The organism is uncultured Castellaniella sp., from assembly GCF_937988725.1.
Classification (GTDB): Bacteria; Pseudomonadota; Gammaproteobacteria; order Burkholderiales; family Burkholderiaceae_B; genus Castellaniella.
The window spans coordinates 340512-396060 of the sequence record NZ_CALKHS010000004.1; the positions used below are offsets into that span (position 1 = coordinate 340512).

General features: G+C 67.7%; 52 protein-coding genes (2 of these 52 only partly in view). 26 read left to right on the forward strand and 26 right to left on the reverse strand.

Annotated features, from left to right (window positions below):
* Window positions 1-144, reverse strand: partial view of a LysR family transcriptional regulator gene (locus Q0263_RS05095; protein ID WP_298013948.1) — the beginning only. 819 nt of this gene lie to the left of the window's left edge; the window shows 144 of its 963 coding nt (coding positions 1-144); the start codon lies at window positions 142-144; the stop codon falls past the left edge of the window.
* A 178-nt stretch (window positions 145-322) separates the two neighbouring features.
* On the opposite strand from Q0263_RS05095, the gene Q0263_RS05100 reads away from it, so the two are divergent.
* Window positions 323-1816, forward strand: coding sequence for a CoA-acylating methylmalonate-semialdehyde dehydrogenase (locus Q0263_RS05100; RefSeq protein WP_298013951.1), 1494 nt, complete (start codon window positions 323-325; stop codon window positions 1814-1816).
* Between the two features lie 162 nt (window positions 1817-1978).
* Entirely contained in the window at window positions 1979-2941 is a 963-nt protein-coding gene (locus Q0263_RS05105; RefSeq protein WP_298013953.1) for a CysB family HTH-type transcriptional regulator, read from the forward strand.
* A gap of 11 nt (window positions 2942-2952) precedes the next feature.
* Here the strand turns inward: Q0263_RS05105 and Q0263_RS05110 are convergent, their stop codons facing one another.
* From Q0263_RS05110 to Q0263_RS05130, 5 genes are read right to left on the reverse strand one after another with little or no spacing between them, the layout of a single operon-like run.
* Window positions 2953-3687: an ABC transporter ATP-binding protein gene (locus tag Q0263_RS05110; RefSeq protein WP_298013955.1), complete on the reverse strand. Its 735-nt coding sequence runs from the start codon at window positions 3685-3687 to the stop codon at window positions 2953-2955.
* Window positions 3684-4418 (reverse strand): ABC transporter ATP-binding protein, encoded by a 735-nt coding sequence (locus Q0263_RS05115; RefSeq protein WP_298013956.1) that lies wholly within the window; start codon window positions 4416-4418, stop codon window positions 3684-3686. The genes Q0263_RS05110 and Q0263_RS05115 overlap by 4 nt, the downstream gene beginning before the upstream one ends.
* A complete protein-coding gene (locus Q0263_RS05120) occupies window positions 4415-5362 on the reverse strand; it encodes a branched-chain amino acid ABC transporter permease (RefSeq protein WP_298013958.1) in 948 nt (315 codons plus the stop codon). The genes Q0263_RS05115 and Q0263_RS05120 overlap by 4 nt, the downstream gene beginning before the upstream one ends.
* Window positions 5359-6222: a branched-chain amino acid ABC transporter permease gene (locus tag Q0263_RS05125; protein WP_298013960.1), complete on the reverse strand. Its 864-nt coding sequence runs from the start codon at window positions 6220-6222 to the stop codon at window positions 5359-5361. The genes Q0263_RS05120 and Q0263_RS05125 overlap by 4 nt, the downstream gene beginning before the upstream one ends.
* A 28-nt stretch (window positions 6223-6250) precedes the next feature.
* Window positions 6251-7468 (reverse strand): amino acid ABC transporter substrate-binding protein, encoded by a 1218-nt coding sequence (locus Q0263_RS05130; RefSeq protein ID WP_298013962.1) that lies wholly within the window; start codon window positions 7466-7468, stop codon window positions 6251-6253.
* Between the two features lie 255 nt (window positions 7469-7723).
* On the opposite strand from Q0263_RS05130, the gene Q0263_RS05135 reads away from it, so the two are divergent.
* Window positions 7724-8089 carry a DUF2325 domain-containing protein gene (locus Q0263_RS05135; protein WP_298013964.1) on the forward strand — a complete coding sequence of 122 codons (366 nt, stop codon included), beginning with the start codon at window positions 7724-7726 and terminating at the stop codon, window positions 8087-8089.
* A gap of 44 nt (window positions 8090-8133) precedes the next feature.
* On the opposite strand, the gene Q0263_RS05140 is transcribed toward Q0263_RS05135, so the two are convergent.
* The 4 genes from Q0263_RS05140 to uvrA form a co-directional block, all read right to left on the reverse strand.
* Complete coding sequence (locus Q0263_RS05140) at window positions 8134-8730, reverse strand: C40 family peptidase (RefSeq protein WP_298013966.1); 597 nt, start codon at window positions 8728-8730, stop codon at window positions 8134-8136.
* Window positions 8731-8994: 264 nt separating this feature from the next.
* On the reverse strand, window positions 8995-9708 hold the full coding sequence (locus Q0263_RS05145) for an aminotransferase class IV (RefSeq protein WP_298013968.1): 714 nt from the start codon (window positions 9706-9708) through the stop codon (window positions 8995-8997).
* A complete protein-coding gene (gene pabB / locus Q0263_RS05150; protein ID WP_298013969.1) occupies window positions 9683-10906 on the reverse strand; it encodes an aminodeoxychorismate synthase component I in 1224 nt (407 codons plus the stop codon). Before pabB ends, Q0263_RS05145 begins: the two co-directional genes overlap by 26 nt.
* Complete coding sequence (gene uvrA / locus Q0263_RS05155) at window positions 10903-16590, reverse strand: excinuclease ABC subunit UvrA (protein ID WP_298013971.1); 5688 nt, start codon at window positions 16588-16590, stop codon at window positions 10903-10905. Before uvrA ends, pabB begins: the two co-directional genes overlap by 4 nt.
* Window positions 16591-16822: 232 nt before the next feature.
* Between uvrA and Q0263_RS05160 the strand changes: the two genes are divergently transcribed.
* Window positions 16823-16951, forward strand: coding sequence for a hypothetical protein (locus Q0263_RS05160; RefSeq protein ID WP_003803595.1), 129 nt, complete (start codon window positions 16823-16825; stop codon window positions 16949-16951).
* A gap of 125 nt (window positions 16952-17076) precedes the next feature.
* The gene (locus tag Q0263_RS05165; protein ID WP_298013978.1) at window positions 17077-18042 is read left to right on the forward strand and encodes a glycosyltransferase family 2 protein; all 966 of its coding nucleotides are present in this window, start codon (window positions 17077-17079) and stop codon (window positions 18040-18042) included.
* Between the two features lie 32 nt (window positions 18043-18074).
* Here the strand turns inward: Q0263_RS05165 and Q0263_RS05170 are convergent, their stop codons facing one another.
* Window positions 18075-18560, reverse strand: coding sequence for a hypothetical protein (locus Q0263_RS05170; protein WP_298013980.1), 486 nt, complete (start codon window positions 18558-18560; stop codon window positions 18075-18077).
* Between the two features lie 136 nt (window positions 18561-18696).
* Between Q0263_RS05170 and ettA the strand changes: the two genes are divergently transcribed.
* The 5 genes from ettA to Q0263_RS05195 all read left to right on the forward strand — a co-directional run bounded on the left by ettA (window position 18697) and on the right by Q0263_RS05195 (window position 24303).
* Window positions 18697-20370, forward strand: coding sequence for an energy-dependent translational throttle protein EttA (gene ettA / locus Q0263_RS05175; RefSeq protein ID WP_298013982.1), 1674 nt, complete (start codon window positions 18697-18699; stop codon window positions 20368-20370).
* Window positions 20371-20419: 49 nt separating this feature from the next.
* Window positions 20420-20977: an isochorismatase family protein gene (locus Q0263_RS05180; RefSeq protein ID WP_298013984.1), complete on the forward strand. Its 558-nt coding sequence runs from the start codon at window positions 20420-20422 to the stop codon at window positions 20975-20977.
* 113 nt (window positions 20978-21090) lie between these two features.
* The gene (locus Q0263_RS05185) at window positions 21091-21318 is read left to right on the forward strand and encodes a glycine zipper 2TM domain-containing protein (RefSeq protein WP_298013986.1); all 228 of its coding nucleotides are present in this window, start codon (window positions 21091-21093) and stop codon (window positions 21316-21318) included.
* A gap of 227 nt (window positions 21319-21545) precedes the next feature.
* Entirely contained in the window at window positions 21546-23351 is a 1806-nt protein-coding gene (locus tag Q0263_RS05190; RefSeq protein ID WP_298013988.1) for an acyl-CoA dehydrogenase C-terminal domain-containing protein, read from the forward strand.
* A 67-nt stretch (window positions 23352-23418) separates the two neighbouring features.
* Window positions 23419-24303, forward strand: a complete 885-nt coding sequence (locus Q0263_RS05195) for an AEC family transporter (protein WP_298013990.1) — start codon at window positions 23419-23421, stop codon at window positions 24301-24303.
* A 200-nt stretch (window positions 24304-24503) separates the two neighbouring features.
* Here the strand turns inward: Q0263_RS05195 and minE are convergent, their stop codons facing one another.
* From minE to Q0263_RS05215, 4 genes are all read right to left on the reverse strand, one after another.
* Window positions 24504-24788 (reverse strand): cell division topological specificity factor MinE, encoded by a 285-nt coding sequence (gene minE, locus Q0263_RS05200; RefSeq protein WP_298013992.1) that lies wholly within the window; start codon window positions 24786-24788, stop codon window positions 24504-24506.
* 2 nt (window positions 24789-24790) lie between these two features.
* Entirely contained in the window at window positions 24791-25606 is an 816-nt protein-coding gene (gene minD, locus Q0263_RS05205; protein WP_298013994.1) for a septum site-determining protein MinD, read from the reverse strand.
* A gap of 103 nt (window positions 25607-25709) precedes the next feature.
* Complete coding sequence (minC, locus tag Q0263_RS05210) at window positions 25710-26489, reverse strand: septum site-determining protein MinC (protein ID WP_298013996.1); 780 nt, start codon at window positions 26487-26489, stop codon at window positions 25710-25712.
* Window positions 26490-26497: 8 nt separating this feature from the next.
* Window positions 26498-28249 carry a glutamine--tRNA ligase/YqeY domain fusion protein gene (locus tag Q0263_RS05215; protein ID WP_298013998.1) on the reverse strand — a complete coding sequence of 584 codons (1752 nt, stop codon included), beginning with the start codon at window positions 28247-28249 and terminating at the stop codon, window positions 26498-26500.
* 32 nt (window positions 28250-28281) lie between these two features.
* Here Q0263_RS05215 and Q0263_RS05220 point away from each other — a divergent pair, with 32 nt between their 5' ends.
* The 8 genes from Q0263_RS05220 (at window position 28282) to Q0263_RS05255 (ending at window position 37095) form a co-directional block, all read left to right on the forward strand.
* A complete protein-coding gene (locus tag Q0263_RS05220; RefSeq protein ID WP_298013999.1) occupies window positions 28282-29631 on the forward strand; it encodes a cytochrome ubiquinol oxidase subunit I in 1350 nt (449 codons plus the stop codon).
* The gene (locus Q0263_RS05225; protein WP_298014000.1) at window positions 29628-30677 is read left to right on the forward strand and encodes a cytochrome d ubiquinol oxidase subunit II; all 1050 of its coding nucleotides are present in this window, start codon (window positions 29628-29630) and stop codon (window positions 30675-30677) included. The genes Q0263_RS05220 and Q0263_RS05225 overlap by 4 nt, the downstream gene beginning before the upstream one ends.
* 3 nt (window positions 30678-30680) lie before the next feature.
* Window positions 30681-32429 (forward strand): ClcB-like voltage-gated chloride channel protein, encoded by a 1749-nt coding sequence (locus Q0263_RS05230; RefSeq protein ID WP_298014002.1) that lies wholly within the window; start codon window positions 30681-30683, stop codon window positions 32427-32429.
* Between the two features lie 121 nt (window positions 32430-32550).
* The gene (gene ruvB / locus Q0263_RS05235) at window positions 32551-33612 is read left to right on the forward strand and encodes a Holliday junction branch migration DNA helicase RuvB (RefSeq protein WP_298014004.1); all 1062 of its coding nucleotides are present in this window, start codon (window positions 32551-32553) and stop codon (window positions 33610-33612) included.
* Between the two features lie 435 nt (window positions 33613-34047).
* Window positions 34048-35460, forward strand: a complete 1413-nt coding sequence (locus tag Q0263_RS05240; RefSeq protein WP_298014006.1) for a cbb3-type cytochrome c oxidase subunit I — start codon at window positions 34048-34050, stop codon at window positions 35458-35460.
* A gap of 3 nt (window positions 35461-35463) precedes the next feature.
* Complete coding sequence (locus tag Q0263_RS05245) at window positions 35464-36465, forward strand: cbb3-type cytochrome c oxidase subunit II (RefSeq protein ID WP_298014008.1); 1002 nt, start codon at window positions 35464-35466, stop codon at window positions 36463-36465.
* Window positions 36462-36629, forward strand: a complete 168-nt coding sequence (locus Q0263_RS05250; protein WP_298014010.1) for a hypothetical protein — start codon at window positions 36462-36464, stop codon at window positions 36627-36629. The genes Q0263_RS05245 and Q0263_RS05250 overlap by 4 nt, the downstream gene beginning before the upstream one ends.
* 13 nt (window positions 36630-36642) lie before the next feature.
* Window positions 36643-37095, forward strand: coding sequence for a hypothetical protein (locus Q0263_RS05255; protein ID WP_298014013.1), 453 nt, complete (start codon window positions 36643-36645; stop codon window positions 37093-37095).
* 56 nt (window positions 37096-37151) lie between these two features.
* On the opposite strand, the gene recQ is transcribed toward Q0263_RS05255, so the two are convergent.
* Genes recQ through Q0263_RS05290 form a run of 7 tightly spaced genes read right to left on the reverse strand, consistent with a single transcriptional unit; the run spans window position 37152 to window position 44348 of the window.
* Complete coding sequence (gene recQ / locus Q0263_RS05260; protein WP_298014016.1) at window positions 37152-39059, reverse strand: DNA helicase RecQ; 1908 nt, start codon at window positions 39057-39059, stop codon at window positions 37152-37154.
* Window positions 39060-39066: 7 nt separating this feature from the next.
* Window positions 39067-39654, reverse strand: coding sequence for a Holliday junction branch migration protein RuvA (ruvA, locus tag Q0263_RS05265; RefSeq protein ID WP_298014019.1), 588 nt, complete (start codon window positions 39652-39654; stop codon window positions 39067-39069).
* Window positions 39655-39709: 55 nt separating this feature from the next.
* Window positions 39710-40258: a crossover junction endodeoxyribonuclease RuvC gene (ruvC, locus tag Q0263_RS05270; RefSeq protein ID WP_298014021.1), complete on the reverse strand. Its 549-nt coding sequence runs from the start codon at window positions 40256-40258 to the stop codon at window positions 39710-39712.
* Entirely contained in the window at window positions 40258-41850 is a 1593-nt protein-coding gene (gene purH / locus Q0263_RS05275; protein ID WP_298014025.1) for a bifunctional phosphoribosylaminoimidazolecarboxamide formyltransferase/IMP cyclohydrolase, read from the reverse strand. The genes ruvC and purH overlap by 1 nt, the downstream gene beginning before the upstream one ends.
* Window positions 41851-41877: 27 nt before the next feature.
* Window positions 41878-42117, reverse strand: a complete 240-nt coding sequence (locus Q0263_RS05280) for a helix-turn-helix domain-containing protein (RefSeq protein WP_298014028.1) — start codon at window positions 42115-42117, stop codon at window positions 41878-41880.
* Between the two features lie 40 nt (window positions 42118-42157).
* Window positions 42158-43171, reverse strand: coding sequence for a tRNA dihydrouridine synthase DusB (gene dusB / locus Q0263_RS05285; RefSeq protein WP_298014032.1), 1014 nt, complete (start codon window positions 43169-43171; stop codon window positions 42158-42160).
* Window positions 43172-43196: 25 nt separating this feature from the next.
* Window positions 43197-44348, reverse strand: coding sequence for an FAD-dependent monooxygenase (locus tag Q0263_RS05290; protein ID WP_298014035.1), 1152 nt, complete (start codon window positions 44346-44348; stop codon window positions 43197-43199).
* 87 nt (window positions 44349-44435) lie between these two features.
* Between Q0263_RS05290 and Q0263_RS05295 the strand changes: the two genes are divergently transcribed.
* On the forward strand, window positions 44436-45293 hold the full coding sequence (locus Q0263_RS05295; protein ID WP_298014038.1) for a cytochrome c oxidase assembly protein: 858 nt from the start codon (window positions 44436-44438) through the stop codon (window positions 45291-45293).
* A 7-nt stretch (window positions 45294-45300) separates the two neighbouring features.
* Window positions 45301-46779 (forward strand): M48 family metalloprotease, encoded by a 1479-nt coding sequence (locus tag Q0263_RS05300; RefSeq protein ID WP_298014041.1) that lies wholly within the window; start codon window positions 45301-45303, stop codon window positions 46777-46779.
* Window positions 46780-46799: 20 nt separating this feature from the next.
* Here Q0263_RS05300 and Q0263_RS05305 read toward each other — a convergent pair whose 3' ends face one another.
* From Q0263_RS05305 to Q0263_RS05315, 3 genes are read right to left on the reverse strand one after another with little or no spacing between them, the layout of a single operon-like run.
* The gene (locus Q0263_RS05305) at window positions 46800-47918 is read right to left on the reverse strand and encodes an alpha/beta fold hydrolase (protein ID WP_298014043.1); all 1119 of its coding nucleotides are present in this window, start codon (window positions 47916-47918) and stop codon (window positions 46800-46802) included.
* Entirely contained in the window at window positions 47887-48117 is a 231-nt protein-coding gene (locus Q0263_RS05310; protein ID WP_298014046.1) for a zinc-finger domain-containing protein, read from the reverse strand. The genes Q0263_RS05305 and Q0263_RS05310 overlap by 32 nt, the downstream gene beginning before the upstream one ends.
* An 11-nt stretch (window positions 48118-48128) precedes the next feature.
* Entirely contained in the window at window positions 48129-49049 is a 921-nt protein-coding gene (locus Q0263_RS05315; RefSeq protein WP_298014049.1) for a branched-chain amino acid transaminase, read from the reverse strand.
* Window positions 49050-49174: 125 nt separating this feature from the next.
* Here Q0263_RS05315 and Q0263_RS05320 point away from each other — a divergent pair, with 125 nt between their 5' ends.
* The gene (locus tag Q0263_RS05320) at window positions 49175-50560 is read left to right on the forward strand and encodes a DEAD/DEAH box helicase (RefSeq protein WP_298014052.1); all 1386 of its coding nucleotides are present in this window, start codon (window positions 49175-49177) and stop codon (window positions 50558-50560) included.
* A 28-nt stretch (window positions 50561-50588) separates the two neighbouring features.
* On the opposite strand, the gene Q0263_RS05325 is transcribed toward Q0263_RS05320, so the two are convergent.
* Window positions 50589-50966, reverse strand: coding sequence for a thioredoxin family protein (locus Q0263_RS05325; RefSeq protein ID WP_298014054.1), 378 nt, complete (start codon window positions 50964-50966; stop codon window positions 50589-50591).
* Between the two features lie 52 nt (window positions 50967-51018).
* Here Q0263_RS05325 and Q0263_RS05330 point away from each other — a divergent pair, with 52 nt between their 5' ends.
* From Q0263_RS05330 to Q0263_RS05350, 5 genes are all read left to right on the forward strand, one after another.
* Window positions 51019-51819, forward strand: a complete 801-nt coding sequence (locus Q0263_RS05330; RefSeq protein WP_298014058.1) for an EI24 domain-containing protein — start codon at window positions 51019-51021, stop codon at window positions 51817-51819.
* 48 nt (window positions 51820-51867) lie between these two features.
* Window positions 51868-52713: a molybdopterin-binding protein gene (locus Q0263_RS05335; protein ID WP_298014061.1), complete on the forward strand. Its 846-nt coding sequence runs from the start codon at window positions 51868-51870 to the stop codon at window positions 52711-52713.
* A gap of 147 nt (window positions 52714-52860) precedes the next feature.
* A complete protein-coding gene (locus tag Q0263_RS05340) occupies window positions 52861-53691 on the forward strand; it encodes an IclR family transcriptional regulator (protein ID WP_298014065.1) in 831 nt (276 codons plus the stop codon).
* 189 nt (window positions 53692-53880) lie between these two features.
* Window positions 53881-54450: a phasin family protein gene (locus Q0263_RS05345; RefSeq protein WP_298014068.1), complete on the forward strand. Its 570-nt coding sequence runs from the start codon at window positions 53881-53883 to the stop codon at window positions 54448-54450.
* 191 nt (window positions 54451-54641) lie between these two features.
* Window positions 54642-55549, forward strand: partial view of an efflux RND transporter periplasmic adaptor subunit gene (locus tag Q0263_RS05350; protein WP_298014071.1) — the 5' portion only. 316 nt of this gene lie beyond the right edge of the window; only the first 908 of its 1224 coding nucleotides appear in the window; its start codon is at window positions 54642-54644; its stop codon lies beyond the right edge, outside the window.

Sequence of the window (55549 nt, forward strand, 5' to 3'; positions counted from 1 at the left end):
CAGCGTGATGCCCAGGTCCAGTTCCAGGCTCCGGATGCGCCGCGTGACGGTGCTGTGCCGCACCCCCAGCCGCTGGGCGGCGGCGCTGGCCCGCTGCGTGCGGGCGACTTCCAGAAAGTAGCGGATGGCATCCCAGTCGCTCATGGCTTGTGCAAATATCGTCAACCAATGTGCAAATATTTTCATGGTAATAAGTTTTTTACACAACTACACTGGGGCATGACATGAGGCGGCGCGCCGCGAGTGTCCTCTTCGGATCGACCGAACAGGGCGCGGGCAGCCCGTCCACAGGAATCCACCCGATTTCAACAAGGAGACTTGCATGAGCGATATTCCACGCGTCCCGTTACTGATCGACGGGAAACTGGTCCAGTCCGAAACCAAGGAATGGCGGGACATCATCAATCCGGCCACCCAGGAAGTGGTGGCGCGGGTGCCTTTCGCCACGCCGGCCGAGGTCGAACGCGCCATCGCCAATTCGAAGGAAGCGTTCAAGACCTGGCGCAACGTCAGCCAGGCCAAGCGCCGTCAGATCATGACCGACCTGGCCCGCCTGCTGCGGGAGAACACCGGCAAGATCGCGGAAGTCCTGTCCCGCGAACACGGCAAGACCATCCCCGACGCCGAGGGCGAGGTCGCCCGCGGGCTCGAAGGCGTGGAACACGCGGTCTCGGCCAATGTGCTGCAGCTGGGCGATTACGCCGAAAACGCCGCCACCGGCATCGACGTCTACAACATCCTGCAGCCGCTGGGCGTCTGCGCCGGCATCACGGCCTTCAATTTCCCGGTGATGCTGCCCTGCTGGATGTTCCCGATCGCCGTCACCATGGGCAATACCTTCGTCTACAAGCCGTCCGAACAGGACCCGACCGCCTCGCTGATGGTGGCGCAGCTGGCCCTGGAAGCCGGCCTGCCCCCGGGGGTGCTGAACGTCGTGCACGGCGGCCCGGACGTGGCCAACACCCTGTGCGACCACCCGGACATCAAGGCCGTGTCCTTCATCGGCTCCACGCGGGTGGGCACGGAAATCTACCGCCGCTCGTCCAATGCCGGCAAACGCTGCCAGGCCATGATGGGGGCCAAGAATCACAGCATCATCATGCCCGATGCCGATCGCGAGGCCGCCCTGAATTCCATGCTGGGCGCCGCCTTCGGCGCCGCCGGCGAACGCTGCATGGCGATTTCCGTGCTGGTGCTGGTCGGCGAGGCGCAGAAATGGCTGCCGGACTTCGTCGAGCGGGCCAGGAAGCTGAAGGTCAACATCGGCACCGACCGCCAGGCGGACCTGGGCCCCCTGATTTCGCCCGCCGCCAAGAAGCGGGTCGAAGGCTTCATCCAGAAGGGCGTGGACGAAGGCGCCGAACTGGTGCTCGACGGGCGCGGGATCAAGGTCCCGGGCTACGAGCAGGGCAATTTCGTCGGCCCCACCGTGTTCAGCAAGGTCAAGGCCGGCATGAGCATCTACGAAGAGGAGATCTTCGGGCCGGTGCTGTCCGTGGTCCTGGTCGACACCCTGGAAGAAGCCGTCGAGTTCGTCAACGCCAACCCCAACGGCAACGGCACGTCGATCTTCACACAGGATGGCGGGCATGCCCGGTATTTCCAGAACAACATCGACGTCGGCCAAGTGGGCATCAACATCCCCATCCCGGTGCCGGTGGCCTGGTTCAGCTTCACGGGCTCGCGCGCATCGAAGCTCGGCGACCTGGGTCCCAACGGCCGCCAGTCCATCTATTTCTGGACGCAGACCAAGACCATCACGGCCCGCTGGCAGGCGCATCCCACGGATGTGAACACCACCATCGCCATGCGGTGAGGCCGGCGGATCGCCGGATGTGAAAAGCAGGGCGCCGGCGCGGTTCCAGGACCGTCCGGCGCCCTGCGGCGTCTCTGCTCCGCAGACTAAACAAATAACAAAAAATCATATAAAAGGCGTTTCATATTCCATATAATGGCTTTTCCTATAGGGCCATGGCATATGAACCTTCAGCAATTCCGTTTTGTCCGCGAAACCATCCGCCGCAACTTCAATCTGACTGAAGCCGCCCGGGCGCTGTATACCTCGCAGCCTGGGGTGTCGAAGGCCATCATCGAATTCGAGGACGAGCTGGGCATCAAGATCTTCGAACGCCATGGAAAGCGCCTGAAGGGCCTGACCAAGCCGGGGCAGGCCGTGTCCACGGTCATCGACCGCATCATGCGCGAAGTGGACAATCTGAAGAAAGTCAGCGATGAATTCGCCCAGCGCGACGAAGGCGCCCTGGTGATCGCCTGCACGCACACACAGGCCCGCTATCTGCTGCCGCGCGTGATTCCGGCCTTCCGGGCGCAGTTCCCGAAGGTGCACGTCTCGCTGGCCGAGGGCAATCCCGAACACCTGGCCCGTCTGGTGCTGCACGAGCAGGCCGATCTGGCCATCGCCACCGAGACCCTGGCCGATACGCCGGGCCTGGTGGCCCTGCCGGTATATTCGTGGGAACACACGCTGGTGGTGCCGCCCGACCACCCCCTGACCAGCCTGACGTCCAGCGCGGCCCGCAACCTGTCGCTGGAACATCTGGCCCAGTACCCCATCGTCACCTACGACCGGGCTTTCTCGGGGCGCCGCGCCATCGACGCCGCCTTCGAGCAGGCGGGCATCACGCCCGACATCGTGCTGGAAGCCATCGACGCCGACGTGGTCAAGACATACGCGGACATCGGCCTGGGCATCGGCATCATCGCCGGCGTGGCCTTCGACCCGCGACGCGACAAAGGCCTGGTGGGGCTGCCGGCGGGCCATCTGTTCGGCAAGCACACCACCAGCGTCGCCATCAAGCGCGGCGTCTTCCTGCGCGATTACGTGTACGTGCTGATGGAGATGCTGGCCTCGGAACTGACCCGGGACCGGGTGTCCGAGGCCATCTCCCAGCCGGCTCCGGTCGTGCGCGAAGTCGCCTGAGCGGCGGGGCGCTACACGCCCAGATAGGCGCGCTTCAGTTCCGGATCCTCGATCAGCTCGCGGGCCGGGCCTTCCTGCACGATGTTGCCGGTTTCCAGCACGTAGGCGCGGTCGGCCGCCGCCAGGGCCAGGTGGATGTCCTGCTCGACCAGCAGCACCGTGACCCCCTGGTCGCGGATGGCCGACAGGCTGTCCATCAGCTGGTCGACGATGATGGGCGCCAGGCCCAGACTCATTTCATCCACCAGCAGCAGCCGCGGGCGCGCCATCAGGGCGCGGGCCATGGCGCACATCTGCTGTTCGCCGCCCGACATGCTGCCGGCCAGCTGGCGCCGCCGCTCGGCCATGCGCGGGAACTGGGCGTATACCTGTTCCAGATCGGCGCGGATGGCCGCCGTGTCCGAGCGCCGGTACGCGCCCATCAGCAGATTGTCCTGCACCGACATGCGGGGAAAGAGCTGGCGGCCTTCCGGAACCTGGACGATCCCCTGGCGGAAGATCTGATCGGGCGTGCTGCCCTGGATGTCCGAGCCGGCCCAGCTGATGCGGCCCGACTGGCTGGGCAGCAGGCCGGACAGGACCCGCAGCAGCGTGGTCTTGCCCGCGCCGTTGCTGCCGACCAGGGCCAGGAATTCGGCCTCGCGCACTTCCAGGTTGATGTCGTGCAGCACCTGCACCAGGCCGTAGCCGGCCGACAGATCGTGGATCCGCAGCAGCGGCGTGCGTGTCGAAGGGGTGGAGCTCATGTGCGTTTCTTTCCCAGGTAGGCTTCGACCACGCGCGGGTCGCTCAGGACGCTGTCGGGCGCGCCGTCGGCGATCTTTTCGCCGTGGTGCAGCACCATGATGCGGTCCGACAGATTGCGGATGGCCTTGATCACGTGCTCGATGACGATGATGCTGATGCCGGTGTCGCGCACTTTGCGGATGATGTCGATGACTTCGTCGATTTCCACCAGGTTCAGGCCGGCCATGACTTCGTCGCACAGCAGCACGCGCGGCTGCATGGCCAGGGCCTTGGCCAGTTCCAGGCGCTTGCGGTCCGGCCCGCCCAGGTCTTCGGCCCGCTGGTCCACGTGCTTGCCCAGGCCCACGAACTGCAGGCATTCGCGGGCGCTGTCGCGGGCCCTGGCCAGTTTCGCTTCGCCGCGGCCGCGCCCGAACAGGGCGCCGACGGCGACATTGTCCAGCACCGACAGACCCGGAAACGGCTGCATGATCTGGAACGTGCGCCCGATCCCCAGGCGCGCCCGCCGGAAGGCGGCCATGCGATCGATGCGCCGCCCGTCGAACCAGACTTCGCCTTCGGTGGGATTCAGCGTGCCGCTGAGCAGGCTGATGAGCGTGGTCTTGCCCGCGCCGTTGGGGCCGATGAAGCCCAGTATTTCGCCGGGCGCCAGGGAAAAGCTGACGTCATGGACCGCTACCAGCCCCGAGAAACGGCGCGTGAGCTGTCGGGCTTCCAGGATCGGGCTCATATGCGGTTCGTCCGGATGTTGTCGATGAAATAGCGCCATCCCAGGCGGTGGAAGCGCCGCACCACGTCGGCCAGCCCGCGCGGCATCAGCACGACGGCGACGACGATGACGATGCCGAAGAACAGGCCCGCGATGCTGGTGACTTCGCTGGACAGCAGCTCGGAGATGGCCGACAGGATGAAGGATCCGACGATCGGCCCCAGGATCGTGCCGGGGCCGCCGAACACCGCCATGATGATCATCTTGACGTTCAGCGTGATGTCGAACGCGCTGCCCGGATCCAGGAAGGTGATCCAGTAGGCCTGGATGCCGCCGGCCAGGGCGCTGAACACCCCGGCCAGGGCGAAGGCCAGGACCTTGTAGCGCGTGGTGTCCACGCCCATGACGACGGCGCCTTCCTCGTTCTCGCGGATGGCGATCAGGCCGAAGCCGAAACGGCTGCGCGTCAGCCACCAGACCGTCAGGGTGGCGGCCACCAGCAGGATGAGCGACAGTTCGTAGAACAGGCGGTCGTCGTTCAGCGGCGGCAGCACCAGGCCGATGTTCTGCCCGGCCAGGGGCACGTTGGAGACGATGGCGGCCATGATCTGCGCCAGGGCCAGGGTGGCGATAGCGAAATAATGGCCTTTCAGGCGCAGCACCGGGATGCCCAGCAGCAGGGCGAAGACCACGGCCAGCGCCACGCCGAAGGCCATGCCCACGGCGAAGGGCAGCTGCCACTGCACCATGGCGATGCCCACGCCGTAGGCGCCCAGGCCGTAGAACACGGAATTGCCGAAGGACGGGTAGCCGGTGTAGCCGCCGATGATGTTCCAGCCCTGCGCCAGCACGGCCAGCAGCAGGGTGCTGATGCCGAACTGGATCAGAGTGTCGGAACCATACCAGGGCAGCAGGGCCAGGGCGATCAGCGCCGCGACGATCAGGAGGGGACGCCAGGTTTTCATGCGGTTCTCCCCAGCAGGCCGGTGGGCCGCACGATCAGCACCAGGACCAGCACGCCGAAGCTGGCGACGTCCGCGTAGGTGGGGCCGATATACAGCGTGGCCAGGGACTCGATCAGGCCCAGGATCAGGCCGCCGGCGATCACGCCCAGCGGCGTGTCCAGGCCGCCGATGATGGCGATGGCGAAGGATTTGGCCGTCAGGGTGGCGCCGATGTAGGGGTTGATCTGCGAGACCGTGCCGTACAGGCCGCCGGCCGCGCCGGCCAGCGCCAGGCCCAGGCCGAAGGTGACGGCGTAAAGATGGCGCGGCTCGACGCCATACAAGCGCGCCGCGGACAGGTTCTGCGCCGTGGCCCGGATGGCCCGGCCAAGCCGGGTTCGCAGCAGGAAATACCACATGATCAGGGTCAGGGCGATGGCCATGATGCAGGCCGCCAGCCGCACCAGCGGGATGGTGAGGCCCGCCAGGGTGATGTTCTGGCCGGAATAGGAAGGATTGATGGTGCGGAAGTCAGCGGAGAACACCAGCTGGGCGAGGTAGGTCAGCACGACTTCCAGGCCGAAGGTGATCAGCAGCGTGTTGAACATGGGCGAGCGCACGATCAGGTTCAGGATGCCGCGCTGGACGGCGTAGCCCACGAAGAACATCAGGACCGCCGTCAGCGGCAGTCCCAGGAAAGGGTCCAGGTGCAGCCATTGGAAGCTGTACCAGGAAATGTAGGCGCCCAGCATGATGAAGGCGCCATGCGACAGGTTGACGATATTGAGCACCCCCCAGACCAGGGCCAGGCCGAGCGCCACGATGGCGTACAGCCCGCCCTGCAGGATGCCGTTGATGAGGACTTGCAGCAGAAGGTCCAAGGCGGGTGCTCCGGGGATTCAGGAGGGATCAGCGCTTCGACCAGTCGGGCATGGGGTATTTCGGCTGGGTCATGAACTTGTCCCCGTCGAACACCGCCACCGGCTTGCCGTTCTGCACCTGGATCACGGTCTGATCCAGGTGGATCTGGCCGTTGTCGGCGAACTTGATGTGGCCGTACAGGCTGTTGAAATCGCTGGCGGCCAGCGCGCCGCGGACGGCCTTCGGATCCAGCGAGCCCGCTTTCTCGATGGCCTTGACCAGCGCTTCGACGTCGGCGACGCCCGATGCCGCGTGATAGTCCGGCTCATAGCGGTATTGCGCGCCCCAGGATTTGGCGAACTGGGCGGCGTCGCCGAACCAGTCGTCCTTCAGGGTCTCGCTGGGCAGCCAGGCCGTCATGCCGAAGGCATATTCGGCATCCTTGCCCAGGGCCTTGCGGAAGTCCTCGCTGGGCACGCCCACGGTGAAGGAATAGAACTTCGGCGAAACGTCCAGGCTCTTGGCCTGGCGGATGAAGTTCAGGATCTCGGTTTCGTGGCCCGCGACCAGCACGGCGTCCGCCTGCTTGGATTTGATCTGCGAGAGCAGGGTGTTGAAGTCGCTGGCGTTGGAACTGTAGCGCTCGTCCAGCACGGTGTCGGCGCCCGCGTCCTTCAGCAGCGGCCGGGTGCCCTTGGCGACGGACACATCGAAGGAGTCATCCGCGTACAGCAGGGCGACCTTGGCGGGGGCGGGCTTCAGCTGCTTGAACATCTTGATCGTGCTGCCGAAATAGTCGCTGGCCGGCGCCAGGGTGCCGAAGACGTACTTGAAGCCCCGCGAGAAGATCTGGTCGGAGGCGCCGCCGCCCTGGACCATGGGGATCTGGTATTTTTCCGAGACGGCCGAGTCGGCCAGGGCGAAGTTGCTGGCGAACGGTCCCAACAGGAAGTTGACCTTGTCCTGGGACACCAGCTGCGTGTATTGGCGCACGCTCAGGTTGACGTCGGACTGGTTGTCGTAGATTTTCAGGGCCAGAGTGTATTTCTTGCCGCCGACCGTGACGCCGCCCTTGCGGTTGATCTGGTCGACGGCCAGCTTGTAGGCGTCGTTGTAGTACCGGCCGGTGTTGGCCACCGGGCCCGTCAGCTGGACGGATGCGCCCAGCAGAATCTGGTCGTCCGCCGCCTGGCTGGCGCCGCTGGCCAGACCCAGGGCCAGCGCGACGGCCGCGCAGGGCAGGGCGTGCCGAAATAGCGTATGCATGGAACAGTCTCCTAAGGGGTTGTTTTGCGTTCCATTGTGCGCTTTGTAACGTAACAATCCTCTGAACGAGCGCTGACGCCTGGCTGAAACAGACCGGAACATGTCCGCAAATAGAGGGCAAACCCTGGCGGCGGGGCCGATCGGCCGCGCGAGTTTGCGTCACATGAAAATTGCATTCATGAATAAGAATGATTATTATTTATGTTCATGGGGAGAGGCCGATTTCTTCCCGTTCCATTTCCAGGAGCCACTTTCATGGCGCAATCTCAAGTCAGTGCATTGATCGTCGGCGCGGACCGGCTGGGCAACATCCCGGATCTGCTGCGTGACCACAATATCGCCATCCGGCATCACATCAGCGGCCGGGATCCTTCTCATCAGAAAAAAGCGCCGGCCCTGCCGACGGGTACGGATCTGGTGATCCTGCTGACGGATTTCCTGGGGCATAACGTCATGAAGACGTTCCGGGCGGCGGCCCAGCGGGCCGGAGTGCGCGTGCTGACCTGCCGGCGGTCGGTCTGCAGCATGCAGCAGGCCCTGGACCAGTGCGGCTATTGCAAGGCATGTCCCTTGCGGGCGGATGCCGGAACGGCGGCATCGGTCGGGGTGCGTCTGAACTGAGTGCGCCGGCTGGCGGGCGGCCCTGCCTGCGGCAGGGGACGCCGTCAGCGCTGGGCGGTCTGGGGCTGGGGTTTCAGGCGGCGGGCGCCGTTGTAGCGCTTGCGCCAGTAGGCCATGTCCATGCTTTCGACGCGGATGGCGGCGCCGGTGCGCGGCGCGTGCACGAACTGGTGGTTGCCCAGATAGATGCCGACGTGTGAAAAGCGGCGGCCCAGGGTATTGAAAAACACCAGGTCGCCCCGGCGCAGTTCGCTGCGGTCGATCGAGATGCCTTCCTGGGCCTGGCTGCTGGCGGTGCGGGGCAGTTTCAAGCCCAGGGATTTCTCGGCCGCGTAGGCCACCAGGCCGCTGCAATCGAAACCTTCGCCCGGAGCGTCCCCGCCGTAGCGGTATTTGACACCCAGGAACTTCAGGGCCGTGGCGGCCATGGTCTTGGGGATCTGATTGGAGGGGGCGTCGGACTGCGGGTAGTCGATGGCCAGCTGGTCTTTGCTGTCCAGCCAGGCGCCGAGGGGATCGGACTGGGTGCTGAGCAGGTAGCTGTCGCGCAGCAGGTGATTGGAATTGGCATCCGCCGTCTGGCGGGGCTGGGTGGCGCATCCCGCCAGGGCCACCGCGCTGGCGCACAGAACCAGCTTCAAGAGACGCGCCACGAATGGCGTGGGCTGAAAGGAGAGTGCGCGGGCGGAATGTGGCGGTGGCATGGGTGCTTGAATTCTGTCTTCGGCGTGCGGTCCGGGAAGACCAGTGAACGCCTGGCGGTTGAAAAAAGTCGCCCACCCTGCGGGGCAACCGTCCGATTCTAAAGGATCGTGCGCGTGGGGTAAAGCTGTGCATGTAACCAGTCTGTGTTTCCGCCCAGTGCGGGGCGCCCGGCGTCTCGCGGGCGGACATCGGGCGGGCCGCTAGTCCAGGCGGGCGTCCAGCCAGCCCCGCAGGGCGTTCGAGACCCGCAGGGCGGGCGCTGCGCGCAGATCGTTCAGGCTCAGGTCCGCTTCGCGGACCAGGCCCTGGTCCAGCAGCCATTGGCGCTGCACGCCGGGCAGCAGGCCGCCGTCCGCCGGCGGCGTCAGCCAGCGGCCTTGAAGGTCGCGGACATAGAGATTGCAGCGGCTGCCTTCGCACAGGCGGCCCGATGCGTCGCCGAACACCAGGTCGAAGTGGTCGGGGCGGGCCTGCAGCCAGTCCTGCGCGGCGGCGAACCAGGGGCGGTGGGTGGTCTTGTGCCGCCGCCAGAAGGCATCCGGAAAGCGGGCGTCCGTCGGAGTCGGGACGGGGCGTCCGGCCGCGGCGTCCGTGGACGGGCCACGCAGCACGTCCGCGGCGATGGCCAGGCGGACCGGGACCGGGGTGTCCGGCAGCGGCGCCGCCGTCAGGGAGATTCCGCCGTCGGCCGCCAGCAGCAATCGTAGGCGCCAGGCGGTTCCGGGGCCGTCCGGCGGCGCATCCCGGGTGGCGGCGCGGATGCCCTCCGACACCCGGGCGTCGAGCGCGGCCGGGTCCAGGGGATAGGCCAGCGCGGCGGCCGAGGCCAGCAGCCGCGCCCGGTGGCCGGGCCACAGCGCGACCCGGCCCTGTTCCAGGCGCATGGTCTCAATCAGGGAGGGGGGCGTCGTCATGCAGGGTCCAGCGGTTCAGGATTCTGGCCTTCCACAGGCATTCCTGCCATTCTTCCTCGGCCTTGGAATCGGAGACGATACCACCGCCGACGCCGAAGCGGGCCTGGCCGTCGCGCACCTCGATGGTCCGGATGGCGACGTTCAGGGAAAAGTCGCCGCTGGGCGCCAGCCAGCCCACGCTGCCGCAGTAGATTCCCCGGCGCCGGTCTTCCAGCGCCCGGATGGCCCGCATGGCGGCGATCTTCGGGGCGCCCGTCACCGATCCGCAAGGAAACAGGGCCTGCAGCACCCGGGACAGGGGCGCGTCGGGCGCCTCGGCCTGCACCGAGGAGGTCAGGGTCCAGACGGAGGGATAGCCTTCCAGGCTGAAGAGGGCCGGCACGCGGACGGTGCCCGGCGTGGCGATGCGTCCCAGATCGTTGCGCAGCAGATCGACGATCATCAGGTTCTCGGCGCGGTTCTTTTCGCTGCGCAGCAGCGCGTCCGCCGCGTGCCGGTCCATCGCAGGATCGGGGTGGCGGGGCGCCGTGCCCTTCATCGGCCGGGTCAGCAGGCGGCTGCCCTGGCGCGCGACGAACAGCTCGGGCGAGAGCGACAGCACCCAACGGTCGCCGTCGCGCAGGCAGGCCGCCTGGGACACGGGATGGCGGGCGATCAGGTCCTGGTAGACCTGCGCGGGTTCCAGCGCGGCGGGCCAGTCCAGTTCCAGGGGGATCGTGTAGTTCACCTGGTAGAAGTCGCCGCGCGCGATGCCGTGGCGGATCGCCGCGATGGCGCGGGCATGCTCGGTCCGGGATCGGCCGCTGCGCAGGCGCGGGCCCTGTGCGGCGGGATGCGGGGATGGGGCCGGCGCCGCGCCGGGCGCCGGCAAGGACGGGCGCCCGGCCGGGTCTCCGGCGGGATCCCATGCGCCTTCTTCATGCGCCCGCGCGTACACCAGCGCGGTCAGCCGGGGCAGGGCGTCCGGGTCCCGGGCGTCCGGGCCGGACAGGCCGGGGGCGTCATCCAGCCATGCCCCCAGCTCGTAATCCAGCATCAGGGCCACCCAGCGGCCGGCCCGCCGGGCGGCTTCGATGGCGTCCCAGGCCGCGGGCAGATCGGCGCGACGGTGGACAGCGATCCGGCCGACCGGGTCGTCCAGGCGCAGCGACCAGCCGCTCAGGCGGTTCTCGAACAGGCAGCCGACGGAGGAATTCATGCCGGGGCGGGCGCCCGCTGCAGGAATTCCGCCAGGATGCGGCCCGTGTGGGTGGGCGTCGCGCACAGCTGTTCCGGACTGCCCTGGGCCACGACCCGGCCGCCCTGGTCGCCGCCTTCCGGACCCAGGTCGATGATCCAGTCGGCTTCGGCCATGACGTCCAGATTGTGTTCGATGACCACGACGGTATGGCCGGCCTCGACCAGCCGGTGCAGCACCCCGATCAGCTTTTCCACGTCGGCGGTGGACAGGCCCACCGTGGGCTCGTCCAGCACGTACAGGGTGTGGGGCGCGCGGGATGCGCGGCCGGTGCGCAGCACGCCCTCGTCCAGGTGGGCCTTGGTCAGTTCCGTGACCAGCTTGATGCGCTGGGCCTCGCCGCCCGACAGCGTGGGGGACGGCTGGCCCAGCGTGAGGTAGCCCAGGCCGACGTCCTGCATCAGCTGCAGGGCGCGGGAGATCTTGCGATGCGCGGCGAAGTGGCCGATGGCGTCGTCGACTTCCATGCGCAGCACGTCGCCGGCGCTGCGGCCGTTCCATTCCACGCCCAGGGTTTCCTGGTTGAAGCGCGCGCCGTGGCAGGCTTCGCAGGGCACTTTGACGTCCGGCAGGAAGCTCATCTCGATGGTGCGCATGCCCTGGCCCTCGCATTCCGGGCAGCGGCCGTCGCCGGTGTTGAAGGAAAAGCGCGAGCCCGTCCAGCCTCGCAGGCGCGATTCGCGCGTGCTGGCGTAGAGTTTGCGGATGTCGTCCCAGAAGCCGACGTAGGTGGCCGGGCAGGATCGGGGCGTCTTGCCGATGGGCGTCTGGTCGACTTCCAGCACCCGGTCGACGGCCTCCCAGCCGCGGATGTCGCGGCAGCCCTGCCAGGGGACGGACAGGCGGCTGTTCACCCGGCGGCTGAGATTGTCCAGCAGCACCTCGCGGGCCAGCGTGGATTTGCCCGAGCCGGATACCCCCGTCACGACCGTCAGGCGGCCCAGCGGGACGCGCGCCCGGGCCTGATGCAGGTTGTGCAGGCTGGCATCGATGATCTCGATGGCCGGCGTCCGGTCGTCCACGGTCCGCCGGCCGTTCATGGGGTGGCGCAGCGGTTCGCGCAGGTAGCGGCCGGTCAGCGACGCCGGATGGCGGGCGATGTCGGCCACCGTGCCCTGGGCGACCACCATGCCGCCGCGGGTCCCGGCGCCGGGACCGATGTCGATCACGTGCTCGGCGCGGCGGATGGTGTCCTCGTCGTGTTCGACGACGACCAGCGTGTTGCCGTTGCCTTCCAGACGGCCCAGGGCGTCCAGCAGGATGCGGTTGTCGCGCGGATGCAGGCCGATGGTGGGCTCGTCCAGCACATAGCACACGCCCTGCAGGTTCGATCCCAGCTGGGCCGCGAGGCGGATGCGCTGGGCCTCGCCGCCCGACAGCGTGGGGGCGGCCCGGTCCAGGGCCAAGTAGCCCAGCCCCACGTCCATCATGAAGTTCAGGCGGCCGCGGATTTCCGTCAGGATGTCGCGGGCGATCTCGGCCTCGCGCCCCTGCGTGCCCAGGCCCAGGAAGAAGCGCTGGGCGTCGCTGACGGGCAGGGCGGCCAGTTCGGCGATGGAACGGTCGTGCCAGCGGAAGGCCAGCGCCACGCGGTTGAGCCGCTGGCCATGGCATTGCGGGCAGACCGACAGCACGTCGTCCGGCCCGCTTTCCAGCCAGGCGGACTCCTCGCCCGTCTGTTCTTCCGTGAAACCCGCCAGGGACAGGCCGGTGCCGAAGCACCCAGGGCACCAGCCGTGGCGCGAGTTGTAGGAAAACAGGCGCGGGTCGGGTTCGGGGAAGCTGGTGCCGCAGTTCGGGCAGGCCCGCTTGATGGAGAAGGTCTGCAGCAGCGGTTGCGGGGCCAGGCCCGCCGCGCGGCGGGCCTCGATCGTGGCGGGGCCGGCGGCCGTCAGCCCGGTCAGGACGCGGAAGCTGCCGTGACCCAGCGCCAGCGCCGCGCGCACGGCATCCCGCAGCCCGGCCTCGTCGCGGACGTCCACGATCAGGTCGCGCACCGGCAGTTCGATGGTGTGTTCCTGGTAGCGGTCCAGGCGCGGCCAGGGGGCGACCGGAATGAATTCGCCGTCCACGCGCAGGTGGGTGTGCCCGTGCGAGGCCGCCCATTTCGCCAGGTCCGTGTAATAGCCTTTGCGGGCCACGACCAGCGGGGCCAGCAGCCCGATGTGCTCGCCGGCGTGGTCGCGCAGCAGCTGGGCGACGATCTGCTCGGGTGTCTGGGGCGCCACCGGCACCTGGCAGTCCGGACACATCTGCGTGCCCAGGCGCACGTACAGCAGGCGCAGGAAGTGGTGGATTTCCGTCATGGTCGCCACGGTGGACTTGCGTCCGCCCCGGCTGGTGCGCTGTTCGATGGCCACGGTCGGCGGGATGCCGTAGATGGCGTCCACGTCGGGCTTGCCGGCCGGCTGCACGATGGCGCGGGCGTAGGCGTTCAGGGATTCCAGATAGCGGCGCTGTCCCTCGTTGAACAGGATGTCGAAGGCCAGCGTGGATTTGCCCGAGCCGGACACCCCCGTGACCACGGTGAAGGCGTTGCGCGGGATGTGGACCTCGATGCCCTTCAGGTTGTGTTCGCGGGCGTTGACGATGTGGATGTCGGCGCTGGCGGACGCGGCCGGCGGCCGAGGCGCGGGTTCCTGCAGCAGCAGCGCCGGGCTGTCCAGCTGGCGGGCATAGTCGGCCAGGGCCTGGCCGGTGTGGGATTCGACCTGCCGCATCAGCTGCTCGGGCGAGCCCTGCGCCATGATGCGGCCGCCCTGGTCGCCGCCTTCCGGCCCCAGGTCGACGATCCAGTCCGCCGCGCGGATCACGTCCAGGTTGTGCTCGATGATCAGCAGCGAATGGCCGGCGGCCAGCAACTTGCGGAAGGCCCGCATCAGCCGGGCGATGTCGTCGAAGTGCAGGCCGGTGGTCGGCTCGTCGAACAGCAGCAGGCTGCCTTTGAGCATCCCCTGGGGCGCGCGGGATTTGGCGGCTTGCGCCAGATGCCCGGCCAGTTTCAGGCGCTGGGCCTCGCCCCCCGACAAGGTGGGCACGGGCTGGCCCAGGCGCACGTATTCCAGGCCCACGTCGACCAGCGGCGCCAGGCCCCATTGCACGTCGCGCAGGCCCTTGAAGAAGTCCGCGGCCTCGCTGATCGTCATGTCCAGGACTTCGTCGATGGACGCGGTGCGGCCCAGGTGTTCGATGCGCACTTCCAGGATCTGCGGGCGGAAGCGGCGGCCGTTGCAATCCGGGCAGCGCAGGTAGACGTCCGACAGGAACTGCATTTCGACGTGCTCGAAGCCGGTGCCGCCGCAGCCCGGGCAGCGCCCGTCGCCGGTGTTGAAGCTGAAGGTGCCGGCGGTGTAGCCGCGTTCCTGGGACAGCGGGGCCGCCGCGAACAGCTTGCGGATGGCGTCGAAGGCGCCGACGTAGCTGGCCGGGTTGGACCGCGCGGTCTTGCCGATGGGCGTCTGGTCCACCAGGACGACGTCGGCGATCTGCTCGGCGCCCAGCAGGGCGTCGTGTTCCCCGGGCGCCTCGGTCGGCCGGCCCATGCGCTTGAGCAGCGCCGGATACAGCACGTCCTGCACCAGCGTGGATTTGCCGGACCCGGAGACCCCGGTCAGGCAGACCAGCCGCCCCAGCGGCAGGGAAAAGTCGATGCCCTTCAGATTGTTGGCCCGCACGCCTTGCAGCAACAGGCGCGGAGTCTTGTCCGCCACGGGCATGGGGCGGGGGGCCTCGATGCGCTCCCGGCCGCCGAAATAGCGGCCCGTCAGCGTGTCGGCCGCCGCCAGTTGCGCCGGGGTGCCGTCGAAGACGATGTGTCCGCCGCGCTCGCCCGGGCCGGGGCCGATGTCCAGGATGCGGTCGGCCGCCACCATGACCTGCGGGTCGTGTTCCACCACGACCAGGGTGTTGCCGTGATCGCGCAGCCGCTGCATGACCTGCACGATGCGGTGGATGTCGCGGGGGTGCAGGCCGATGGACGGTTCGTCCAGCACGAACAGCGTGTTGACCAGGGAGGTGCCCAGGGCCGTGGTCAGGTTGATGCGCTGGACCTCGCCGCCCGACAGGGTGCGGCTCTGGCGGTCCAGCGACAGATAGCCCAGGCCGACGTCGCACAGGAAGCGCAGCCGGGTGCGGACTTCGTCCAGCAGTTCGGTCAGGGCCTCGTCCAGGGCCTGGCCCAGCTCGATGTGTTCGAACCAGTCGCGCACGCGCTCGATGGGCAGTCGCATCAGGTCGTGCAGGCCCAGGCCCGGCAGGCTGGCCAGCTGCCGGTCCGTCCAGCGGGCGTGCGCGGGCTTGAAGCGCGGGTAGCCGGGGATGGCATCCGTGTCGCGGCCCAGCCGCCACAGGGTGGCGTCGGCCTTCAGGCGGGCGCCCAGGCACACCGGGCAGGGCGTGTAGCTGCGGTATTTGGACAGCAGCACGCGCACGTGCATGCGATAGGCCTTGGTTTCCAGCCAGTCGAAGAAGCGCTGGATGCCGTACCACTGGTGCTTCCAGGCCGAAGGCCCGCCCTTCCAGTCGGGGGCGCCGTGGATCACCCAGTCTTTCTCCGCCGCCGTCAGGTCGCGCCAGGGGGCGTCCAGGCGGATGCCGATCCGGGCGGCATAGTGCTCCATTTCCTGCTGGCATTCCTTGTAGCTGGCGGTCTGCCAGGGCTTGACGGCGCCGTCGCGCAGGCTGCGCGTCTCATCCGGAATCACCAGGCCGTAATCGATGCCCATGACCCGGCCGAAGCCCTTGCAGGCCTCGCAGGCGCCCAGCGGCGAATTGAACGAGAAGGTGCTGGGCAGCGGGGTGCCGTATTCGATGTCGCACTGGGCGCAGTGCAGCCCGGAACTGAAGCGCCAGGCTTCTTCGCGGTCGTCGAACAGCGCGTAGACCGTCAGCCGGCCGTTGCCCTGGCGCAGGGCGGTCTCCAGGGCCTCGTCGACCCGGGCGGCCTCGGCGTTGCCCAGGCGGAAGCGATCCTGGATGACGTGCAGGCGGCGGGAGATCCCGGCCGCCTTGCCTTTGGCCGCGCGGGAGGCCTTGGCCGCCGGTTCTCCGCTTGCCGGGGCCTGCGCGGCGTCCGCCGCGACCGGCGCGCCGGCGGCCGGCTCGTGCACGCGCGTGTAGCCCTGCTGCTCCAGGAAGCCGCGGACCTCGTCCTCGGTGAAATTGCCCGGCACCGTGATGGGAAAGGTGATCACCAGGCGGGGGTCGGCGGCCGCGCACAGGACGTCCAGCTGCCGCCGAATGCTGGTCGGGTTGTCGCGCATGACCGGGCGGGCGCAGCCGGCGCAGTGCAGGTGGCCGGCGCGGGCGTACAGCAGTTTCAGGTGATCGTTCAGCTCCGTCATGGTGCCGACGGTGCTGCGCGAATTGCGCACGGGATTCACCTGGTCGATGGCGATGGCCGGCAGGATGCCTTCGATGCGGTCCACCTGGGGCTTGTCCATGCGGTCCAGGAACTGGCGGGCGTAGGGCGAGAAGGTTTCGACATAGCGGCGCTGGCCTTCCGCGTAGAGGGTGTCGAAGGCGAGCGACGATTTGCCCGAACCGGAGACGCCGGTCACCACCAGCAGTTCGCCGGTGCGGACGGTGACGTCCAGGTTCTTCAGGTTGTTCTGGCGGGCGCCGAAAATGCGGATGGGTGCGTTCATGGCATCATCATAATCTGCGCCCGGGCCGGGCGGTGAGCGCCGCCGGACGGGCGTCCGGGGATCGCCAGGCCGGCCGCGGCGCGGGCGATTCCGGCCGGTTCCGGCAACAGATCGGATGCATATGTTACGAGACCCGCCGGGGGGCGGGATATGGCTCCGGGGTCATGGGTGGGGAACTTTGCTAAAATAGCGTGTTTTGCATTCAAGCCCGCCCTACACCCAGGAGATTCTCATGGCCGAAATCAAACGCACGCGGCGCAATACGCTCGAACGCCGTTGCCTTGGCAAAGCGTTCAAGCGCCTTTTCGTGCGCGCCCCCAAAGGCGTCTTCAAGATGCTGGAAAAGGTCAAACGCGTCTAAAACACACGCCGGACCCGCCGTATTGTTTACATACAATTCGGCATCGGGGAAACCACGGACACCGCCGTCCGTGGTTTTTTTTTGCCGCTATCATGAAGCCCTGAGGACAGGAGGAGTTCACCGGCATGGCTTGCTGGCGTCATTTGTTTTCCGTCGTCACCCCCACTTTCAACCGGGCGCACACGCTGGAACGCGTCTACCGGTCTCTGCAGGAACAGTCGTTCCAGGACTTTGAATGGGTGGTGGTGGACGACGGGTCTACCGACCGGACCCGCACCCAGGTGCAGGAATGGCAACAAGAAGCCAGTTTTCCGATTCGTTACATCTGGCAACCCAATCAACACAAGAAAACAGCCTTCAACAACGGCGTGCGCCAGGCCAGGGGGGAATGGCTGGTCGCCATCGACAGCGACGACGAACTGGACCCCAACGCGCTCTACCAGATGGCCCAGGTCTGGGAGCAGGTGCCCCCGGCGCAGCGCAGCCGCTACGTGGCGATCACCGGGCTGTGCGCCCGGCCGGACGGCCAGGTGGTGGGGGACATGTATCCCGACGACGTCATGGACATCACTTCGCTGGACATGACTTTCCGCTACCACGTGCGGGGGGAAAAATTCGGCTGCCTGCGCACCGATGTCCTGCGCCAGTTTCCCTTTCCGGAAGACATTCCCGGCTTCGTGCCGGAAAGCCTGGTGTGGCGGTCCATCGCCCGCGCCGGCTATCTGACGCGCTTCGTCAATCAGGTGTTCCGGGTCTACCACGACAGCGGCGACGGCCTGTCGCGCCAGCGGCAGGCGGCGGACAGCAGCCGCCACGCGCTGGGCCTGTGGCTGCTGTCCTACGATACGGTGGAATGCTGTCTGCCGTGGCTGCGCTACCAGCCCTCGTCCTTTCTGGCGGCAGCCGTGCGGTATACCCGTTTCGCCCTGCATTTGCGCGCCCGCCGCGTGGCCCGGCCCCAGGGACGGCGCCTGACCCATCCGCTGTCCCGCCTGCTGGTGGTGGTCATGTGGCCGGCCGGGGTGGTCCTGTACGCGCGGGATCGCGTGCGCGAAGCCATCGCCCGCAGCAAACATCCCGTGGCGACCTGAACGCCGGATCGGGCGCCGGGGCGCCGCGTCGGTCAGTGCAGGGTGCGCCCTGCCCCTGGAAGGTCGCCATCGTCCTCGTCATCGTCGGGCTCGTCGATGTCGGCGGTGTCGTCCTCGTCGTCGGGCTGGCTGGTTTCCGACAGTTCGAAGGGCAGCAGTTCGGACAGGGTGTCCGACCAGCCGGCTTCCTCGCCCTGCGCGTCGACCTTGATGTAGCGGCAGCCTTCCAGTTCGGACAGCTGGATGGCCCACAGGAATTCGCAATCGATCGGCTGGCCGTCGCTCAGGTCCAGCCCGCCGCCGTTGCCCAGGAAGCGGGCCCCGTGGCCGCCGGCCTGGACGTGCGGGCGGTCTTCGGCCTCGTCGTCGGGGCCCAGGGGCAGGGCGAACAGCGCCCATTCGAAGCCTTCGTCGGGTTCCGTGACGATTTCGGCGATGACGGGCTTGCCCATGTAGGCGCACAGGGCGTCGGCCGTGCGGCCCAGCAGGTCGGCCTCGGCGGCGGTGAAGGTCAGCATGGCGGTGTCCGGGAATCCAGTAAGTCGGTCTTCGCTCATTGTACGGTCTGCGCGCTTGCATGACTGCAGGGCGTCCGGCCTACAATCGACCCTTTATGCGGCCGAATCCCTCGGCCCGAGCTTTGACGGTGACGCCATGGCACAGTACGTGTATTCCATGAACCGGGTGGGCAAGATCGTGCCCCCCAAGCGCCAGATCCTGCGCGACATTTCCCTGTCCTTCTTTCCGGGCGCCAAGATCGGCGTGCTGGGCCTGAACGGTTCCGGCAAATCCACCCTGCTGAAGATCATGGCCGGGGTGGACAAGGACATCGAAGGCGAAGCCGTCCCCATGGCCGGCCTGCGGATCGGCTACCTGCCTCAGGAACCCCAGCTGGATCCCGAACATACCGTGCGCCAGTCCGTCGAAGCCGGGCTGGGCCAGGTGTTCGAGGCCCGCAAGCGGCTGGACGAGGTCTATGCCGCCTATGCCGAGCCCGACGCCGATTTCGACGCGCTGGCCGCCGAACAGGCCGAACTGGAAGCCGTCATCGCGGCGGCCGCCACCAGCGGCAGCGACGATATCGAAACCCAGATGGAAATCGCCGCGGACGCCTTGCGCCTGCCGCCCTGGGACGCCGTGGTCGGCAAGCTGTCCGGGGGCGAGAAGCGCCGGGTGGCCCTGTGCCGCCTGCTGCTGTCCAAACCCGACATGCTGCTGCTGGACGAGCCCACCAACCACCTGGACGCCGAATCGGTGGAATGGCTGGAAGTCTTCCTGCGCCAGTTCCCGGGCACAGTCGTGGCCGTGACCCACGACCGCTACTTCCTGGACAATGCCGCCGAATGGATCCTGGAACTGGACCGCGGGCACGGCATCCCCTGGAAGGGCAACTACAGTTCCTGGCTGGAACAGAAGGAAGACCGCCTGAAGCACGAGGAAGCCGCCGAATCCGCCCGCCAGCGCACGATCAAGAAAGAGCTGGAATGGGTGCGGCAGAATCCCAAGGGCCGCCAGGCCAAGGCCAAGGCCCGCCTGGCCCGGTTCGAGGAACTGTCTTCGCACGAATACCAGAAGCGCAACGAGACCCAGGAAATCTTCATTCCCGTGTCCGAGCGCCTGGGCAACGAAGTCATCGAATTCCGCAATGTCTCGAAGTCGTTCGGCGACCGCCTGCTGATCGACGATCTCAGCTTCAAGGTTCCCGCCGGGGCCATCGTCGGCATCATCGGCCCCAACGGCGCGGGGAAATCCACGCTGTTCCGCATGATCGCCGGCCAGGAAACCCCGGATTCCGGCGAGGTCGTGCCGGGCCAGACCGTCAAGCTGGCCTACGTGGACCAGTCCCGCGATTCCCTGCCCGACGACAAGACCGTGTTCGACGCCATTTCCGACGGCGCCGATCTGCTGACCGTGGGACGTTTCGAGATGCCGGCGCGCGCCTATCTGGGCCGCTTCAATTTCAAGGGCGCGGACCAGGGCAAGCAGGTCGGCAAGCTGTCGGGCGGCGAACGCGGCCGCCTGCACCTGGCCAAAACCCTGATCGCGGGCGGCAACGTACTGCTGCTGGACGAGCCCTCCAACGACCTGGACGTCGAAACCCTGCGGGCGCTGGAAGACGCCCTGCTGGAATTCGCCGGCAGCGTGATGGTCATCAGCCACGACCGCTGGTTCCTGGACCGGATCGCCACGCACATCCTGGCCTTCGAGGGGGATTCCCAGGTGGTGTTCTTCGATGGAAACTATCAGGAATACGAGGCCGACAAGCGCCAGCGCCTGGGCGAAGAAGCCGCCCGGCCGCGCCGGATCCGCTACAAGGCCCTGAAATGAACCCGGCGGGCCGGTCGCCGAGGCCGGCCCGCCGACGATGGAGCGTGTCATGAAATTCGTGGATGTGAACCAGGCCCTGCTGACGTCCGGCGCCAGCCTGCTGCTGATCGTGGACATGCAGGAAAAACTGCTGCCCGCGATCCAGGATGCCGACGCCCTGCGGGGGCGGGTGGCGCGGCTGGCCCAGGCGGCCCGCCTGCTGTCCGTCCCCGTCTGGGCCACGGAGCACTGGCCTCAGAAGATCGGCCCGACCCATGCCGAGCTGGCGCCCCATGTCGACCGGGTCGTCTCCAAGACCCATTTCAACGCCTGCCGCGAAGCCGCTTTCCTGAGGCAGTGGCCGGCGGGCCGCACCCGGGTGTTGTTGACAGGCACGGAAGCCCACATCTGCGTGTTACAAACTGGCCTGGGCCTGGCGCAGGCCGGCTACGAGCCGGTGCTGGTCACGGACGGCATCGGATCGCGGCGCGCCTCCGACCGGGCGGCGGCCTGCGAACGCTGGCGCCGCTACGGGTTGGAGGCCGTCACGTCCGAAATGGCCCTCTACGAGTGGCTGGAAACCCCGGCGCATCCCGCCTTCCGCGACGTGTTGGCCCTGGTGAAATAAGGGTTTTCCGGCTTGCGGACAGCCGGGCTCGAAACAAATGTAGCCTCGGCTCACAGTTTCCGGCACGGGGCCGGGTTATAAAGAAATCAAGGTATTCAAAGAAGGAACTCCCTATGACTATTCGTACCCTTGGGAAATTCAGCGCAGTGCTGGTGTTGGCGACCGCCATGGCAGGCTGCTCCTCCTGGGACAACATGAGCCATCGTCAGAAATCCGCCGTGACCGGTGCCGGTCTGGGCGGTGTGGCGGGGGCCGTGATCACGGGCGGCGGTATCCTGGGTACGGTCGGCGGCGCCGCCATCGGTGGCGTGATCGGTGATCAGGTCGGGAAGAACCGCTGATTGGATAGCTGAACAGCTCATCACCTCCTGCCGGGATTCATCCCGGTCAAGAAAAAGGCCCTGCAGCAAGGCTGCGAGGGCCTTTTTCTTTGCGTCTCCTGTTCCGGATCTTGACTTTCAGAGTGATCCCGGCTTAAATTCAAACGATCGTTTGAATTTATATGAGACCCGGCCGTCCGGCTCTGGCGCCGAGCCAGCCGGACGGCCAACCATCCGGAGACCTGGAGATGCCCGACTTTAAAGCCCCCTTGCGCGAGATCCGTTTCGTGCGCGACGAGGTTCTGAATTATCCCGACCACTATCAGTCCCTGCCGGGCTGCGAAGAAGCCACGCCGGACATGGTCAATGCCATCCTGGAAGAAGGCGCGAAATTCTGTCAGGACGTGCTGGCGCCCCTGAACCCGGTCGGCGATCGCGAGGGCTGCACCTGGTCGCCGGAGGGCGTCGCCACCCCCAAGGGCTTCAAGGAAGCCTACGCCCGGTACGTGGAAGGCGGCTGGCCGGCGCTGTCGCACGATCCCGCCCATGGCGGCCAGGGCCTGCCCGAATCGCTGGGCATGGCCATCAGCGAACTGATGGGCGAGGCCAACTGGGCCTGGGGCATGTATCCCGGCCTGTCGCATGGCGCCATGAACACCTTGCAGGCGCATGGCACGCCGGAACAGCAGAAGACCTATCTGGAGCCCCTGGTATCCGGGAAATGGACGGGTACCATGTGCCTGACCGAGCCGCATTGCGGGACCGACCTGGGCATGCTGCGCACCCGTGCAGAGCCCCAGGCCGACGGCAGCTACCGGATCAGCGGGACCAAGATCTTCATTTCCGCTGGCGAACACGACATGGCGGAAAACATCGTGCACATCGTGCTGGCCCGCCTGCCGGACGCCCCGGCGGGAACCAAGGGCATTTCCCTGTTCATCGTGCCGAAATTCCTGCCGGACGGGCAGGGCGGCCCTGGCGAGCGCAATGCCGTCAGCTGCGGGTCCATCGAGCACAAGATGGGCATCCACGGCAATGCCACCTGCGTCATGAATTTCGACGAAGCCACGGGCTTTCTGATCGGCGCGGCCAACAAGGGCCTGAACTGCATGTTCACCTTCATGAACACGGCGCGGCTGGGCACGGCCATCCAGGGCCTGGCGCACGCCGAGGTCGCCTTCCAGGGGGCGAACCGGTACGCCCGTGAGCGCCTGCAGATGCGGGCGCTCAGCGGCCCGAAATTCCCGGAGCAGCCGGCCGACCCCATCATCGTGCACCCCGACGTGCGCCGCATGCTGCTGACCATCAAGGCCTTCGCCGAAGGCAATCGCGCGTTGCTGTACTACGCCGCGCAGCAGGTGGACATCGCCCATTACAGCCAGGATGCCGAACAACGCGAACTGGCGGACAAGCTGCTCAGCTTCCTGACGCCGATCGCCAAGGCCTTCATGACGGAAACCGGCTTCGAGGCCGCCAACCTGGGGGTTCAGGTGTTCGGCGGCCACGGCTATATCGCCGAGCACGGGATGGAGCAGAACGTGCGCGACAGCCGTATTTCCATGCTGTACGAAGGCACCACCGGCGTGCAGGCGCTGGATCTGCTGGGCCGCAAGGTGCTGATGACCCAGGGCGAAACCCTGCGGGCCTTCACCAAGATCGTGCACCAGTTCTGCAAGGCGCAAAGCGGCAACCGGGCGATCTCGGAATTCGTCAAGCCGCTGGCCGAGCTGAACAAGGAATGGGGCAGCCTGACCATGAAGATCGGCATGTCCGCCATGACCAACCGCGAAGCCGTGGGCGCGGCCTCGGTCGATTACCTGATGTATTCCGGCTACGTGACCCTGGCGTATTTCTGGGCCGACATGGCGCGGGTCGCCGCCGAGAAACTGAAGGCGGGCGAGGGCGACAAGGCCTTCTATCAGGCCAAGCTGCACACGGCCCGCTTCTACTTCACCCGCATCCTGCCGCGCACCCTGGCGCATGCGGAAGCCATGAAGGCGGGGCCCGACGTGCTGCTGGACCTGCCGGCCGAGGATTTCGCCCTGGGCTATTGACCGCTGGGCCGGGGTCGATCCCGCGACAGCGGTACACTGGCCGCTTTGCCTCGCCTGCGACCCCGACATGCTGTTGACCCTGCTGAACATCGTCCTGCCCGTGTTTGCCGTGGCTGCCCTGGGCTATGTCTTCGGGCGGCGCCAGGCCCGGGCGCCGGACATGGGTTTCGTCAATCACGCCAATGTGATGGTGTTTTGCCCGGCGCTGGTGTTTTCCGCCCTGCTGGCCAATCCGGTGGATCTGAGCCGGGGCTGGCCGCTGATGGCGGCGACCGCGCTGATCGTCATCGTGCCGGGGCTGCTGCTGCTCTGCGTGCGCCGTCCGGGGGTGTCGCGCCCGGCCTTTCTGGTGCCGGGCATGTTCCGCAACACCGGCAATATCGGCATTCCCCTGATGATGCTGGCCTACGGCAAGGACCTGCTGGGCGACATCGTCATGGTGTTCGTGCTGTCGAACCTGCTGCATTTTTCCCTGGGGCTGTATCTGCTGTCGCGGGGCCGCAACCGCTGGCTGTGGCTGCGCAATCCGAATGTCTGGGCGGCCGTCCTGGGGGTCGGGATGGCCCCGTACCGGCACTGGATCCCGGACTTCGTGACGACGTCCATCGATCTGACCGGGCAGATCGCCATTCCCCTGATGCTGTTCGCCCTGGGGGTGCGGCTGTCGCAGGACCGGATCGAGCAGCTGGGCCTGGCGCTGCGCATCAACGTGCTGTATTTGCTGGCGGGACTGCTGACGCTGCCGTTCGTGCTGTGGCTGCTGCCGCTGACCCCCGAATGGTCGCGGCTGATCATCCTGTCGGCGATGCTGCCGCCGGCCGTGCTGAACTACCTGCTGTCGGAACAATACAAGGTGGAGCCGAAGACGGTGGCCAGCGTGGTGCTGCTGGGCAATCTGCTGTCCGTGGGGGTGATCCCGCTGGTGGTCTGGGCGACCCTGAGCTGGATCTGACTGGACGCGAAACAGCCCTTGCGGGCTGATCTGCGCCTGTCAGATCCGAGCCGCTTGCAAGCGGCGAGGCGGACGGATATCCCGATCCGGGATCCGAACCGGCAGGCGCGGATCCGGATCAGTTCGCAGGGGCTTTGTCTCGGCTTGTGGCAGCCCCCCACGTCGCGGCCTGCAGGCCGCTCCGATTCGGCAGGCGTACATCAGCCCGCAGGGGCTGATGTACGTCCGGCCTCATCCTGCGGCATCTCGATCTTCACTTCCAGGACTTCCAGGGAATCCTGGCGGTCCAGGTTGACCTTGATGTCATCCGGGTTGATCTTCACGTATTTCGAGATGACCGCGATCAGTTCCTGCTGCATCTGCTGCAGGAAGTCCGGGCTGTTGCCGCTGCTGCGTTCGTTGATCAGAATGAGTTGCAGGCGGTCTTTGGCGATGCTGGCCGAGTTCTTCTTTGATCCGCCGCGCAGAAAGTCCAGGAACGACATGCTTATTTACCCCCGAAAAGCCGTTTGAACAGGCCCGGCTTCTCGTAGTCGACGAAACGCATCGGTTTTTCCTCGCCCAGGTAGCGGTCGATCACGTCCCGATACGCCTGGGCCACGTCGGTGTCGTCTTTGTGGATGGCGGGGACGCCTTCGTTGGAGGCCTGCAGGACGGTTTCGGATTCCGGGATCACGCCGATCAGGCGGATGCGCAGGATGTCCTCGATGTCGCCCAGCGACAGCATTTCGCCGTCGGCCACCCGCTTGGCGTTGTAGCGGGTGAGCAGCAGGTGTTCCTTGATGGGGTCTTCGCCTTTCTCGGCGCGGCGCGATTTAGCGGACAGGATCCCCAGGATGCGGTCGGAGTCGCGCACGGAGGAGACTTCCGGGTTGGTGACGACCAGGGCGTCGTCGGCGAAATACGAGGCCATGAGGGCGCCGGTTTCGATCCCGGCGGGCGAGTCGCAGACGATATATTCGAAATCCATGGCCTGCAGGTCGTTCAGGACCTTTTCCACGCCTTCGCGGGTCAGGGCTTCCTTGTCGCGGGTCTGCGAGGCCGGCAGGATGTAGAGGTTTTCAAGCTGCTTGTCGCGGATCAGCGCCTGGTTCAGCGTGGCTTCGCCCTGGATGACGTTGACGAAGTCGTATACGACACGCCGTTCGCAACCCATGATCAGGTCCAGGTTGCGCAGGCCGACGTCAAAGTCGATGACGGCGGTCTTGTGGCCGCGCATGGCCAGGCCGGCCGAAAAGCTCGCGCTGGTGGTGGTCTTGCCCACGCCCCCCTTGCCGGAAGTGACTACAACGATGCGCGCCATGGTGTTGGTATTCCCCTGTTTTCAAAGTTCATGACATCGTAAAGCAAAATACCGTGATACATCGGGTGTGTCGTGGCCGAACGTATCCGTATTTGACGATTTTTTAGAGCGCCCGGATCCGCAGCGTTTCGCCGTCCAGCGTGATCTGGGCTGGCTGATTATGCAGTGTTTCGGGCAAACGGGTTTCGACCACCCGGTAGACGCCCGCGATGGCCAGCAGTTCCGGGTCCAGCTGGGTGGTCAGGATCATGGCGTCGGCGCGCCCCTGGGCGCCGGCCATGGCCTTGCCGCGCAGAGGGCCGTAGACGTGGATGTGGCCGTCGGCGATGACTTCGGCGCCCTGGCTGACCTGACCCATGACGATCAGGTCGCCGCCCTTGGCGTAGATGCGCTGGCCCGACCGGAGCGGGTGGCGGATGACCAGGGTCTGGCTGGAGCCGGCTTCCGTGGTCTTGGGCACTTCCGGCAGCGCCGGCGCGGCTGCGGCCGGGGCCGGGACCGGAGCCGGAGCCAGGGTGGCGGCGGGCGCCTCTTCCCGCGCGCCGGCGGCGTCCGTGGCGCCTGTGGCGGGCCGGCTGGCCGAAGCGTCCAGCGGGGCCAGGCCGGCCTTCAGGGCCGACGTCTGCAGGTCGGAGTCGATCTGGACCCCGATGGGATGCAGGTGGTGCTTGCGCAGGGCGGCGGTCAGGACCTTCCAGTCGGGCGCGTCGTCCAGGCCCAGGGCGTCCAGGATGACGGGTTCGTTTTCGTAGAAGGAGCCGGCTTCGCGCATGCGCTCGTCCAGCGCCTTCAGCAGGGCGCCGGTGTCGGCCGTGTGCAGCACGGCGCGCAAGGTATAGAGCGTCGCGCTCTTGAAGTCCAGGGTGTCGGATCGGCTAGCCATGGCGCACGTCAGGCCCAGGTGTCGCGCAGGGTCACGGCGCGGTTGATCACGGGATGGTCGGGGCTGGAATCGTGCCGGTCGGCGACGAAATAGCCCAGCCGCTCGAATTGCCAGCAGGCGCCGGGTTCGGCCCGGGTGCCCGGTTCCAGCCAGGCCTGGACGACGCGGCAGGAGTCCGGGTTGATGGCTTGCAGGAAGTCCTGGTCGCCCCGGTCGGGGTGAGGCTCGCGGAACAGCCGGTCGTACAGGCGGATTTCCGCCGGAACGGCGTGGGCCGCGCTGACCCAGGTGATGGCGCCCTTGACCTTGACGGAATCGGCGCCCGGGGTGCCGCTGCGCGTGTCGGGCAGGTATTCGCAATGGACTTCGACGATGTCGCCCTGCTCGTTCTTGACGCAGCCGGTGCAGCGCACGACGTAGCCGTATTTCAGACGCACCAGATTGCCGGGGAACAGGCGGAAGTATTTCTTCGGGGGATCTTCGCGGAAATCGTCGCGTTCGATCCAGAGTTCGCGGGTCAGCGGGAATTCGCGCCGCGCGCCGTCCGGGTCGTGGGGGTTCACGGGGGCGGTGCAGGGTTCGGTGAGGTCGGCCGGGAAGTTCGTGATGACGAGCTTCACCGGATCCAGCACCGCGACGGCGCGCGCGGCGGTCGGGTCCAGGTCGTCGCGCAGGGCCTGTTCCAGCACGCTGTAGTCGATGCGGGAATCGGCCTTCGAGACGCCGAGCCGGTCGCAGAACAGGCGGATGGAGCTGGGCGTGTAGCCGCGGCGGCGCAGGCCCGCCAGGGTGGGCATGCGCGGATCGTCCCAGCCCTGCACGTGGCCGTCGAAGACCAGCTGGCGCAGCTTGCGCTTGCTGGTCACGACGTAGCTGAGGTGCAGCCGGGCGAATTCATGCTGGCGCGGCAGCGGCGCGGCCAGTTGTCCCAGTTCGGCCAGGCGTTCCAGGATCCAGTCGTAGAACGGGCGCTGGTCCTCGAATTCCAGGGTGCAGATGCTGTGCGTGATGCCTTCCAGGGCGTCTTCCACCGGGTGCGCCCAGGTGTACATGGGGTAGATGCACCAGGCGTCCCCCGTGCGGTGGTGGCTGGCATGGCGGATGCGGTAGAGCACCGGGTCGCGCAGATTGATGTTGGGCGAGGCCATGTCGATGCGGGCCCGCAGGGCCATGGCGCCGTCCGGATACTTGCCGTCCCGCATGTCGCGCAGCAGGGCCAGGGATTCGTCCGCTGGCCGGTCGCGCCAGGGGGAATTCACGCCCGGCTCGGTCAGGGTGCCGCGGGTCGCGCGCATCTCGTCGGCCGATTGCTGGTCGACGTAGGCATGCCCGGCCCCGACCAGGGCCTCGGCGAACTGGTAGAGCGTTTCGAAGTAGTCGCTGGCGTAGAAGCAGTGTTCCGTGCCGTTGGCCGTCCAGTCGAAGCCCAGCCAGTGGACCATGTCGATGATGGCCTGGACGTATTCGTCTTCTTCCTTTTCCGGATTGGTGTCGTCGAAACGCAGGTGGCAGATGCCCTGGTAGTCGCGCGCCAGCCCGAAGTTCAGGCAGATGCTTTTGGCGTGGCCGATGTGCAGGTAGCCGTTGGGTTCGGGCGGAAAGCGGGTGCGGATGCGGGCGGGATCGATCGCCCCGGCGAGGCGCGCGCCGGCCGGGCTGGGCGGCAGCGCCCAGCGCCGACCCTGATAGCGACCCGACTTCAGGTCGTTGTCGATGATGGTGCGCAGAAAATTGGAAACAGGCGCGGCGTCGGTGGTCATACTGTCCGGTGCATAATAAACTAGCGCACATTATGACTCAAACCGCATGGGTTCTGTCGCTGACCCAGTTCTATTTGGGGCTGGGTTTCATGCTGTTCTTCCTGGCGCTGGAACTCGGCCTGGCGTGGGTGCTGTTCGTCCTGCGCCTGCGCGCCCGCCATGGGGGCGCCGCGCTGCTGGCCTACCGCTTCTGGGTGCGCATCTACGCGCTGGCCCTGATCATCGGCTTCGCGGCCAGCCTGCCCCTGTTGCTGCAGCTGGGCACGCTCTGGCCCGATTTCATGGATCGCGCCGGCGAAGTGGCCGGACCGCTGCTGGCCATGGCCATCCTCACCGCCTTCATCTTCAAGTCCTGCTTCCTGGGGGCCATGCTGTACGGCCAGCGCTCGCTGTCCGACCGGGCGCATACGGCGGTCGTCGGTATGGTGGCGCTGGGCACGTCCCTGACGGCCTGGTGGATCGTGGTGCTGCTGGCCTGGCTGCAGTGGCCGGTGGGCACGACGCTGGCGGACAACCATTACCAGATCACCAGCTGGCCCGACCTGCTGGGCGGGGCCGCGCCGGCCCTGTTCGGGGTGCTGGTGTCGGGCGGCCTGATGCTGGCGGCCACGCTGATGCTGTCGATCACGGCCCAGCGCACGCGCTCGCGGCCCAGCGACGAAGGCGACCGGGCGGTGTTTGCGGGCGGGGCCTGGCTGCTGCTGGTCGCGCTGATCCTGCAGGTCGCCCTGGCGGGTTGGCTGGGGCGTCAATTGCTGCCGGTCCAGCCGGCCCGGGTGGCCGCGGTCGTGCCGCAGTGGCAGAGCGGGCCGGCCGAACGTCTGTCCCTGCTGGCCTGGCTGGATGTGCCGGCCGGCCGCAATGCCTGGGTGCTGACCGGTCCCGCCGTTCCGCCGGACTGGCTGCCCGGGGCGACGGCGGTGGATGGCGGCGTGATGGACAAGGTCCAGGGGCTGGATGACCTGATGGGCATGCGGCCTCCCGTCTGGCTGACTTATGCCAGTTCGCGCCTGGCCGTCCTGCTGACGGGAGCGCTGGCCGTGATGGCCCTGATCGCCTGGTGGCGGGGGCGCCGTCTGGGCTTCGAGCCCGACAGTCTGAGCGATTCCGGCCGCGCCGGGCTGCGCGTCATGGCCTGGGTGGCGCTGGGGGTGCAGGCGGCCGGATGGGGGCATTTGCTGGTGGGCAGCCTGCCGTATGCCATCTACGGCACCGTCACCCTCAGGGAAATCGGCACGGTGCAGTCGCCGGACAGCCTCTGGCTGGTCCTCGGGCTGCAGATCCTGGTGTATGGCGCCCTGGCCCTGGGGTTCCGCCAGCTGCTGGGCCATACCCTGCGCTACGGCGTGGTGCCGGTCGCTCGTCATCGGGGGCGCGCATGATCGATTCTCTGGCCGCCCTGGTGGGCCTGGGGGCGCAGGACCCCGCCTTCTGGATGCCGCTGGCCCTGATGGGCATCTTCTTCGCCGTGCTCGTGGCCGGCGTGCTGCTCGACGGCTTCGACATCGGCGTGGGCTGCGTCTCCCTGGTGGCGCCGGCCGCCCTGCGGCCCCGCATGCTCTCTTTGCTGGGACCCTGGCGGGATGCCAATGAGTTCTGGATGTTCCTGGGCATCGGCCTGCTGGCCGCCGCCTTTCCCTACGCCTGGTCGCAGACCCTGGGGCGCCTGTATCTGCCCCTGTCCCTGCTGGGGCTGGGGACCTTGCTGCGCTCAGTCTGCTTCGAATGGCGCTTGCGCGCGCCGGCGGAACGGCAGGGGCCGTGGCAGTTCGGTTTCGGGGCGGGGGCGGTCCTGGTCGCGTTTTCGCACGGCTATCTGCTGGCCCGGGTGGCGGTCGCCTATCAGACGGGGGCCGGCTATACCGGCTTCGCCGTATTGATGGGGGTGTGCGCGGTGGCCGTCTACGGCCTGCTGGGGGCGGCCTGGCTGATGATGCGCGAGGCGGGGGAACTCCGGGTCCGCGCGGTCGGCTGGGCGCGGCGCACCTTGCGCTGGAGCGCCGTGGGCGCGGTCGGCGTCTCGGTGGTGCTGGATTTTTCCAATGCCGGCGTCTTCCTGAAATGGGGCGATGGCCAGCATTGGCTGGCCGTCGGCCTGGTGTGGGGCGCTCTGCTGCTATGTTTCGTGCTCACGGAAATGACGCTGCAGCGCATGATCGCGCACAGCTACCGGGCCTCGGCCCTGCCGTATGCGCTGGTGCTGGTGATCGTGCTGCTGCTGCTGGGCGGGCTGGCCTACAGCTTCTTCCCTTACGTGGTGCTCGACGAAGTCACGCTCTGGGACGCCGCCGCGCCGGTGGCGACGCTGCGGCTGGTCCTGTCGGCCACGGTGATTGCGTTCCCGGTGGCGCTGATCTTCAATCTCTGGGTGTACTGGCGCATGCTGGGGCGCTCGCGTCCCCCCAGTCCACCGGATTTTCGCGGTTGAATCATGCGGGGACCTGATCTGCGCATTCAGGCGGATGGCGTGGCGGCCATGTTGTGCTGGGCCGCTATCGCCGGGCTCGGCGGCGCGCTCGTCACGATCGCCTTTCACGCCGGCATCCACGCCATCCAGCGCCTGTTCGCCGAACAGCCGGGCCTGATCACCCAGGTCATGGGCAGCCTGTCCTGGCCCTTGCGCCTGCTGGTGCCGACGTTGGGCGGCCTGTGCGCGGGCATTTTGCTGGTGGCGGCCCGGCGGGTGTCGCGCGACAAGCATTCCAGCTACATGGAAGCCGTGGCCATCGGCGACGGCCGCATGTCCCTGGGGCAGGGGGTGCTGCGCTCCCTGTCGTCCCTGTGCACGGTGGCGTCGGGCGGCTCGATCGGCCGCGAGGGCGCGATGGTGCACCTGGCCGCCCTCTGGTCGTCCGGCCTGGGGCGGCTGCTGCGGGTCGATACGGCGCACCTGCGGCTGCTGGCGGCCTGCGGCGCGGCCGCGGGCGTATCGGCCGCCTACGGCGCTCCGCTGGCGGGCGCCGTGTTCGTCGGCGAGATCATCCTGGGGTCGATGTCCTTCCAGAATTTCGGTCCTTTGCTGGTGGCGGCGGCGGTCTCCAGCCTGGTCATGCATCTGACCGGCCACTACGAGCCCCGCTATCCGCTGCCGGATCTGCAGGCCGCGCCGGTCGAGCTGCTGCTGCCCTGCCTGGCCCTGGGAGTCCTGGCCGGGGTGGGGGCGGCCCAGTTCCTGCGCTGCATCCACGGGGTCAAGACGCTGTTCGACCGCACTGGGCTGGGCCTGCCGTGGCGCCTGGCGCTGGGCGGGCTGCTGCTGGGCGCCTTGCTGACCCAGCTGCCCGACATGGCCGGCAACGGCAATCGGGTGGTGCTGTCCCTGCTGCATGACGATTGGGCCTGGCAGACCGTGCTGCTGATGCTGCTGTGCAAGGTGCTGGCCACCGCCCTGACGGCCGGCTCGGGCGCGGTGGGCGGGGTGTTCACCCCGACCCTGTTCGTGGGCGGCGCGCTGGGGGTGCTGTTCGGACAGGTGCTGGGCGACGCCTGGCCGATGCTGGCCGGGCACGGCGCGGTCTTCGCCCTGGTGGGCATGGGCGCGTTCCTGGCGGCCGCCACCAGCGCGCCCTTCATGGCGATCCTGATGATCTTCGAAATGACGCTTAGCTACCAGATGGTGCTGCCGCTGGTGCTGGCCTGCGTCGTGGCCTATTTCGTCTCGCGCGGGCTGGCCCAGGCCGTCATGTACGAGGTCACGCTGCACCACGAGGACAATCAGGCCCTGCGCCAGCGCCTGCGCCAGGCGCGGCTGGACAGCCTGCTGCGGCCGGCGGAAACCGTGGTGCGGACCACCATGCCGGTGCGCCAGGCTCAGGAAATGTTCCTGGATTACCCGGTCAAGTATCTGTATGTGGTGGACGAGGAAAGCAGTTGGCAGGGCGTGATCGCCCAGCAGGACCTGACCCGCATGATGCTGGGGGAAATCGACGTCGCGGCCAAGACCTGCGGCGAGGTCCTGCGCCTGGATTTTGTCAAGCCTCTGTATCCCGACCTGAGCCTGGACGAGGCCCAGGCCCAGTTCAGCGCCTTCCAGGGCGAACGCCTGCCCGTCGTCAGCCGCGACCGGCCGGCGCGCCTGCTGGGGGTGGTCTACAAATCGGATCTACTGGAACGCTATTCGCAGTTGAAGCGGGCCGTGGATAGCGAAGACGCCTTCGTGCTGTCTCCCCGGCGGCGCTGAGGCGCCGGCCGCGGGCTTCGGCGGCGGACGCGGGCGCTGGTCCGGCGGTCCTTACGATATACTGTGCTTTTGCACAGTCAACCGTCTGTCCAGCGCAGGCCTTTTTGCGGCACGGCATTCCATGGCGATACAACCCGATTCCCTGTCTTCCGGGGCCCCCGAGCCCCGGCTGGTGGCCCCCGACGTGGCGTCGCACGCCGAAGACTCCATCGAACGCGCCCTGCGGCCCAAATCCCTGGGCGACTACGTCGGCCAGCAGCGGGTGCGCGACCAGCTCGACATCTTCATCGCCGCCGCCCGGCAGCGCGGCGAATCCCTGGATCACGTGCTGCTGTTCGGCCCGCCGGGGCTGGGCAAGACCACCCTGGCGCATATCGTGGCCCACGAAATGGGGGTGCAGCTACGCCAGACCTCCGGTCCGGTGCTGGAACGCCCCGGCGACCTGGCCGCCATGTTGACCAATCTGGAACGCAACGACGTCCTGTTCATCGACGAAATCCACCGCCTGTCGCCCGTGGTGGAGGAAATCCTCTACCCCGCTCTGGAAGACTTCCAGATCGACATCCTGATCGGCGAAGGCCCGGCCGCCCGCAGCGTGAAGATCGATCTTCAGCCCTTCACCCTGGTGGGGGCGACGACCCGCGCGGGCATGCTGACCAATCCGCTGCGCGACCGCTTCGGCATCGTGTCGCGGTTGGAATTCTATTCGGCCGAAGACCTGACCCACATCGTGCAGCGCAGCGCCGGCCTGCTGGGGGCGGACGCCACCGCCGACGGCGCGGCGGAAATCGCCCGCCGCTCGCGGGGCACGCCGCGCATCGCCAACCGCCTGCTGCGCCGCGTGCGCGACTACGCCGAAGTCCGCGCCCAGGGGCGCATCGACACGGCCACCGCGCAGGCGGCCCTGGCCATGCTGGAAGTCGATCCCCAGGGGCTGGACCTGATGGACCGCAAACTGCTGGAAGCCATCGTCCACAAATTCGACGGCGGCCCGGTGGGGGTAGACAGCCTGGCGGCCGCCATCGGCGAGGAACGCGACACCATCGAAGACGTCATCGAACCCTACCTGATCCAGCATGGCTACCTGCAACGCACGCCCCGGGGCCGCATGGCCACGCGCCGCTGCTGGCAGCATCTGGGCCTGACGGCCCCCGGCGGCGGGGACGGAGACCAGCTGTTTTAGAGCTTGCTCCTGTCAGGAATGGTCATTGTCCGTTTGGCTGCCTAGAGGCATCACGGCCGCGTATGGACGAGTAAGCTCCAACGGTCCACCCCGGCGCCCCACGCCCCGAATGACGAGAAGTGGAGCATCGCTGGTTCTTGAGCCGCGTCATCTCAAAAGAATGGCAGTGTGATCCTGTCGTCTATCGTCGTGTCGAGGCTATGCACAACGACGATGAATTTGCCATTCCCTCCGTCAGGGGCCTGGCGGGTTCGGATCGAGCAAGCGCCGTGCCTGTCGCGAAAGGCAGACGCTTTCCAGTGTATGAGGCGCGACTTACACATATCTTAAAAGTACTTGACATTTTTCTTTAAACACTGATTGCTTCGCATGAATTGGGGTTCCGACTCTTTTCGGCGACGTACCATGAAAGCGATTTTCTGCCGGAGGTACACAGTGACTGAAGAAAATCTCGCCGGGGCGTCGCGGGCGGCGCCTGTCGGGCCGGATGCGGAGCTCACGCGCATCTTCAGCGCCTATACAGTCTGTGCGACGATCTGGCTGGTGTTTGCAACGGCGATCGGCATGCTCCTGGCCGTCAAGCTGGTCTACCCGGAATTCGCCGGCACCGCCCTGCCGCTGACGTTCGGGCGCCTGAGGCCGATCCATACCAATGACACCTTCTACGCATGGGCCAGTCCGGCGATGATCGGGCTGGCGCTTTACATCGCGGCAAAAAGCTCCGGGGCGCGGCTCTATAGCGCGCGACTCGCCTGGATCACTCTGATCCTGCTGAACGTTGCGGCGGTGGCTGGCACGGTGGCGCTGGACCTGGGCTTCAACAACGGCGCTCAGGAATACCGTGAATGGCTGTGGTGGATCCGCGTGATCCTGGGGGCGGGGCTGGTGCTGACCGCGTGGAATCTCATCGGCACGGTGGCCCGCCGGGCGGGAAAGGACATCTATCTGTCCAACTGGTACACCATCGGCGGGACATTGTGGACCATCATCATCGTGCTCATCACGCTGGCGCCCTGGTACCAGCGTGGCCTGGGGCAGGTCGCCGTGCAGGGCTATTACATGCACAATGCCGTGGGCATGTGGTTCACGCCGCTGTGCCTGGGGATTTTCTACTATGCGCTGCCCAAGGCGATGAACCGGCCTATCTATTCATATTCGCTGGGCATTTTCGCGTTCTGGACCAATCTGGCGTTCTATCCGCTGCTGGGGGCGCATCATTTCCTGTTCAGTCCGCTTCCCTGGTGGCTGCAGACCACAGCCATCATCGCGAGCGTGGCCATGCTCGTCCCTGTGTGGGGCGGCAGCGCCAATTATCTGCTCACCATGCGCGGGCAGCCGGAGCGCCTGTATCGGGCGCCGGCCATGTTCATCCTCGTGGGCGTGCTGGGCTACCTGATCGGCTCCACTCAGGGCACGCTCGAGGCCTTTCGCTCCATGCAGGCGATCTGGCACTTCACCAATTACGCGGTGGGGCACTCGCATCTGACGATGTACGGTTTCGTGACCTTCGCCATCTGGGGAGGCATCTATGAGTTGTTGCCGCGCGCGACGGGCCGCAAGCCCGACAATCTGCTGTTGGGCATCCATTTCTGGCTGGCCACGGTGGGCATCGTGGTCTATGTGATGGCGCTGTCCATCGGCGGCACGGTTCAGGGCTTGGACTGGGTGGCTGGGAAGCCCTTCATCCAGTCGGTGGCGGACATGGCCCCCTACTGGTTGTGGCGGTCCGTGGGCGGCTTGCTGATGTTCCTGAGTCATCTGGTATTCGCCTGGAACGTATGGGACATGAGCTATCGTCGTGCGCCGGGCGTGGTTCGGATGCCTGCGGCGGTCGGGACGGGAGTGTGATTCATGTTCAAGTTGCTGGCGATCGCCGGGGGTTCCGCCCTGTTGTATGCCGTCTGGTCGTTCATGATGGCGATATTGCCCGGTTTCGAGCTGGCGGCCGTGCCGCCCGGTTCCGGGGTGGATCAGTTGACCCTGCTGCAGCAGCACGGCCGGGATGTCTATGTCAGTGAAGGGTGCGCTTACTGCCACACGCAGCAGGTCCGGCCTTTGCCGGTGGATCGGATCTTCGGGCACCCTTCCGCGCCTGGGGACTTTGCCTACCAGACACCCGAACTGCTGGGGTCGGAACGGACCGGACCCGACCTGACCAATGTGGGTCAGCGCCAGTCCAGCGCTATCTGGCAGTACATCCACCTGTACGATCCGCGCGCGGTGGTACCGCAGTCGGTTATGCCCCCGTTCAGGGCCTTGTTCGAGGTCCGGGACCAGGCGCCTGCGGGCGAGCAGGCTGTGCCGGTCCCCAAGTCCTACGCCCCCGCGCACGGCGTGGTGGTGCCGACCGCCGATGCCAAGGCTCTCGTGGCTTATCTGCTGTCGCTGAAACAGCCGGCTTTGCCCAAGGGGGAATCCGGAAGCTCGGCGATGGCGGCGCCGGCCGCCGCGCAACCGGCCGCATCGTCGTCGCCGGGCGGCGGCGCGACTGCGGCAGGAGCCGCGGTTGCGTTCGATGCGGCGGATGGCGCCCGGCTCTTTGCGTCGACCTGCGCGGCCTGTCATGGCGCCCAGGGGGCCGGGGTCCCGGGCGTGTTTCCGCCGCTGGCCGGTAATCCCGTGGTGAACGACAAGGATCCCGGCGAGCACGTCCGGGTGGTGCTGCACGGCCTGCACGGCCGGACCATCGGCGGCACGGCCTATGCCGCGCAAATGCCGTCCTTTGCGGCGCAACTGAGCGATGCCCAGATCGCCGACATCATCGACCATGAACGAACATCGTGGGGCAATCATGCGCCTGCGGTGACAGCCGGGGAGGTGGCGGCGATCCGGGCGAAGGGAGAGCAGCCATGATGATGGAAGCCTGGGCTGACCATTGGGTGGGCAATCTGGTGATTCTGGTGGTGTTCGGCTTGGGAACCGTCGCGTGCTTCGCGGTCGCGTTGCGCATGCTGATCCATCCGGGCGAACGGGAAGCGCATCATCCCAAGTACCGGATCTTGCGTGATGATCGGTAAAGGAGTCAGTGCCATGGGAGACGAATCGCGCATCCGCATCTATCTCGACGAGCAACCCGAACCCATCGCGGAGTATGCGCCTCCGGTGGCGGTGAACCTGGACACGCGGACCTTGCCGGACGGCCCGCATCGTCTGCGGATCGAGGCGCGCAGCCACGACGGCCAGGTGGGTGTGCGCGAGGTGCCATTCCAGGTTCGCAACGGCCCGGGCATCACGCTCACCGGGATTCGGGCCGAGGCGATCGTGCATGGCAATCTGCATTTCACGGTCAATGCCTTTGGAGCCGAGGAGCCGTTCGAACCGCGCCGGGCCGAGTCGCCGTCGCCCATTCCCGTCTGGCTCTGGGTGTTGTCTTTGGTGATCGTGGCCTGGTCCGCCTGGTATGCGGCCGTGGATTGGGAGCCGCCCGCGCCTTATTCGCAGGCGCCGACCTACGTGCAAGGCACGCTCTGGCAGCATCGCTGATCGCCGCAGGCCGTCTCGTCGCGTCCTTCAGATGGGATGGAAGGGCGCCCGGTGCGCTAGCTCTGGACCTGCGCCACGCAGGCCACCACGTCGGCGCCGTAGGTTTCCAGCTTGCGGGCGCCCACGCCGCTGACGCCGGCCAGGGAGTCCAGGCTGTCGGGGTTGCGCAGGGCGATTTCGCGCAGCGTGGCGTCATGGAAGATCACGTAGGCGGGCACATTGTGCTCGCGCGCCGTGCGCGCGCGCCAGGCCCGCAGGTGTTCGAAGCGCGCCTGGGCGTCGGGCGGCAGGGCGTCCAGCTGGGCGTCGGTGGTGGTGCGCTGGCGGCTGGCCTTGGCGCGCTTGACGGCCACCGGGCGCAGCATCAGGGTGCGTTCCCCCTTCAGCACCGCGCGGCTGGCCTCGGTCAGGGCCAGGGTGCCGTAGCCTTCCAGGTCCACCGTCAGCAGGCCCAGCGCCAGCGCCTGGCGCAGGACGCCGCGCCAGGCATCCACCGACAGGTTTTCCCCCACGCCGAAGACGCTGAGCGTGTCGTGCCCCTGCTGCTTCACGCGGTCGGTCATCTGGCCGCGCAGGATGTCGATCAGGTGGCCGCCGCCGAAGCGCTGGCCGCGTTCGCGCCATAGCCGGTAGACGGTCGACAGCAGTTTCTGCACCGCCACCGTGCCGTCCCAGGCGGCGGGCGGTTCAAGGCAGGTGTCGCAATTGCCGCAGGGCTGGATGGTCTGGCCGAAATAGGCCAGCAGATCCTGGCGGCGGCAGGTGACGGTTTCGCACAGGCCCAGCATGGCGTCCAGTTGCCGCACCTGGCGGCGCTGGTGCAGGGAATCTCCGTCCGAGTCGTCGATCATGCGCCGCTGCTGCACCACGTCTTGCAGGCCGTAGGCCAGCCAGGCGTCGGCCGGCAGGCCGTCGCGCCCGGCGCGGCCTGTCTCCTGGTAGTAGCCCTCGATGGATTTCGGCAGGTCGATGTGGGCCACGAAGCGCACGTCGGGCTTGTTCACGCCCATGCCGAAGGCGATGGTGGCGACCATGACGATGCCGTCCTCGCGCAGGAATCGGGCCTGGTGATCGGCGCGCGTCCGGGCGTCCAGCCCCGCGTGGTAGGGCAGGGCCGCGATGCCGTTGCGGGACAGGAATTCCGCCGTCTGTTCCACGCGGGTGCGCGACAGCGCATAGACGATGCCGCATTCCCCGGCGTGTTCCGCGCGGATGAAGTCCAGCAACTGCCGGCGGACCTCCTGCTTCTCGATGATGCTGTAGCGGATGTTGGGCCGGTCGAAGCTGGCGACGAATTGCGGGGCCCCATCCAGCGACAGGCAGGTGACGATGTCGCTGCGGGTGGCCGCCGTGGCGGTGGCCGTCAGTGCCACGCGGGGGATGTCGGGCCAGCGTTCCGCCAGCAGGCTCAGGCCCTGGTATTCCGGACGGAAGTCGTGCCCCCATTGCGAGACGCAGTGGGCCTCGTCGATGGCGAACAGGGCGATGCGGCCCCGGGCCAGGAAGTCCAGGCAACGGGGCGTCAGCAGCCGTTCGGGGGCCACGTACAGCAGATCCAGTTCGCCGCGCAGGAAGGCGCGCTCGACCTCGCGGGCCTGGCCAGGCGTCTGGGTGGAATTCAGGAAGGCCGCCCGCACCCCCAGTTCCTGCAGCGCGTCGACCTGGTCCTGCATCAGCGCGATCAGGGGGGAAATCACCACGCCGGCGCCGGGCCGCACCAGGGATGGAATCTGGTAGCACAGCGATTTGCCGCCGCCGGTGGGCATCAGCACCAGGGCGTCGCCGCCGGCGATGATGTGCTCGATGATGGCCTGCTGTTCCCCCCGGAAGGCGTCGTAGCCGAAGACTTCGCGCAGCGCGTCCAGGGCCGAGCCGTAGCGGGCGTGCGGGGGAGTGTCGTCGCGGGTCAGGGCCTGCACGGGTTCGCCGTCCTCGTCCCACAGGGGGATGCCGTCTTCTTCCATGCAGTCCTCAGCCTCTGGAAAGCGCCTTCAGGGCCTGGCGGATGCCGTCGGACACGGTCAGGCCTTCCGGCAGCGCGCCGATCGCGCGGCGCGCCTCGGCGCTGGAATAGCCCAGGGCCTGCAGGGCGTTGAGCACGTCGCTGTCGCGCGCGCCGGCGGGCGCGGCGCCGTCCGTGCGCGGCGCGCCCGCCAGCGGGGCGAGCTTGTCGCGCAATTCCAGCAGCAGGCGTTCGGCGGTCTTCTTGCCGATCCCGGGCACTTTGACCAGCCGGCCGGATTCCTGGCGCTCGACGGCGTCGGCCAGGTCCTCGACGCTGAGCCCCGAGAGGACGGCCAGCGCGGTGCGGGCGCCGATCCCGGTGACCTTGATCAGGGCCCGGAAGGCGCTGCGTTCGGCGGCGCTGGCGAAGCCGTAGAGCACGTGCGCGTCTTCCCGGATCGCCAGGTGCGTGTGCAGGCTGACGGTCTGGCCCACCGGGGGCAGCTTGTAGAGGGTGCTCATGGGCACGTCGATTTCGTAGCCCAGGCCGCCGGTCTGGATGCAGACGGTGGGGGGGCTCAGTTCGATGAGGGTGCCGGTGATGCGGCCGATCATGGTGATGGATTCCTGGAATGCGGGGGGTGCGGAGAGGGCGGGCCGCGGGTGGCCTTCAGGATACCAGACGGCCGGTGCGCAGGCGCCGCGTGCGGGGCGACAGTGTCTCGGGGGCCAGGGCCTGCAGCCGGCCCGCCAGTGGCGCGCAATGCGCGTGGCAGATGGCGCAGGCCAGGGCGTCGGCGGCGTCCGGCGCGGGCTCGCCGTCCAGCGTCAGCAGGTGGCGCACCATGACCTGGATCTGTTCCTTGCTGGCGCGGCCGGTGCCGACCACGGCTTTCTTGATCTGCAGCGCGGTGTATTCCTGCACGGCCAGGCCGCTGTCGGCCAGGGCGCACAGGGCCGCGCCCCGCGCCTGGCCCAGCAGCAGGGTCGAGGCCGGGTTGGCGTTCAGGAAGACCTTTTCCAGGGCGGCCTGGTCGGCCTGGGCGTCCCGGGCGACTTCCCGCAGATTGTCCAGGATGACTTTCAGGCGGGCGTGCAGCGGCAGGTCGGCCGGCACCACGATGGTGCCGCTGGCGACGTAGCGCAGCTGGACGCCGTGGGCCTCGATGACGCCGAAGCCCGTGCGGCGCAAGCCCGGATCGACCCCCAGGATGCGCATCAGTGGCGGAAGTGCCGGGTGCCGGTGAAGACCATGGCGATGCCGCGCTCGTCGGCGGCGGCGATGACTTCGTCGTCGCGGATGCTGCCGCCGGGCTGGATCACGCAGGTCGCGCCAGCGTCGGCCACCACGTCCAGGCCGTCCCGGAACGGGAAGAAGGCGTCCGAGGCCACGGCCGAGCCCTGCAGCGACAGGCCGGCCTTTTCCGCCTTGATCGACGCGATGCGGGCCGAGTCGATGCGGCTCATCTGGCCGGCGCCCACGCCCAGGGTCATGCTCTGGCCGCAAAAGACGATGGCGTTGGATTTCACGTACTGGGCCACGTTCCAGGCGAACAGCAGGTCCTGCATCTGGGCGGCGGTGGGCGCCAGGCGGGTGACGACCTTGACGTCGGATTCGTCGGCCGGGTGGCCGTCCGGATCCTGCACCAGCCAGCCGCCGCCGACGCGTTTGACGTCGAAGGGGTTGCGGGCGGCGCCCGGCGGGACTTCCAGCACCCGCACGTTCTTTTTCGCCGACAGGACGGCCAGCGCCGCGCCGGTGTAGGCCGGAGCGATCAGGACTTCCAGGAACTGTTCGCTGACTGCGCGGGCGGCGGCGTCGTCCACCGTGGTGTTGAAGGCGATGATGCCGCCGAAGGCGGAGGTCGGGTCGGTCTTGAAGGCCTGCTGGTAGGCGGCCAGCGCGTCCGCGCCCAGGGCCACGCCGCAGGGGTTGGCGTGCTTGACGATGACGCAGGCGCCGGTGGCGAAGCTGCGCACGCATTCCCAGGCGGCGTCGGCATCGGCGATGTTGTTGTAGGACAGTTCCTTGCCTTGAATCTGGCGGTAGCCGGCCAGCAGGCCTTCGCCGATGGGCTTGTCGTGGTAGAAGGCCGCGCCCTGATGGGGATTTTCGCCGTAGCGCAGGGCCTGCTGGCGTTCCATCTGCACGGTCAGCACGCGCGGCCAGGATTCGCGGGCCGGCACCTGCGCGGGCGCGGGCTCGCGGTCCGCCAGGCTGCTGAGGTAGGCCGCGATGGCGCCGTCGTAGGCGGCCGTGTGGGCGTAGACCTTGGCGGCCAGTTCCAGGCGCAGGCCGTAGGAAGGCTGGCGCGCCGGGCCGTCCATGTCGGCCAGCACGCGGGGGTAATCGACGGGGTCGATGACCACCGTGACGCCGCCCTGGTCCGAGCCGTGGTTCTTGGCGGCGGAACGCAGCATGGCGGGGCCGCCGATGTCGATGTTCTCGATGGCGTCGGCCAGGATGCAGTCGGGCTTGCTGACCGTCTGCTGGAAGGGATACAGATTGACCACCAGCAGGTCGATGGTCGGGATGTTCTGGTCCTTCAGGGTCTGCATGTGCTGCGGATCGTCGCGCCGGGCCAGCAGGCCGCCGTGGATGCGCGGGTGCAGGGTCTTGACCCGGCCGTCCAGGATTTCAGGGGAGCCGGTGTGGGTGGCGACTTCGGTCACGGACAGGCCGGCGTCGCGCAGCAGGCGGGCGGTGCCGCCGGTGGACAGCAGGGCCACGCCGCGCTGGGCCAGCGCCTGGGCGAATTCGACGACGCCCGATTTATCGGACACGGAGATCAAAGCAGTCTGTATGGTCATGGCAGCGGGGAAAGGACGGGAAGGAGATCAGGCGGTCAGTTGGTGGACCTGGAGTTTCTTGCGCAGGGTGCCGCGGGTGATGCCCAGCATGTCGGCGGCGCGCGTCTGGTTGCCTTCGGTGCGTTCCAGCGCGACCTGCAGCACGGCGCGTTCGACGCACAGGTTCACCATGGCGAGCATGTCGTTGGGCGCGGAATCCCCGAGATCTTCGAAGTAGCGATCCAACTGGTCGCGAACGGCTTGTTCCAGGGGCGTCGTGGTAGGCATGGGATGGAGGGAATCAGGAAAGTGTCTTGAGTGGAAATCGTCAGTGCAATATGGCCGGGGCCGGGACGGCGAACGCGCCGGCGGGCTGATCGTCCAGCCAGCGCCGCAGCGCCTGGGACTGCCGCGCCGTGCTGTCGAGCGCCATGATGGCGGGCAGCAGGGCGTCGGCCCCCGGCAGATCCGCCAGATACCAGCCGATGTGCTTGCGGGCAGTTCGCACCCCGGTGGTTTCGCCGTAAAACGTGTAGTGGTCTTCGAGATGGCCGAGCAGGTGTTCGCGCAGTTCGCCGTACGTGGGCGGCGCCAGATGGGTGCCGTGTTCCAGGTAGTGGGCGATCTCGCGAAAGATCCAGGGGCGACCCTGCGCGGCGCGTCCGACCATGATCGCATCGGCCCCAGTGTAGTCCAGAACGGCGCGGGCTTTTTCAGGGCTGTCGATATCGCCGTTGGCGATCAGGGGGATGCGGATGGCCTGGCGGACTTCGCGGATGGTGTCGTATTCGGCCTGGCCGGCATACAGGTCGCAGCGCGTGCGGCCGTGCAGGGTCAGGGCGGCGATGCCGCAGTCTTCCGCCAGGCGGGCGATGCGCACGGCGTTGCGGCTGTCGCGATCCCAGCCCGTGCGGGTCTTCAGGGTCACGGGAATGTCCAGCGGGGCGCAGGCCGCCACCACGCTTTGGAGGATGCGGGCCACCAGGGCTTCGTCGCGCAGCAGCGCCGAGCCGGACGCCGCGTGGCAGACCTTCTTCACCGGGCAGCCCATGTTGATGTCGATGATGCGGGCGCCCTTGCGGATGTTGAACAGGGCGGCCTCGGCCAGCATGTCCGGGTCGGCGCCGGCGATCTGCACCGCGATCGGGTCGGGTTCGCCTTCGTGATTCAGGCGGCGGGACGTCTTCACGCTGTCCCACAGGCGCGGGTTGCTGGCGGCCATCTCGGAGACGGCATAGGCCGCGCCCAGCGCCTTGCACAGGCGCCGGTAGGGGCGGTCCGTGACCCCCGCCATGGGGGCCGCGCAGACGGGGTGGGGGAGGGTCCAGGTTCCGATACGCATGGCCGGTATTGTAGAAGCAGGGGGGCTACAGCCGCTGGCCCTGCAGCAGATGGCGGGCCAGGGGCTTGCGCAGGGCCGGCAGCAGGTCCAGCGCCGCCAGGCCCAGGCCGCCCAGGTGGCGCATCACCGGGTTGGGCGTGGCGAAGGCGCGCGGCAGCAAGTCGGTGATGCCCAGGGTCAGCCCGCGATCCAGGCGGCGGCGGCGGGCGTGCCGTTCCAGCAGGGGCTGCAGCGGCTGTTCGGGATCCGCCAGCCAGGGCTGCAGGGCATGCGCCAGTTGGGCGGCATCGCGCAGGCCCAGGTTCAGTCCCTGGCCCGCGACCGGGTGCAGGGTCTGGGCCGCGTTGCCCACGGCGACGATGCCCTGTCCCTGCAGGCTGGGGCCCGCATGCAGGGACAGGGGGAATGTGTGGACGCCGCCCGTCCGTTCCAGGGCCCCGAGCCGCTGGCCGAAGGCGTCCTGCAGGGCCTGGTCGAAGGCGGCCGGCGGCAGGTCGGCCAGGGCGCGGGCCTGGTCGGGCCGGACGCACCAGACCAGGCTGTACAGATCCTGCCCGGCGGGGTGGGGCAGCAGGGCCAGCGGGCCGGTGCGGGTGAAGCGTTCGAACGCGCGCCCGGCGACGGGCCGGACGGCCCGGACCGTGGCCAGCACGGCGGTCTGGCCGTATTCGCGATGCAGCCCCTGGGGCCGGGCGCCGTCGGACATCAGCGCCAGGCGGCTGGTGGCGGGGCCGTCGGCCAGTCGCAGGGTGACGGGCTGGCCGGGCCGGGGCCGGGCCGGGCGTTCCGCGATCCGCCGCACGCCGCTGCGCCCCACCGCCGCATGCAGGGATTCCAGCAGAGCGTCGTAGGCCACGACGCAGCCCAGGCGGGGCACGCCCAGTTCCGCCTGGTCGATCAGGGTGCGGCCCAGGTGTCCCGCCTGGGATACGTGCACGGTCAGGATGTCGGCGGCGCGGGCCGGCCAGGCTCCCAGGTGCTGCAGCAGCTGGCGGCTGCCGTGGTTCAGGGCCAGGGCGCGGGGATCGATGGCCTGGTCGGGCGCGCGCGGAGCCGGATCGGGGCCCATCAGGGCGATGCGGTCCGGGCGCGGCGCGCTGCGGGCCAGGTCCAGGGCCAGCACGCAGCCGACCGGGCCGGAGCCGAGAATCACGATGTCGTAGGTCGGATCGGACATGGGCAGGGCGGATGATCGGGAAAAACGACCATTTTAGAATGCTTTAAACTAAGCGGATCGCGTTTTTCCAAGCCTTCTGCCCGTCTCATGGATCTGCTTGCCTGGCTGCAGCCCTGGGAATTTTCTCCCACTCTGGTACTGGCCTTCCTGGCCTCGGCATGGCTGTTCCTGCGCGGACTGCGTGTCCACCATGTGGGTCGCGTGCGCCAGACCTTGTTCTGGATCGGCTGGGTGCTGCTGTACCTGTCCCTGCATACCCGGCTGGATTACTACGCCGAGCGCATGTTCTTCATCCATCGCGTGCAGCATCTGGTGCTGCACCATCTGGGGCCCTTGCTGATCATGGGCGCGTATCCCGGCCAGGTCATGCGGGCGGGCCTGCCCCTGCGCTGGCGCGTGTGGCTGGCGGATGCGCGGCGGCGCGGCCCGGTGCGGCGCCTGGAAGCCCTGGCCACCCATCGTTTTCTGATTCCCTTCCTGTTCGTCCTGCTGGTGCTGATCTGGCTGGAACCCACGGTGCAGTTCTATTCCATGCTGGACTGGCGCATCTACCGCTTCATGAACTGGTCGGTGGTCATCAGCGGCCTGCTTTACTGGAATTTGATCCTGGACCGGCGGCCCCATCCGCCCGCCGCCCTGTCCGCGGGCGGCCGCATCTTTTCCCCGATCTTCACCATGGCGCCGCAGATGCTGGCCGGGGCGATCATCGCTTTCACGGGGCATGATCTGTATCCGGTCTTCGATCTCTGCGGCCGGGCGCTGCCCGGGTTCAGCGCGCTGGACGACCAGGTGATCGGCGGGCTGATCATGTGGGTGCCGGCGGGGCTGATCGAAACCTTCGGCCTGCTGTACGCCCTGGGCACCCTGATGCGCCTGTCCTCGCGCGGCCGCCTGCCGCCGCCCAGACGCCGGGTTCCGCGCCCCTCGGCCCGCGCGGTTTCGTAGGATGCCCATGAATCCCTGCCTGCGCCGGATCGGACAAACCCTGTGCCTGTCGGCGGCGCTGGCCTGCGCCTTTCCCGCCTGGAGCCAGCCCATGGGGCTGCCCTCCATGGGTGCGGCGTCGGCGTCGGAACTGTCGCCCCTGGTGGAGCACACCCTGGGCCAGGCCATCATGGAACAGGGCCGCCATGACCCGACCTACATCGCGGATCTGGACATCAACCAGTACCTGACCGCCCTGGGACGCAAGCTGGCCGCGCACGCGCCGCAGGCGCTGTCCCAGACCATCACCGTTTTCGCGGTGCGCGATCCGGCCATCAACGCCTTCGCCCTGCCGGGCGGCTACATCGGCATCAACAGCGGCCTGGTCGTGGCCGCCCAGAGCGAATCCGAGCTGGCGGGGGTCCTGGCGCACGAGATCGGCCACGTCATGCAGCGCCACATCGCCCGGGGCATCGCCCAGCAATCGCAGGGCACCGGCCTGATGGTGGCCACCCTGGTCGGCGCCCTGCTGGCCGCTCTGGCGGGGCAGGGGGATCTGGCCATGGGGGTGGCGACGTTCGGCCAGGCCGCCACGATCGATCGCCAGTTGGGCTTTTCCCGCAGCGCCGAACAGGAAGCCGACCGCGCCGGATTCCAGATGATGCGCCAGGCGGGGTTCGACCCCCGGGGCATGCTGGACATGTTCCGGCGCCTGATGAACGCGTCGCGCCTGAACGAGGGCACGGGCGGCGGCTATGCCTCGACCCACCCCCTGTCCATCCAGCGCCTGTCCGACATCGAGAACCGGCTGGCCGAACTGCCCCCCGCCGCCGCGCACCCCGATCCCGAATTCTGGTTCGTGCGGGCGCGCCTGGCGCTGCTCCAGGCGCGCGGCGGCGCCGATGAGCGTCTGCGGCAGACCTTCAAGAGCGAGGCCCGCGACCGGCAGGGCAGCCGCAAGGCCGCCGCCCTGTACGGCCTGGCCTGGCTGGACTGGAAGGCGGGGCAGGCCGAGGCCGCCCGGCAGCAGCTGGAGGCCGCCCGGGCGGTGCAGACCGCGCCGCAGCTGGACATGCTGGACGTCCGCCTGGCGCGGGCGCGCAGCCCGAGCGCCGCGGCGGATGCGTCCGCCCAGGCCTGGAAACGCTGGCCGCAGAGCCAGGGGGTCGCGGACGAGCGCGCGCGCGCCCTGCAGGCGGCGGGCCAGGATCAGGCGGCGGTGGATTTCCTGAAGGCCGCCGTCCGGCAATGGCCCGACACGCCGGAATTCCAGCAACTGCTGTCCAACAGCCTGGAACGCCTGGGCGACAAGGTCCAGGCGCACGAAGCCATGGCGTCCTACTTCGAGCAGACGGGCGCCCTGCCGACGGCCATGGAGCACCTGCAGCAGGCGCGTCGCCTGTCCAAGGACTTCTACGAGCAGTCGCGTCTGGACATGCGCATCCGCGCCCTGCGCGACAGCCTGGAAAACCAGCGGGCGCTGCTGGAACCCTACAAGAAGAAATAGCGCGCCGCGCGGGCGGGAGACTAGCGCCCGCTGTCGAAGAACTGCAGCAGGCGGGCGGGCAGCCAGCCCAGGTGGCCGGGGAACATGCCGGTGACGAAACTGGCGTGTCCCCCCTGGCCGGGCTGGTGCAGCAGGACGTCCGGGGACACATCGCGGCTGCCGGGCAGGGATGCCTCGGGCACGAAGGGGTCGTTGCGGGCGTTCAGGATCAGCGTGGGCACGCGGATGCCGGACAGCAGCGGCAGGCTGGCCGCCCGGGTCCAGTAGTCCAGCGCGTTCCGGTAGCCGTGCATGGGGGCGGTGTACAGATCGTCGAACTCGCGCAGGCTGCGCATGCGCTGGGTGCGCAGCACGTCCACCGAGCCCGGGAATTCCTGCGCCTTGTCGAAGATCTTGCGGCGGATGCTGCGCAGAAAGTGACGTGAATACAACTGCCGTCCCCATACGGTATCCGACAGCCGGCGCCCGCAGGCGGCCAGGTCCATGGGCACGGAAACGGCGGCGGCGGCGCGCAGGCCCCGCACGCCGTGGCCGGTTTCGCCCAGGTGCTTCAGCAGCGCGTTGCCCCCCAGGGAAATGCCCGCGGCATGCCAGGCGGCCTGCGGCAGACGCGAGCGGGCATGGTCCAGCATGAAGGCGATTTCAGCGGAATCACCGCTGTAGTAGGCCCGCGCCATGCGGTTGGGCACGCCCGAGCAGCTGCGGAAATGAGCGGCCGCCACGGTCCAGCCCCGGTTGCGGAAGGCATGGGCGGCGGCCTGCATGTAAGGGCTCAGGCTGCTGCCTTCCAGACCGTGGAACAGGATCAGGGCGGGGGCGTTCGCGGGCAGCCTGGACCAGTCGGCCGGCTCCATCCAGCGGCTGGCGGCCGTGCCGACCAGGCTGGATTCGTGGGGCGTAGGCTGGCCGTCGGGCCGGACGTGCGGATCCAGGCCCGGACTGCACCAGTCCAGGTCCACGAAATCGCCGTCGGGCGTGTCGACCCGTTCGCGGACGAAGCGGATCGCGGGGTGCTGCGCGCAGAAGGCGCCGTACAGCGTCTGCGTGTGCCCGCCCGGCAGCCAGGCCGGCACCGGACAGCGGCTGAGATCGAGGCGGGCGGACGGGTCAGGGACGGATGCCGGCCTGTTCGTGGCCATGCGGGTGGTCGCCGTCGCGCAGGATGTATTCAGTGCCACAGTACTGGCATCTGGCAACCCCGTTCTTCACGACTTCGATGTAGGTGCGGGGATGCATGGACCAGAGCGGTGACTTCGGGCCGGGGCAGTAGACCGGCAGGTCTTCGGCGCCGACGGCGATGGGTTCCGGTTTCGGGGATGAAGCGGGCGTGCTGCTCATGGAGGTTCCTGTCAGACTTTCGAGAGCCAGTGATGGTATTTCGGGGTTTTGCCCGAGACGGCTTCGAAGAATGCTTTTTGCAATTGGGCGGTGATGGGGCCGCGTTCCCCGGCGCCGATCTGGCGGCCGTCGATTTCGCGGATGGGCGTGACTTCGGCGGCCGTGCCGGTGAAGAAGGCCTCGTCGGCGATGTACAGATCGTCGCGCGTCAGGCGGCGGGACACGACCTGCAGGCCCAGGTCGGCGGCGATCTGGTGGATGGAGGCGCGCGTGATGCCGGTCAGGGCGCAGGCGATGTCCGGTTCGTAAATCACGCCGTCGCGCACGATGAAGAGATTTTCGCCCGAGCCTTCGGCCACGAAGCCGTTGGTGTCCAGCAGGATGGCTTCGTCGTAGCCGTGTTCCAGGGCTTCGGTGTTGGCCAGGATGGAATTGGCGTAGGTGCTGGCGATCTTCGCCCGGGGCATGGTGACGTTCACATGCTGGCGGGCGTAGGACGAGATCTTGACGCGGATGCCCTGCTTCAGGGCTTCTTCGCCCAGGTAGGCGCCCCAGGACCAGGCGGCGATGGCGACGTGCACCTGCGCGCCCTTGGGCGAGACGCCCATTTTTTCGGAACCGTAGAACACGATGGGCCGGATGTAGCAGGATTCCAGTTCGTTGCGGCGCACGACTTCGATCTGGGCTTCGGAGATCGCCTCGCGGGTGTAGGGGATCTTCATCTGGTAGATGTGCGCCGAATTGAACAGGCGCCGGGTGTGGTCTTCCAGGCGGAAGATGGCGGTGCCGTGGTCGGTCTTGTAGGCGCGCACGCCTTCGAAAACGGACAGGCCGTAATGCAGCGAATGTGTCAGGACGTGGGTGGTGGCGTCGCGCCAGGGCACGAGCTTGCCGTCATACCAGATCACCCCATCGCGGTCAGCCATGGACATTGCCGTCTCCCCAGATGAATAGGGCTTTATTGTACCAATTGCCCGCCCTGCGGCGATGCACGTTAAAATACGCTGTTCATGAACACGCAGGGCCGATTCCGGCGCCTGTGTTCCTCTAGCTACGAATGACCGAATCCACCCCCACCGATCCCATTGCCGAACAACCCGTCGCGTTTGGCCAGTTCGGCCTGCATCCAGGCATCATGCAGGCCATCGAGGCCACGGGCTACACGTCCGCCACGCCGATTCAGGCCAAGGCCATCCCGATCGCCCTGACGGGGCGCGACGTGATGGGGGCGGCCCAGACCGGCACCGGGAAGACCGCCGCGTTTTCCCTGCCGATCCTGCATCGCCTGATGCCGTTCGCCAGCAACAGCGCATCGCCCGCGCGGCATCCGGTGCGGGCGCTGATCCTGACCCCCACCCGCGAACTGGCCGACCAGATCCATGAAAACGTGCAGCGCTACAGCCAGTTCGTGCCCTTGCGCGCGGCCGTGGTCTTCGGCGGCGTGGACATCCGCCCGCAGAAAGAACAGCTGCGCCGGGGCTGCGAGATCCTGATCGCCACCCCCGGGCGGCTGCTGGATCACGTGGAACAGCGCAACGTGAATCTCGGCCAGGTCGGCATCCTGGTGCTGGACGAGGCCGACCGCATGCTGGACATGGGCTTCCTGCCCGACCTGGACCGCATCATGCGCCTGCTGCCCCCGGGGCGGCAGGGGCTGCTGTTCTCCGCCACGTTCAGCCCTGAAATCCGCAAGCTGGGCCGCAGCTTCCTGCGCACTCCTGTGGAAGTCGAAGTGGCCCGGCCCAATGCCACGGCCGACACCGTCACGCAAATTGCCTATCCCCTGGAAGGCGACGCCAAGCGCCGCGCCGTGGTGCATCTGGTGAAATCCCGCCAGCTCAGCCAGGTCATCGTGTTCTCCAACACGAAGATCGGCTGCAGCCGCCTGGCGCGGCAGCTGGAACAGGACGGCATCCGCGCGGAATCCATCCATGGCAACAAGTCCCAGATCGAACGCATGAAGGCCCTGGACGCCTTCAAGGCCGGCACGCTGGAAGTCCTGGTCGCCACGGACGTGGCCGCCCGGGGGCTGGACGTGGCCGGGATTCCCTGCGTCATCAATTACGACCTGCCGCGCAATCCCGAGGACTACGTGCACCGCATCGGCCGCACGGGCCGCGCCGGCGCGGAGGGCGAAGCCATCGCGTTGTTCGCCCCGGATGAAGAGCGCTATCTGCTGGACATCGAGAAACTCATCAAGACCAAGATCCCGCGCGGGGAACTGGAACTGCCGCGCGAACCCCGCCGCCGGCCGGTGGGGTCGCACCGCGCCTCCGGGCCGGGCTGGCATGCCCCGCAAGCCCCCCTGGATGACTTCTTCTCCAAACCGTACGTTCCGGCGGCCGTCAGCGACCAGCCCGCCGCGCCGGACGTGCGTCCCGCGGTCACGCCCGCGCGGCGTCCCGTCGGGGTGCTGCTGGGCGGCGCCCGCAAGTCCGACTGATCCGCCTGGCCGGCGGGTTCGGGGCGCTTCAGGCGCCCGCCAGCTCGCCGATCAGGCCCGGGCCGCCGGCCAGCACCGGCAGTTCGTCCGCGCCGTCCAGCAGGCGCTGCAGATGTTCGGCATAGGGCAGCTGCACTCCCCAGAAGCGCGTGCCGGCGCGATCCTGCACCAGCACAGTGGGGAAGTTTTCGATGTCTTCGTCGCCCAGCCAGTCGGGGCTGTCCTCCACATCCACCCAGATGAACGTCCAGCCGGGATATCGCTCGGCCAACGCTTCCAGGGCGGGTTGGTAGCCGTCGCAGGTGCGGCACCAGGCGGCGCAGTAGCAGACGACGCGGCGCCCGTCGTCCCGGGCCAGGCGCCCGCGCAGGGCGGGTAGATCGGTGTGGGGGTTGAATACTTTCATGAGGGCAATATAGTATGAAAATTCCTCCTTGTTTTCACACCTCGTGTGCCGTATGACGCATCAGAATCTTGCCCTGCGCGGGTCGCAGTCTTCCCGCGGGCTGTCGCTGGTCGGGCAGGCGTTTCGCCGCGCCCTGGTCAGCCAGCTTCATCCTCGCATGATCGCCGCGCTGTTCCTGCCTTTCGTGATCGCGGTGCTGGGCGCCATCGTCCTGCTGTGGTTCTTCTGGTCGCCCCTGACGGGCTGGCTGGACCAGGAGGCCTCGTCCTGGGGGGTGTTCAATACGGTGGACGGCTGGATGGTGGCCGTGGGCCTGTTCTCGCTCAAGCTCTGGCTGGTGCCCCTGATGGCCGCCGGCCTGCTGCTGCCGATGGCGGGGATCCTGGGCCTGGGCATCGCCGCCGTCTTCGTCATGCCGCTGGTGCTGCAGCACCTGGAAAAACGCGATTATCCGGGGCTGGGCCGCCAGGGGCAGCATGCGACCGTGCTCGGGACCTGGAATGCCGTCTGGGTGGGCGTGCTGTTCTGCCTGGGCTGGCTGCTGACCATGCCGCTGTGGCTGCTGCCGCCCATGGCGCTGATCCTGCCCATCTTCTGGTGGGCCTTCGCGCTGAACCGCATGCTGCGGGTCGACGCCATGATCGAACACGCCAGCCCGGCCGAGCGGCGCCTGCTGTGGCGCCGCCATAACCGGCAGCTGTGGCTGCTGGCCGCCGTCCTGGCCGTGATCAATCTGGTGCCCTTGTTCTGGCTGGTGATGCCGGTATTCTCGGCGCTGGTCTACGCCCATTTCTGCCTGGACGCCATCGGGCGCCTGCGGGCGGAAACCGTGATCGACATGCCGGCGCGCTAGCCGCGGCGCCCGGCCCCTGATTCCTGATCCTCACACGGAACTTCTTCGATGACATCCTCCCCGAGCATTCCTCCGGCTGCGTCCCAGGCGGCGCACGAACCCGTGCCGTCGGTGCGCCTGATCGCGATCGGCGACGAAATCCTGTCGGGCCGCCGCCAGGACAAGCACTTCTCCACCCTGATCGATCTGCTGCAGGCCCGGGGCATGCGGCTGAAGGCGGCGGAATTCATTTCCGACGACGAGGACGACATCGTCGCGTGCCTGCGGCGCAGTTTCGCGACCGGGGACCTGGTCTTCTGCTGCGGCGGCATCGGGGCCACGCCCGACGACCGCACCCGGCAGGCGGCCGCCCGCGCCCTGGGCGTGGGCCTGGCCCTGCATCCCGAGGCGGCCCGGCTGATCGGCGAACGCTGCGCGGAGATGGCGGCCAAGGGGCAGGGCAGCGCCGACATGTCCACGCCGGAAAACCAGCAGCGCCTGCAGATGGGGGTGTTCCCGGTGGGCGCGGACATCATTCCCAACAGCTACAACCGGATCCCGGGTTTCTTCATCCGCAACCACAGCTTCATGCCGGGCTTCCCCGTCATGGCCCATCCCATGATGGCCTGGACCCTGGATACCCGCTACGCCCGCTGGCATCACCAGGAAGCCCGGGTCGAGCATTCCTTCCTGGTCTTCGGCCTGCCCGAGTCTCGCATCACGCCCGCTCTGGAATCCCTGGAGCAGCGCTGGCCCGGCATCCGGGCCTTCAGCCTGCCCAATGTCGGGGATTCCGGCGGCCATCCGCACATCGAACTGGGCGTGAAGGGCGAACCGGGCGCCGCGGCCGAAGCCCTGGCCTGGCTACGCACGGAAGTCCAGTCCCTGGGGGGCAGCCTGAATCCGCCGATCTGAACGTTCCAGGCGCCGGATCGCCGTCGCGCGGCGTCCGGCATCCTGCCCGACCCATCCCCGAAGATCGGCCGGACAGGATATTTAGGGCTTGCCAGATGGAATGATTTTTCATAGTATGGAATTGTGGCATTGCAACAAATCCCTTTTATGGCGCGTTCCTCCAGTTCTCCCTCCCTGCTGCCGTCCCCCCAGCCTCCGCTGCGGGATACGGTGACCGAACACAGCTCCGTCACGATCCAGGTGCTGGACCGCGCCATGCGCATCCTGGACGTGCTGGCGGGGCAGCGCGATCCTGTGGCCCTGAAGGATCTGGCCGCCGCCACCGGGCTGCACGCCTCGACCACCCATCGCATCCTGGCCGACCTGGCCGTCGGGCGCTACGTCGAGCGGGTGGACAGCGGCCTGTACCGCCTGGGCATGCGCCTGCTGGAGCTGGGGTCCCTGGTCAAGGGGCGCCTGGACGTGCGCGCCGCCTCCATGGGGCCGATGCGCGAGCTGCATCGCCAGACGGGGCAGACCGTCAATCTGTCCCTGGCGCAGGGCGACGAGATCGTCTACATCGAGCGCGCCTGGAGCGAACGCTCCGGCATGCAGGTCGTGCGGGCCATCGGCGGGCGGGCGCCCTTGCACCTGACGTCCACCGGCAAGCTGTTCCTGGCCACCTGGGACGCGCGCAGCGTGCGCAGCTATGCCATGCGCACCGGCCTGGCCGGCAACACGCGCAACAGCATCACGCAGCTGGAACAGCTGGAACGCGAGCTGGCCCTGGTGCGGCGCCATGGCTATTCGCGCGACAACGAAGAACTGGAACTGGGCGTGCGCTGCATCGCCGCCGGGGTCTACGACGATACCGGCACGCTGCTCGCGGGCCTGTCCCTGTCCGCGCCCGCGGAGCGCATGCGCGACGACTGGATTCCGCTGCTGCTGTCGGCCACCACCAGCATTTCCGAGGCGCTCGGATACGAATCCCAAGGCTGAAAACGGGCCTTGCGCGGCGCCGTCCCGGCCCCATCCAATTATTTTGTTGCGTTGCAGCAAAAAATTCTTGACTTCCCTGGTGATTCCTTTAGAATTTCATTTGTGCGCTGCAACATTGTGGTTGCAGTCGAGAAGGTGCCGGGCATGATGCCTCTGAGGAAGCCTTCTACTTATTGACAAGGAGTCATCATGAGCGCAAACCCCCAAGCCCTGCTGGCCACGCAAAAGGCCGTCATCGACAACGTCCTGGCCGTCCAGGGCACTTTCTTCAGCGGCTTTGAAAAGCTGGTCGACCTGAACCTGAAGGCCACGAAGGCCGCTCTGGAAGACGTCGCCCAGAAATCCCAGGAAGCCGCCGAACTGAAGGACGCCCAGGAACTGCTGGCCTTCACCTCGGCGCTGGTGCGCCCGGAACAGGCCGTGGCCTACGGCAAGGACGTCTACGAAATCCTGGCCGACGTGCAAGGCGAACTGAGCAAGCTGGCTGAAGCCCAGCTGACCCAGAACCAGGAACGCGTCGTCGACGCCGTGGAACAGTTCTCCCGCAACGCTCCCACCGGCTCCGAAGGCGCCGTGGCGCTGCTGAAGTCCTCGCTGGCCACCGCGACGAACGCCTACGAATCCGCTGCCAAGGCTGCCCGCCAGGCCGCCAGCGCCGCTGAATCCAACTTCGCCGCCGCGACCAACGCCACCCTGAAGGCCGCCTCCGACGCGTCCAAGGCTTCCAAGCCCGCCCGCGCCCGCCGCTCGGCCAACTGATCGCAGCAGCGGCATCGGCCGGTTCCGTAGCCGGCCGATGCCGTCTTGAAAAGCCAGGCATCCGCCTGGCTTTTTTTCGTCCCTTTTTTCAAGATTCCTTCATCTTTCCGGGCGGGCTTGACCGTATACTCGCACAGGGCGCCTGCGGGCGTTTGTTCCAATCCGTCACAATTTGTCCAGGATCCCGAAGCATGTCCGCTGTGCGCCGCTCCCTGTTGCTGTTTGGCTTGCCGGCCCTGGCGGTGCTGGGAGCCGCCATCTGGTGGTTCAGCCGTCCGGCGGCCGCGCCGGCGCCCAAGGCCGGCAGCGGGCCCGTGCTGGTGCGCACGACCGAGGTCCGGGCCCAGGACATGCCGATCCGCCTGCCGGGGCTGGGCGCTGTCCAGGCCTGGGAAAGCGTCACGGTGCGTTCCCGCATCGATGGCCAGCTGGAATCCGTCGGCTTCAAGGAAGGCGACACGGTGCGCCAGGGGCAGTTGATCGCGCAGCTGGATGATCGGGCGCAGAAGGCGCAGCTGGCGCAGGCCGTCGCTCAGCGCAGCCGCGATCAGGCGCAGCTCGACAACGCCCGCCAGGACCTAAAGCGCTACGTCGAGCTGGCGCGCCATGCGGCCATCGATCGCCAGACGCTCGACACGCAGCGCGCCCAGGTGGCGGCGCTGCAGGCCACGGTGCAGGCCGACGAGGCCCAAGTCCAGGCCGCGCAGGTGCAGCTGGCCTACACCCGGATCGTGGCGCCCTTCGCGGGACGGACCGGCGCGCGGCTGGTGGACCCCGGCAACTTGGTGCGGGCCGCCGACGCCCAGGGGCTGGTGGTCATCAATCAGGTCGATCCCATCGCTGTCAGCTTTACCGTGCCGGATATCGCTTACGGGCAGATCCGCGACGCCTTGCTGGCGGCGGGCCAGGGCGCCGACGCTGCGCCGGATGCGATCCAGGTTCAGGTGTTGTCCCAGGGGCAGTCCCAGGTGCTGGGCCAGGGCAAGCTGGTGCTGGTGGACAATCAGATCGATGCCGCCAGCGGCACGCTGCGCCTGAAGGCCCGGCTGGCCAATCCAGGCCAGCGGCTGTGGCCGGGCCAGACCGTGGATGTGCGCCT

Bases quoted from the DNA above. Each gene is read 5' to 3' on its own strand.
- Q0263_RS05100 (WP_298013951.1), top strand. From the start codon at position 323: ATGAGCGATATTCCACGCGTCCCGTTACTGATCGACGGGAAACTGGTC.
- Q0263_RS05105 (WP_298013953.1), top strand. From the start codon at position 1,979: ATGAACCTTCAGCAATTCCGTTTTGTCCGCGAAACCATCCGCCGCAAC.
- Q0263_RS05110 (WP_298013955.1), bottom strand. From the start codon at position 3,687: ATGAGCTCCACCCCTTCGACACGCACGCCGCTGCTGCGGATCCACGAT.
- Q0263_RS05115 (WP_298013956.1), bottom strand. From the start codon at position 4,418: ATGAGCCCGATCCTGGAAGCCCGACAGCTCACGCGCCGTTTCTCGGGG.
- Q0263_RS05120 (WP_298013958.1), bottom strand. From the start codon at position 5,362: ATGAAAACCTGGCGTCCCCTCCTGATCGTCGCGGCGCTGATCGCCCTG.
- Q0263_RS05130 (WP_298013962.1), bottom strand. From the start codon at position 7,468: ATGCATACGCTATTTCGGCACGCCCTGCCCTGCGCGGCCGTCGCGCTG.
- Q0263_RS05135 (WP_298013964.1), top strand. From the start codon at position 7,724: ATGGCGCAATCTCAAGTCAGTGCATTGATCGTCGGCGCGGACCGGCTG.
- Q0263_RS05145 (WP_298013968.1), bottom strand. From the start codon at position 9,708: ATGACGACGCCCCCCTCCCTGATTGAGACCATGCGCCTGGAACAGGGC.
- pabB (WP_298013969.1), bottom strand. From the start codon at position 10,906: ATGAATTCCTCCGTCGGCTGCCTGTTCGAGAACCGCCTGAGCGGCTGG.
- uvrA (WP_298013971.1), bottom strand. From the start codon at position 16,590: ATGAACGCACCCATCCGCATTTTCGGCGCCCGCCAGAACAACCTGAAG.
- Q0263_RS05160 (WP_003803595.1), top strand. From the start codon at position 16,823: ATGGCCGAAATCAAACGCACGCGGCGCAATACGCTCGAACGCCGTTGC.
- Q0263_RS05165 (WP_298013978.1), top strand. From the start codon at position 17,077: ATGGCTTGCTGGCGTCATTTGTTTTCCGTCGTCACCCCCACTTTCAAC.
- Q0263_RS05170 (WP_298013980.1), bottom strand. From the start codon at position 18,560: ATGCTGACCTTCACCGCCGCCGAGGCCGACCTGCTGGGCCGCACGGCC.
- ettA (WP_298013982.1), top strand. From the start codon at position 18,697: ATGGCACAGTACGTGTATTCCATGAACCGGGTGGGCAAGATCGTGCCC.
- Q0263_RS05180 (WP_298013984.1), top strand. From the start codon at position 20,420: ATGAAATTCGTGGATGTGAACCAGGCCCTGCTGACGTCCGGCGCCAGC.
- Q0263_RS05185 (WP_298013986.1), top strand. From the start codon at position 21,091: ATGACTATTCGTACCCTTGGGAAATTCAGCGCAGTGCTGGTGTTGGCG.
- Q0263_RS05190 (WP_298013988.1), top strand. From the start codon at position 21,546: ATGCCCGACTTTAAAGCCCCCTTGCGCGAGATCCGTTTCGTGCGCGAC.
- Q0263_RS05195 (WP_298013990.1), top strand. From the start codon at position 23,419: ATGCTGTTGACCCTGCTGAACATCGTCCTGCCCGTGTTTGCCGTGGCT.
- minE (WP_298013992.1), bottom strand. From the start codon at position 24,788: ATGTCGTTCCTGGACTTTCTGCGCGGCGGATCAAAGAAGAACTCGGCC.
- minD (WP_298013994.1), bottom strand. From the start codon at position 25,606: ATGGCGCGCATCGTTGTAGTCACTTCCGGCAAGGGGGGCGTGGGCAAG.
- minC (WP_298013996.1), bottom strand. From the start codon at position 26,489: ATGGCTAGCCGATCCGACACCCTGGACTTCAAGAGCGCGACGCTCTAT.
- Q0263_RS05215 (WP_298013998.1), bottom strand. From the start codon at position 28,249: ATGACCACCGACGCCGCGCCTGTTTCCAATTTTCTGCGCACCATCATC.
- Q0263_RS05220 (WP_298013999.1), top strand. From the start codon at position 28,282: ATGACTCAAACCGCATGGGTTCTGTCGCTGACCCAGTTCTATTTGGGG.
- Q0263_RS05225 (WP_298014000.1), top strand. From the start codon at position 29,628: ATGATCGATTCTCTGGCCGCCCTGGTGGGCCTGGGGGCGCAGGACCCC.
- Q0263_RS05230 (WP_298014002.1), top strand. From the start codon at position 30,681: ATGCGGGGACCTGATCTGCGCATTCAGGCGGATGGCGTGGCGGCCATG.
- ruvB (WP_298014004.1), top strand. From the start codon at position 32,551: ATGGCGATACAACCCGATTCCCTGTCTTCCGGGGCCCCCGAGCCCCGG.
- Q0263_RS05245 (WP_298014008.1), top strand. From the start codon at position 35,464: ATGTTCAAGTTGCTGGCGATCGCCGGGGGTTCCGCCCTGTTGTATGCC.
- Q0263_RS05250 (WP_298014010.1), top strand. From the start codon at position 36,462: ATGATGATGGAAGCCTGGGCTGACCATTGGGTGGGCAATCTGGTGATT.
- Q0263_RS05255 (WP_298014013.1), top strand. From the start codon at position 36,643: ATGGGAGACGAATCGCGCATCCGCATCTATCTCGACGAGCAACCCGAA.
- recQ (WP_298014016.1), bottom strand. From the start codon at position 39,059: ATGGAAGAAGACGGCATCCCCCTGTGGGACGAGGACGGCGAACCCGTG.
- ruvA (WP_298014019.1), bottom strand. From the start codon at position 39,654: ATGATCGGCCGCATCACCGGCACCCTCATCGAACTGAGCCCCCCCACC.
- ruvC (WP_298014021.1), bottom strand. From the start codon at position 40,258: ATGCGCATCCTGGGGGTCGATCCGGGCTTGCGCCGCACGGGCTTCGGC.
- purH (WP_298014025.1), bottom strand. From the start codon at position 41,850: ATGACCATACAGACTGCTTTGATCTCCGTGTCCGATAAATCGGGCGTC.
- Q0263_RS05280 (WP_298014028.1), bottom strand. From the start codon at position 42,117: ATGCCTACCACGACGCCCCTGGAACAAGCCGTTCGCGACCAGTTGGAT.
- dusB (WP_298014032.1), bottom strand. From the start codon at position 43,171: ATGCGTATCGGAACCTGGACCCTCCCCCACCCCGTCTGCGCGGCCCCC.
- Q0263_RS05290 (WP_298014035.1), bottom strand. From the start codon at position 44,348: ATGTCCGATCCGACCTACGACATCGTGATTCTCGGCTCCGGCCCGGTC.
- Q0263_RS05295 (WP_298014038.1), top strand. From the start codon at position 44,436: ATGGATCTGCTTGCCTGGCTGCAGCCCTGGGAATTTTCTCCCACTCTG.
- Q0263_RS05300 (WP_298014041.1), top strand. From the start codon at position 45,301: ATGAATCCCTGCCTGCGCCGGATCGGACAAACCCTGTGCCTGTCGGCG.
- Q0263_RS05305 (WP_298014043.1), bottom strand. From the start codon at position 47,918: ATGGCCACGAACAGGCCGGCATCCGTCCCTGACCCGTCCGCCCGCCTC.
- Q0263_RS05310 (WP_298014046.1), bottom strand. From the start codon at position 48,117: ATGAGCAGCACGCCCGCTTCATCCCCGAAACCGGAACCCATCGCCGTC.
- Q0263_RS05315 (WP_298014049.1), bottom strand. From the start codon at position 49,049: ATGTCCATGGCTGACCGCGATGGGGTGATCTGGTATGACGGCAAGCTC.
- Q0263_RS05320 (WP_298014052.1), top strand. From the start codon at position 49,175: ATGACCGAATCCACCCCCACCGATCCCATTGCCGAACAACCCGTCGCG.
- Q0263_RS05325 (WP_298014054.1), bottom strand. From the start codon at position 50,966: ATGAAAGTATTCAACCCCCACACCGATCTACCCGCCCTGCGCGGGCGC.
- Q0263_RS05330 (WP_298014058.1), top strand. From the start codon at position 51,019: ATGACGCATCAGAATCTTGCCCTGCGCGGGTCGCAGTCTTCCCGCGGG.
- Q0263_RS05335 (WP_298014061.1), top strand. From the start codon at position 51,868: ATGACATCCTCCCCGAGCATTCCTCCGGCTGCGTCCCAGGCGGCGCAC.
- Q0263_RS05340 (WP_298014065.1), top strand. From the start codon at position 52,861: ATGGCGCGTTCCTCCAGTTCTCCCTCCCTGCTGCCGTCCCCCCAGCCT.
- Q0263_RS05345 (WP_298014068.1), top strand. From the start codon at position 53,881: ATGAGCGCAAACCCCCAAGCCCTGCTGGCCACGCAAAAGGCCGTCATC.